The organism is Aquirufa sp. ROCK-SH2 (assembly GCF_054558315.1).
The window spans coordinates 807,399-865,069 of the sequence record NZ_JBPXKB010000001.1; the positions used below are offsets into that span (position 1 = coordinate 807,399).

48 protein-coding genes and 1 tRNA gene (2 of these 49 cut by a window edge) are annotated in these 57,671 nt (G+C 35.2%); 22 read left to right on the forward strand and 27 right to left on the reverse strand.

Features of this window, described 5'->3' with window-relative positions; all coding sequences use genetic code 11:
* A protein-coding gene (locus V7S79_RS03510; protein ID WP_459489169.1) for an OsmC family protein crosses the window boundary here: on the forward strand, nt 1-198 show its end. Its footprint begins 240 nt before the window's first position; only the last 198 of its 438 coding nucleotides appear in the window; its start codon lies beyond the left edge, outside the window; its stop codon occupies nt 196-198.
* Nucleotides 199-200: 2 nt separating this feature from the next.
* Nucleotides 201-995, forward strand: coding sequence for a thymidylate synthase (locus V7S79_RS03515; RefSeq protein WP_459489170.1), 795 nt, complete (start codon nt 201-203; stop codon nt 993-995).
* Nucleotides 996-1,332: 337 nt separating this feature from the next.
* On the opposite strand, the gene V7S79_RS03520 is transcribed toward V7S79_RS03515, so the two are convergent.
* The 8 genes from V7S79_RS03520 to V7S79_RS03555 form a co-directional block, all read right to left on the reverse strand.
* On the reverse strand, nt 1,333-2,298 hold the full coding sequence (locus tag V7S79_RS03520; protein ID WP_459489268.1) for an AAA family ATPase: 966 nt from the start codon (nt 2,296-2,298) through the stop codon (nt 1,333-1,335).
* A complete protein-coding gene (locus V7S79_RS03525) occupies nt 2,295-3,656 on the reverse strand; it encodes a peptidylprolyl isomerase (RefSeq protein ID WP_459489171.1) in 1,362 nt (453 codons plus the stop codon). Before V7S79_RS03525 ends, V7S79_RS03520 begins: the two co-directional genes overlap by 4 nt.
* An 8-nt stretch (nt 3,657-3,664) precedes the next feature.
* Nucleotides 3,665-5,926 (reverse strand): peptidylprolyl isomerase, encoded by a 2,262-nt coding sequence (locus V7S79_RS03530; protein ID WP_459489172.1) that lies wholly within the window; start codon nt 5,924-5,926, stop codon nt 3,665-3,667.
* Nucleotides 5,927-6,010: 84 nt separating this feature from the next.
* Nucleotides 6,011-6,730: a hypothetical protein gene (locus V7S79_RS03535; RefSeq protein ID WP_459489173.1), complete on the reverse strand. Its 720-nt coding sequence runs from the start codon at nt 6,728-6,730 to the stop codon at nt 6,011-6,013.
* Complete coding sequence (locus V7S79_RS03540) at nt 6,727-7,779, reverse strand: agmatine deiminase family protein (protein WP_459489174.1); 1,053 nt, start codon at nt 7,777-7,779, stop codon at nt 6,727-6,729. The genes V7S79_RS03535 and V7S79_RS03540 overlap by 4 nt, the downstream gene beginning before the upstream one ends.
* Nucleotides 7,776-8,549, reverse strand: coding sequence for a type III pantothenate kinase (locus V7S79_RS03545; protein ID WP_459489175.1), 774 nt, complete (start codon nt 8,547-8,549; stop codon nt 7,776-7,778). The genes V7S79_RS03540 and V7S79_RS03545 overlap by 4 nt, the downstream gene beginning before the upstream one ends.
* Nucleotides 8,550-8,558: 9 nt before the next feature.
* Nucleotides 8,559-10,493: an NAD(+) synthase gene (nadE, locus tag V7S79_RS03550; RefSeq protein WP_459489176.1), complete on the reverse strand. Its 1,935-nt coding sequence runs from the start codon at nt 10,491-10,493 to the stop codon at nt 8,559-8,561.
* Nucleotides 10,494-10,495: 2 nt separating this feature from the next.
* The gene (locus V7S79_RS03555; protein ID WP_459489177.1) at nt 10,496-10,798 is read right to left on the reverse strand and encodes a hypothetical protein; all 303 of its coding nucleotides are present in this window, start codon (nt 10,796-10,798) and stop codon (nt 10,496-10,498) included.
* Between the two features lie 161 nt (nt 10,799-10,959).
* Between V7S79_RS03555 and V7S79_RS03560 the strand changes: the two genes are divergently transcribed.
* Nucleotides 10,960-11,544, forward strand: a complete 585-nt coding sequence (locus V7S79_RS03560) for a 7-carboxy-7-deazaguanine synthase QueE (protein WP_459489269.1) — start codon at nt 10,960-10,962, stop codon at nt 11,542-11,544.
* A gap of 1 nt (nt 11,545) precedes the next feature.
* Complete coding sequence (locus tag V7S79_RS03565; protein ID WP_459489178.1) at nt 11,546-12,757, forward strand: OmpA family protein; 1,212 nt, start codon at nt 11,546-11,548, stop codon at nt 12,755-12,757.
* A 352-nt stretch (nt 12,758-13,109) separates the two neighbouring features.
* On the opposite strand, the gene V7S79_RS03570 is transcribed toward V7S79_RS03565, so the two are convergent.
* Together V7S79_RS03570 and V7S79_RS03575 are read right to left on the reverse strand one after the other, a co-directional pair.
* On the reverse strand, nt 13,110-13,547 hold the full coding sequence (locus tag V7S79_RS03570; protein ID WP_459489179.1) for a septal ring lytic transglycosylase RlpA family protein: 438 nt from the start codon (nt 13,545-13,547) through the stop codon (nt 13,110-13,112).
* A 95-nt stretch (nt 13,548-13,642) separates the two neighbouring features.
* Entirely contained in the window at nt 13,643-14,914 is a 1,272-nt protein-coding gene (locus V7S79_RS03575) for a citrate synthase (RefSeq protein ID WP_459489180.1), read from the reverse strand.
* A gap of 184 nt (nt 14,915-15,098) precedes the next feature.
* Between V7S79_RS03575 and pepT the strand changes: the two genes are divergently transcribed.
* Complete coding sequence (gene pepT / locus V7S79_RS03580; protein WP_459489181.1) at nt 15,099-16,355, forward strand: peptidase T; 1,257 nt, start codon at nt 15,099-15,101, stop codon at nt 16,353-16,355.
* A 68-nt stretch (nt 16,356-16,423) separates the two neighbouring features.
* On the opposite strand, the gene guaA is transcribed toward pepT, so the two are convergent.
* Together guaA and V7S79_RS03590 are read right to left on the reverse strand one after the other, a co-directional pair.
* Nucleotides 16,424-17,947: a glutamine-hydrolyzing GMP synthase gene (guaA, locus tag V7S79_RS03585; RefSeq protein ID WP_459489182.1), complete on the reverse strand. Its 1,524-nt coding sequence runs from the start codon at nt 17,945-17,947 to the stop codon at nt 16,424-16,426.
* Nucleotides 17,948-18,013: 66 nt separating this feature from the next.
* Nucleotides 18,014-19,189: an exo-beta-N-acetylmuramidase NamZ family protein gene (locus V7S79_RS03590; protein WP_459489183.1), complete on the reverse strand. Its 1,176-nt coding sequence runs from the start codon at nt 19,187-19,189 to the stop codon at nt 18,014-18,016.
* Between the two features lie 76 nt (nt 19,190-19,265).
* Between V7S79_RS03590 and V7S79_RS03595 the strand changes: the two genes are divergently transcribed.
* Together V7S79_RS03595 and V7S79_RS03600 are read left to right on the forward strand one after the other, a co-directional pair.
* Entirely contained in the window at nt 19,266-20,474 is a 1,209-nt protein-coding gene (locus V7S79_RS03595) for an ABC transporter permease (protein ID WP_459489184.1), read from the forward strand.
* Nucleotides 20,474-22,333: a M61 family metallopeptidase gene (locus V7S79_RS03600; protein ID WP_459489185.1), complete on the forward strand. Its 1,860-nt coding sequence runs from the start codon at nt 20,474-20,476 to the stop codon at nt 22,331-22,333. Before V7S79_RS03595 ends, V7S79_RS03600 begins: the two co-directional genes overlap by 1 nt.
* On the opposite strand, the gene V7S79_RS03605 is transcribed toward V7S79_RS03600, so the two are convergent.
* Nucleotides 22,330-24,603 (reverse strand): NADP-dependent malic enzyme, encoded by a 2,274-nt coding sequence (locus V7S79_RS03605; protein ID WP_459489186.1) that lies wholly within the window; start codon nt 24,601-24,603, stop codon nt 22,330-22,332. The genes V7S79_RS03600 and V7S79_RS03605 overlap by 4 nt on opposite strands.
* A 25-nt stretch (nt 24,604-24,628) precedes the next feature.
* Nucleotides 24,629-25,885, reverse strand: a complete 1,257-nt coding sequence (locus V7S79_RS03610; protein WP_459489187.1) for a cation:dicarboxylate symporter family transporter — start codon at nt 25,883-25,885, stop codon at nt 24,629-24,631.
* A 131-nt stretch (nt 25,886-26,016) separates the two neighbouring features.
* Here V7S79_RS03610 and trxB point away from each other — a divergent pair, with 131 nt between their 5' ends.
* From trxB to bshB1, 3 genes are read left to right on the forward strand one after another with little or no spacing between them, the layout of a single operon-like run.
* Nucleotides 26,017-26,955 (forward strand): thioredoxin-disulfide reductase, encoded by a 939-nt coding sequence (gene trxB / locus V7S79_RS03615; protein ID WP_459489188.1) that lies wholly within the window; start codon nt 26,017-26,019, stop codon nt 26,953-26,955.
* 9 nt (nt 26,956-26,964) lie between these two features.
* Entirely contained in the window at nt 26,965-28,065 is a 1,101-nt protein-coding gene (locus V7S79_RS03620; RefSeq protein WP_459489189.1) for a peptidoglycan DD-metalloendopeptidase family protein, read from the forward strand.
* An 11-nt stretch (nt 28,066-28,076) separates the two neighbouring features.
* Nucleotides 28,077-28,790, forward strand: coding sequence for a bacillithiol biosynthesis deacetylase BshB1 (gene bshB1, locus V7S79_RS03625; protein ID WP_459489190.1), 714 nt, complete (start codon nt 28,077-28,079; stop codon nt 28,788-28,790).
* A 286-nt stretch (nt 28,791-29,076) separates the two neighbouring features.
* On the opposite strand, the gene pdxH is transcribed toward bshB1, so the two are convergent.
* A complete protein-coding gene (gene pdxH, locus V7S79_RS03630; RefSeq protein WP_459489191.1) occupies nt 29,077-29,709 on the reverse strand; it encodes a pyridoxamine 5'-phosphate oxidase in 633 nt (210 codons plus the stop codon).
* 65 nt (nt 29,710-29,774) lie between these two features.
* On the opposite strand from pdxH, the gene polA reads away from it, so the two are divergent.
* Together polA and V7S79_RS03640 are read left to right on the forward strand one after the other, a co-directional pair.
* Nucleotides 29,775-32,603, forward strand: a complete 2,829-nt coding sequence (polA, locus tag V7S79_RS03635; RefSeq protein WP_459489192.1) for a DNA polymerase I — start codon at nt 29,775-29,777, stop codon at nt 32,601-32,603.
* 11 nt (nt 32,604-32,614) lie between these two features.
* Nucleotides 32,615-33,610, forward strand: coding sequence for a glycosyltransferase (locus tag V7S79_RS03640; protein ID WP_459489193.1), 996 nt, complete (start codon nt 32,615-32,617; stop codon nt 33,608-33,610).
* 105 nt (nt 33,611-33,715) lie between these two features.
* Here the strand turns inward: V7S79_RS03640 and V7S79_RS03645 are convergent, their stop codons facing one another.
* Entirely contained in the window at nt 33,716-34,582 is an 867-nt protein-coding gene (locus V7S79_RS03645) for a carbon-nitrogen hydrolase (protein WP_459489194.1), read from the reverse strand.
* Nucleotides 34,579-35,544, reverse strand: coding sequence for a glycosyltransferase family 9 protein (locus tag V7S79_RS03650; RefSeq protein ID WP_459489195.1), 966 nt, complete (start codon nt 35,542-35,544; stop codon nt 34,579-34,581). Before V7S79_RS03650 ends, V7S79_RS03645 begins: the two co-directional genes overlap by 4 nt.
* A 95-nt stretch (nt 35,545-35,639) precedes the next feature.
* Between V7S79_RS03650 and V7S79_RS03655 the strand changes: the two genes are divergently transcribed.
* The 3 genes from V7S79_RS03655 (at nt 35,640) to V7S79_RS03665 (ending at nt 39,189) form a co-directional block, all read left to right on the forward strand.
* Nucleotides 35,640-37,118 carry a glycine--tRNA ligase gene (locus V7S79_RS03655; protein WP_459489196.1) on the forward strand — a complete coding sequence of 493 codons (1,479 nt, stop codon included), beginning with the start codon at nt 35,640-35,642 and terminating at the stop codon, nt 37,116-37,118.
* Between the two features lie 24 nt (nt 37,119-37,142).
* Nucleotides 37,143-39,044 (forward strand): DUF349 domain-containing protein, encoded by a 1,902-nt coding sequence (locus V7S79_RS03660; RefSeq protein ID WP_459489197.1) that lies wholly within the window; start codon nt 37,143-37,145, stop codon nt 39,042-39,044.
* Nucleotides 39,045-39,116: 72 nt separating this feature from the next.
* Nucleotides 39,117-39,189 (forward strand) — tRNA-Thr (locus tag V7S79_RS03665).
* A 180-nt stretch (nt 39,190-39,369) separates the two neighbouring features.
* Here the strand turns inward: V7S79_RS03665 and V7S79_RS03670 are convergent.
* From V7S79_RS03670 to V7S79_RS03680, 3 genes are all read right to left on the reverse strand, one after another.
* Nucleotides 39,370-39,870, reverse strand: a complete 501-nt coding sequence (locus tag V7S79_RS03670; RefSeq protein ID WP_459489198.1) for a nucleotidyl transferase AbiEii/AbiGii toxin family protein — start codon at nt 39,868-39,870, stop codon at nt 39,370-39,372.
* A 65-nt stretch (nt 39,871-39,935) separates the two neighbouring features.
* A complete protein-coding gene (locus V7S79_RS03675; protein WP_459489199.1) occupies nt 39,936-40,358 on the reverse strand; it encodes a nucleotidyl transferase AbiEii/AbiGii toxin family protein in 423 nt (140 codons plus the stop codon).
* On the reverse strand, nt 40,355-41,080 hold the full coding sequence (locus V7S79_RS03680; RefSeq protein WP_459489200.1) for a DUF6088 family protein: 726 nt from the start codon (nt 41,078-41,080) through the stop codon (nt 40,355-40,357). Before V7S79_RS03680 ends, V7S79_RS03675 begins: the two co-directional genes overlap by 4 nt.
* A gap of 148 nt (nt 41,081-41,228) precedes the next feature.
* Here V7S79_RS03680 and V7S79_RS03685 point away from each other — a divergent pair, with 148 nt between their 5' ends.
* The 3 genes from V7S79_RS03685 to V7S79_RS03695 all read left to right on the forward strand — a co-directional run bounded on the left by V7S79_RS03685 (nt 41,229) and on the right by V7S79_RS03695 (nt 44,090).
* Complete coding sequence (locus tag V7S79_RS03685) at nt 41,229-41,351, forward strand: hypothetical protein (protein WP_459489201.1); 123 nt, start codon at nt 41,229-41,231, stop codon at nt 41,349-41,351.
* A 222-nt stretch (nt 41,352-41,573) separates the two neighbouring features.
* The gene (locus tag V7S79_RS03690) at nt 41,574-41,912 is read left to right on the forward strand and encodes a nucleotide pyrophosphohydrolase (RefSeq protein ID WP_459489202.1); all 339 of its coding nucleotides are present in this window, start codon (nt 41,574-41,576) and stop codon (nt 41,910-41,912) included.
* A complete protein-coding gene (locus V7S79_RS03695; RefSeq protein WP_459489203.1) occupies nt 41,913-44,090 on the forward strand; it encodes a DNA/RNA helicase domain-containing protein in 2,178 nt (725 codons plus the stop codon). It begins immediately after the preceding gene.
* A gap of 496 nt (nt 44,091-44,586) precedes the next feature.
* Here V7S79_RS03695 and V7S79_RS03700 read toward each other — a convergent pair whose 3' ends face one another.
* Nucleotides 44,587-47,724 carry a TonB-dependent receptor gene (locus V7S79_RS03700; RefSeq protein WP_459489204.1) on the reverse strand — a complete coding sequence of 1,046 codons (3,138 nt, stop codon included), beginning with the start codon at nt 47,722-47,724 and terminating at the stop codon, nt 44,587-44,589.
* A 438-nt stretch (nt 47,725-48,162) separates the two neighbouring features.
* On the opposite strand from V7S79_RS03700, the gene V7S79_RS03705 reads away from it, so the two are divergent.
* Nucleotides 48,163-48,666 (forward strand): outer membrane protein, encoded by a 504-nt coding sequence (locus tag V7S79_RS03705; protein WP_459489205.1) that lies wholly within the window; start codon nt 48,163-48,165, stop codon nt 48,664-48,666.
* A gap of 3 nt (nt 48,667-48,669) precedes the next feature.
* Here V7S79_RS03705 and V7S79_RS03710 read toward each other — a convergent pair whose 3' ends face one another.
* Nucleotides 48,670-48,957 carry a hypothetical protein gene (locus V7S79_RS03710; RefSeq protein WP_459489206.1) on the reverse strand — a complete coding sequence of 96 codons (288 nt, stop codon included), beginning with the start codon at nt 48,955-48,957 and terminating at the stop codon, nt 48,670-48,672.
* A gap of 73 nt (nt 48,958-49,030) precedes the next feature.
* Between V7S79_RS03710 and V7S79_RS03715 the strand changes: the two genes are divergently transcribed.
* On the forward strand, nt 49,031-49,564 hold the full coding sequence (locus V7S79_RS03715; RefSeq protein ID WP_459489207.1) for a hypothetical protein: 534 nt from the start codon (nt 49,031-49,033) through the stop codon (nt 49,562-49,564).
* A gap of 6 nt (nt 49,565-49,570) precedes the next feature.
* Here the strand turns inward: V7S79_RS03715 and V7S79_RS03720 are convergent, their stop codons facing one another.
* Nucleotides 49,571-51,082 (reverse strand): ADP-ribosylglycohydrolase family protein, encoded by a 1,512-nt coding sequence (locus tag V7S79_RS03720; RefSeq protein ID WP_459489208.1) that lies wholly within the window; start codon nt 51,080-51,082, stop codon nt 49,571-49,573.
* A 107-nt stretch (nt 51,083-51,189) separates the two neighbouring features.
* Here V7S79_RS03720 and V7S79_RS03725 point away from each other — a divergent pair, with 107 nt between their 5' ends.
* On the forward strand, nt 51,190-52,434 hold the full coding sequence (locus tag V7S79_RS03725) for a M24 family metallopeptidase (protein ID WP_459489209.1): 1,245 nt from the start codon (nt 51,190-51,192) through the stop codon (nt 52,432-52,434).
* A gap of 83 nt (nt 52,435-52,517) precedes the next feature.
* On the opposite strand, the gene V7S79_RS03730 is transcribed toward V7S79_RS03725, so the two are convergent.
* Entirely contained in the window at nt 52,518-53,939 is a 1,422-nt protein-coding gene (locus V7S79_RS03730) for an ATP-binding cassette domain-containing protein (protein WP_459489210.1), read from the reverse strand.
* A 198-nt stretch (nt 53,940-54,137) separates the two neighbouring features.
* Between V7S79_RS03730 and V7S79_RS03735 the strand changes: the two genes are divergently transcribed.
* Nucleotides 54,138-55,160, forward strand: coding sequence for a sugar phosphate isomerase/epimerase family protein (locus V7S79_RS03735; protein WP_459489211.1), 1,023 nt, complete (start codon nt 54,138-54,140; stop codon nt 55,158-55,160).
* A 66-nt stretch (nt 55,161-55,226) separates the two neighbouring features.
* Here V7S79_RS03735 and V7S79_RS03740 read toward each other — a convergent pair whose 3' ends face one another.
* The 3 genes in view from V7S79_RS03740 to V7S79_RS03750 are tightly spaced (at most 21 nt apart) and all read right to left on the reverse strand, a layout consistent with a single transcriptional unit that may run on beyond the window.
* A complete protein-coding gene (locus V7S79_RS03740) occupies nt 55,227-56,057 on the reverse strand; it encodes an NAD(P)H-hydrate dehydratase (protein ID WP_459489212.1) in 831 nt (276 codons plus the stop codon).
* A 9-nt stretch (nt 56,058-56,066) separates the two neighbouring features.
* The gene (locus V7S79_RS03745; RefSeq protein ID WP_459489213.1) at nt 56,067-57,401 is read right to left on the reverse strand and encodes a D-arabinono-1,4-lactone oxidase; all 1,335 of its coding nucleotides are present in this window, start codon (nt 57,399-57,401) and stop codon (nt 56,067-56,069) included.
* Between the two features lie 21 nt (nt 57,402-57,422).
* Nucleotides 57,423-57,671 carry the final stretch of a glycoside hydrolase family 43 protein gene (locus tag V7S79_RS03750; protein ID WP_459489214.1) on the reverse strand. It continues 789 nt past the right edge of the window, so only the last 249 of its 1,038 coding nucleotides appear in the window; its start codon lies beyond the right edge, outside the window; it ends in the stop codon at nt 57,423-57,425.

Consider the following 57,671-nt stretch of genomic DNA (forward strand, 5'->3'; position numbering starts at 1 on the left):
AAAATTGAAGGAACAGAAAAAACACCATTTAGAACTATCAATATTCAATTCGAATTAAAAGGGGAAATTAGCGGACCTAAAGCTTTAAAAGCCATTGAATTATCCATGGATAAATACTGCTCTGCAACCGCCCAGTTAGAACCAAGTTCAATCATTACCCATAGCCTATTAATCAATGGCGAAAAAGTTGAAGCATAATTATGAAAGCATATTTAGATTTATTACAACATATTAAATCAGAAGGTACGTTTAAATCAGATCGTACAGGAACGGGAACTACAAGTGTTTTTGGCTATCAAATGCGCTTTAATTTAGAAGAAGGTTTCCCTTTGGTTACCACCAAAAAAACTCACTTGAAATCGATTATTTACGAACTACTTTGGTTTTTAAAAGGGGAAACAAATACAGCCTATTTAAAGGAGAACAATGTTAGCATTTGGGATGAGTGGGCTGATGAAAATGGAGATTTGGGACCTGTTTATGGTAAACAATGGAGATCTTGGGAAGGTCCAAATGGTCAAGTAATTGACCAAATAAAGGATATCATTCATACCTTAAAAACCAATCCAGATTCCAGAAGAATAATAGTTAGTGCTTGGAATGTAGCAGATTTACCCAAAATGGCATTAATGCCTTGTCATGCATTTTTTCAATTCTATGTAGCCAACGGAAAATTATCCTGTCAGCTATATCAAAGATCAGCCGATGTATTTTTAGGTGTTCCTTTTAATATTGCTAGCTATGCCCTATTAACGATGATGGTTGCACAAGTATGTGATTTAGGCTTAGGCGATTTTGTTTGGACAGGCGGAGATACGCATTTGTACTCAAATCACATGGAACAAGTTGAATTACAATTGAGCAGAGAACCTAAAAAATTGCCTACAATGAAATTAAATCCCAACATCAAAGACATCTTTGATTTCACTTTCGAGGATTTCACTTTGGAAGGATATGATCCATATCCGGGCATTAAAGCTCCAGTGGCGGTTTAAGAAAAGAGAAAAGAGAAGAGAGAAAAGAGAAAAAACGCGCTCGGCTGTGCCGAGTGTGTACTATGAATTGAACTTGTAGTTCAATAACTAATAAAAAAAGCGCTAAGTTGTGCCGATTATGAATTATGAATTGAACTTGTAGTTCAATAACTAATAAAAAAAGCGCTAAGTTGTGCCGATTATGAATTATGAATTGGACTTGTAGTTCAATAACAAATATAAAACGCGCTCGGCTGTGCCGAGTGTGTACTATGAATTGAACTTGTAGTTCAATAGCAAATTTAAAATGATAAGTGTGTAATTTCTCAATTCTACATTCTAAATTCTACATTTTACATTACTCAATTATTTCCTCCACCAAATCTGCAGCACCAAGTCCATTGGCTTCTGCTTTATAATTGGGAATTATTCGATGTTGTAAAACAGGAACTGCTACGGCTCTTAAATCCTCCAAATTCGGAGAAAAACGTCCACGAAGAATAGATCTACATTTGGCTGCTAAAATTAAATTTTGAGAAGCTCTTGGACCCGCTCCCCAAGATATGTATTGTTTGGCTGTATTAGATGCAAGTTTAGCATTCGGTCGAGTAGCTTGTACCCATTGTACTGCTTTTTCAATTAATTGATCCGTTACTGGAATTCTTTGCACCAAAGCTTGATAATCCAATAATTGATGAATTGACAAAACAGCTTCATTATTAAGTTCCACTTCTTGATTAGACATCCTTACGACCGCTAATTCTTCTTCATACGAAGGGTAATCCAATTTTAACATAAACAAAAACCGATCTAATTGCGCTTCAGGCAAGGGATAAGTTCCTTCTTGTTCAATGGGATTTTGCGTAGCTAAAACAAAAAACGGATTGGGTAATTCATGACTGATACCTGCAACAGAAACAGTATGCTCCTGCATGGCTTCTAACAATGCCGATTGAGTTTTGGGAGGTGTCCGATTAATTTCATCTGCCAAAATAATATTAGCAAAAACGGGTCCTTTATTGAAAATAAAATTACGCTGATTATCCAATAATTCAGAACCAATGATATCGGAAGGCATCAAATCCGGAGTGAATTGAATTCTCCGATAATCTAAATCAATTAATGAGGCCAAAGTTTGTACTAATCGAGTTTTAGCCAAACCAGGTACTCCAACTAATAAGCAATGACCTTTCGAAAACAAAGCGTTGATAAGAAGTTCAACAACATCATTCTGACCTACAATTCGCTTAGAAATTTGATTTTTAAGCAACTCATAGTCTTTGAATAAATTCTCTGCTAACTGAACATCACCCTGCATATTTATTCCGTTCTAGGCTCCCCGCTCAATATTTTACAATCTAAATATTCATCATCAACAAAAATAAAAACATCTTTTTTTGCTGTCACAAACCAATTGTCAATTACCTCATTTCTCTTACGACTCAATGCGATAGTAGCCAATTTTTGGTAGTCATCTTTCAAATTAGCAAAATGTGGTGGATGCTTTATTTTATAATATAAAATTCTCACAGCACTTCTTCCATCTTCTGTACGATAAGGAATCGGTTTTGATATAGTTCCTACTGTCATTGAATCCAAAGAAAAATACAAACCTGGTTCCATACTACTATCAAAAGGAATACGAGTAGAACGTGTGCTAGGATCTAAAATCATTCCACCGGCATCTTGAGTAGCCTTATCTTCCGAATGAATTGATGCTGCACGATCAAACTTCAATGAATCTCTTTGGATCAAAATGCGAATACTATCTAAAAACTTGGTAGGCTCCGACAAATCCAATTTTTGATAATCGGGTCTTAATAAAATATGACGTGCTCTGTATTCTTGTCCACGAGTATCTAACAATTGAATTAAGTGAAAACCAAACTCTGATTCCACCACGTCAGACATAGCATTGGGTTTTAATTTCAATGCCGCAGCTTCAAATGGTGCTACCATTTGACCACGCTTTGAAAAACCTAAATCCCCTCCTTTTTTACCACTTCCTAAATCCTCGGAATATAATTTAGCCAAATCCTCAAATGATTCACCTTTTTCGATTCTTCTCTTATAATCCAATAATTTATTAATTAATTCTTGCTTCTCATTAGCATTAGGCTTTGCTAAACGAACAATATGTCCTATCTCAACCTCAGAAGGTAAATAAGGTAATGAATCTTGTGGAATAGTATTAAAGAATGCAGCAACCTCTTTTGGAGTAATTTTCACATCCTCCGAGATTTTTTCTTGCATTTTTCTACCAGTCAATTGCTCTTTAAGTGAAAGACGTAAATCTTCTTTTAAATTAATAATTGACTTACCAAAGGCTTCTACAATGCTTTTAGAAGAACCATATTGTTGTTCCATTTGCTCCATTCTTGAATTCAATTCAGCTTCAACACGCTTATCCTCTACGATAACTGAATCTATTTCTGCTTTAGCCAACATCAATTTATTGATCACTAAACTTTCTAAAATTTGGCATCTTCCTGGAGTATTTGGCTGACCACTCGCCTGATATTGCTGATATTGTTGCTCTAATTCAGATTTTAAAACAAAATGATTATCGACTTTCGCTATAATCTTATCCAAAACAGTACCTTTTTTTTCTTCTTGGGAATAAGCTAAAGTACTCGCTAAGATCATTCCAAACACATAAATCCACTTGGTCAATTTCATCATATCAATTTCTATTGCATTAATTTTTGTAATTCTTCCTGTTGAATTATGACAGGATTCGTATTTTTTAAATTCTCCAACCATTCTTTTTCCAACTTAACTTGCAAGTTACGAATAATTGTGCTTCTTGACTCATCAAAACTCTTAATTCGTTCAGGTTCTGACTTAATAATTTCTACATAAACATTCCTTCCATTTTCTTCCAATGTTTTACGCGAAATTTGCCCACCCAAAGCATCAATATAGGTATTTTCACCCTTTAAAAAATATTTTTCTTGTGCCTCTAAACTATTCGGTTTTATTGAATTAAAACGTTTCACTACATCATCCATCGATTCAGAATAAAACTTAAAACTTACCCTCGCATTTTTGGATTTATCTGTTTTTGAAATTGGACTTAATTTACCTTCCTCCTTTTCTATGAACCTTGGAGATAATATGCCTTTTTTAGCAATTTCTTTAACAACTTTATCCATTCGATTCGTAACCAAGGAATCCGCTTCAGATGCATCAATATGTCCACTTACTTCCAATACATAATCTTTATTCTTCAACATCAATAACTGAAGTTCTGAAATCAATTTCGCAGCATTGTCAGATAATGTACTAGTCCCAAGTTTAAAATTAACATCAGGATAACGTTTATTCATTGGATATGGAGCCGATTTCAATAAATCCAATGCATCTGATAAAGTTTTAGGACTATCCGCATTGATGTATTTTGCGTACACACGATTTGGCAAAACAAATAAAGAAGCATTTTCTTTGTAATAATTTGCCTGCTTTAAAGAATCTAAAGAAGGCTCAAAAATCATATTTTCCGTGATTTTACTATATAAACTTCCTTCGAAAAACTCTTGCATTTGCTCCTTAAAGGCTGGATATTTTTTCTCTAGTTGTTGTTCCTCTAATTTCAAGGTATTTTGATCGATAAAATCATCCAACCATTCAGCTTCAGAAATAGTAGGTAAATAACCCAACTCTTTTAATTTTCTCTTTTGTTGTGAAACAATAAAACTGTAAAAATCTTGAATCGTGAAATTCTTATCTGAAATACTAAATAAATTAAATTTCAAAAATGGTTCATCTCCAACTCGATCGATATTGAAACGCTCAATCGCGATTTTTTTATTTTGTTCATCGATCAATAAATTATTTTCTTTTCTAACTCGCTTCATAAATGCTGTATGAATTAAATTAGAACGATCTGGGTCAGTCATAATTTTTTGACGAAGATATTCACTCATTTCATCATAGGTCAACAAAGGTTTTTTATCTAACAATTTGAAAATTTGCCAGCCTAAATTGGTTCTGATAGGTTTAGAAACATCACCTAAACGTTGTAATCCAAATAATTTATCTTGTAATTCTTCACTTAAATCTGAAGAATAATACCATCTTCTTAACTCACCCCCACGACCAATCGAATAAGGATCTTCTGAATAATTCTTACAAACCGTTTCAAAACTCTCTCCTGCCGTTAAATAAGCCTCAACTTGTTCAATTTTCTTTTTAGCATCCACTTGTAAATTGGTATTGGCATTTACCGCAACAGAAACTAAAATATGCGCCAAACGAATCTTTCCTTGATTAGGTCTTTGCTTCAATAACTTAATAATGTGATATCCCGTTTTCGTACGAATTGGCTTAGAATATTCGCCTAATCCCAAAGAATAAAAGGTATTTTCAAGTGCATATTGAGTTTGCAAGGAAGTTAAATATCCTAAATTTCCACCTTTTTGAGCACTTTGATCATCCTCAGAATATTTCAAAGCCATGGTAGAAAAATCCTCTCCTAATTTCAGCTTTTTATAAATATTCTCAATTTTTTGATAAGCAATTAATGTATCTCCTGGACTAGGATTGGAAGGTAATTTCACTAAAATATGAGCTACCTGTTTTTCATCTTTCAAACGAGAATAGGCCTCTTTGACTAATTCATCCACTTTTTCATTTTCAATTAAATAAGGACTTGCCAACTCTTTTCTAAAGCTTTGGTATTCCTCTTGAAAACCAGGAGATTCGGGAATTTTAGCCAACTCAGCAGCCAAAATTTTGTAGTGATAATCGATATAGTCTTTTAAAAACTTTTCTTTATTTTCAGCTCTTACACTATCACTTTCGATTAAACGACGATAATCACTTAAAAAACGTTCTGAACTAATTTTTTTTGGCCCAATTTGAATGGGTGAACTATTTTGAGCAAACAATGTTCTAATCGACAAAAAGAAGACGAATAGAAAAAATTTACTAAAATGACGCTTTAATAACATACTGTATGATTTAGGGCAATTAAAAACCTTTAAACGTTTTTAAGCCAACAAAATTACAAATTATCCTCGATAATTCGGATTAATTCAGTCATCCGAGGCTTTTATTTGATAAGTAAACTGATAATCGTAACTATTAATTCCATTCCTACCACCTTTCCAATTACCTCTTTTAAATCTCTCAACTTTGCCTTTTTGTATTTCCTCAAAAGGCCAAATGATTTCAGATACTCCTAAAAGATCATTTTGGTCAAATTTCGACAAAAACATCATTCCCAAACCACCAGCTCTCGTTCCCCATAGGAACCAACCCAACGGATTACTCAAGGAACTCCATTCTGCCAAAGCAATCGGAACTTGTAGAATTCCACCAAACATATTCACTTGATTCAAGGTCTTGGAAAGTTGATCATAATTATCAATCTCCCACAATGACAACTGAACACCTATTTTTTGCTTTCTATGAATTTTTAGGGAAGGCAATATCAAGGAATCCAATTGATTTTTTTGCCCTTGTTTGACGCTGCCAATTTTCTTGATTCCAACATAAGTTTGTACTACTTTGTCATTTTCAATCAATGAAATAGAATAATTAAGCAAGAGTTCATCTGAAAACGTAAAATTTTCTTGAATATCATTTGCCGTAATACTCCCCATTTTTAAACTTACAGATTTTATTTCTGGTTTGAGTTTAGGCTTTTGTTGAAGGGTATCTACTGACTTATTTTGAGCCATAGGAATGGCTTTTTTTTGGCAAGAACTAAACCAAATCACGCAAAAGAAAGTTAAAATCCAGTAATACCTCATATAGCTGATTTAGGCTCTTGCTGTGTTAAACAGTGGAAACTGCCTTGTCCCCAAATAATTTCTCTAGCAGATAAACCAATCACAGGACGGTCTTTAAACAAACTAGACAAGGTTTTTAAAGCAAATTCATCCTGTGGACAATCAAAAATGGGTACGATAACAGCTGCATTGCATATATAAAAATTCGCATAGGATCCTGGCGCTCTGAAATCATCAATAATCACAGGGTCAGGCATTGGAATTTCAATGATATTCAATGACTTTCCTGAAAGCAATTTCATTTCTTTCAATTCTTTCAAATTCTGAGCCAATACCTCGTGATTCGCATCTTCTACTTTTGGCTCAACCATCGTTATGACTGTATCTTCATTCACAAAACGAACTGTGTCATCGATATGTCCATCTGTATCATCCCCTACAATCCCATCAGAAACCCATAAAACTTGCTCTACACCATAATATTCGCACAAATAGGATTCTATTTGCTCTTGCGTTAAATGAGGATTTCGATTTTTATTCAATAAACATGATCTACTTGTTAAAACAGTTCCTGCCCCATTAAATTCAACCGAACCTCCTTCCATGATGATACCAGGACTAACAATTGGTAAATTTAATTGCTTTGAAATAGCTTTTGGCAAATCATTATCATCATTAAAAGGTGGATATTTCCCTCCCCATGCATTATAGCCCCAATCGAGCATCATTCGTTCTGCACTTCCTTTTTTTATCAAAAAAGCAGGACCATGATCTCTGCACCATGCGTCGTTTGTTGGATGTATATGAAAGTGAATTTTGTTAGAATCTATTCCATAAATAGGCAATTGACTTTCAATATATTGCTTTAAGGTATCACTATGTACATTTAAATTCACCATTTCGCCTTGTGATATAGCTTTTATCAAAGCAAAATATTCAGGATACATTTTATCCAATTTACCTTCTTGCCAAGAATGGTCATTGTGTGGGAATGTCAACCAAGTAGAAATATGTGGATGCCATTCTGCTGGGAAAAAAAAGTTATTTGCCTTAGGCGTTTTCACGTTCATGATAAATTCTTTTGCGAAATGATTCGCAAACCTTCTAGAGTGATTAATTTATTAACTTCATCAAAATAAGATTGCAAAGGAGTTAAAATAGAGGATAAACCTCCTGTTGCCAAAACTTTAATATGCCCCCCTTTTTCTTCCTTCACTCGATGAATCATTTCTTTTACCATACCAACGTAACCCCATAAAATACCTGCTTGAATAGCCGAAACGGTATCATATCCCAATGCCGACTCAGGAACTTCTAAAGGCACTTCAGGTAATTGGGCTGTTTGAGAAAACAAGGATTTTACAGCCGTTTTCAATCCAGGGGCGATCGAAACACCTTCCATGCGACCTTCCGAATTAACTAAAGTAAAAGTTAAGGCTGTACCAAAATCAACTACCAAGACTTCCGTTTTGTAATAATCAAAAGCATACACTGAATTAGCAACTAAATCTGAGCCTATTTCATCTGGACTAATTACTTGAATCGGAAATTCAGTAGAAGCATATAAATTGCTACATAACACCTGAGCCTGCACACTTAACCAAGATTCTAAACCTCTTTGTATTTGGGGCAAAATACTAGGAACAACACAAGAAATGGTTAATTTATCAGGCTTAATAGATCCAATTTGCTTTTCAATCCATTCTTGACGAATCCAATTCTCCATTCTCGAAGCCGTCCACGGCTGATGAGTGGGTGTACGAAGAATACTTTTCCAGCTTTCGTTTTCATAAAAACCGAAAACGATGTCAGTATTGCCTATATCTACAACTAATAACATTTTTCTTTTTTAAAATAAATCTTTTTCCAAGCCTCCAGATAAAATAGGGAAACGAAGCCACGATTTGGGATCCAAACTATAATCGTCTACGTGAAACCCCGGAGCATACCTTTCTCTTTTCCATTGATTTCTGGCCCATAATCTAAAATACCTTTGGCAAAACGCTAATAATTTTTCATCTGAAAACAAATGACCATATTCTAGCTTAATTTTTTGCAAACATTCCTTGGGTGATAATCTATCATAGAATGCCATGCGTTCTATGGAATTTAAAATCGGATATGGCATCAAATCCTCTTCATCAATTTGCTTGCTCGACAAGGGTCTTAATTCTGCACTGGGTTCTAATTGATTGACACTAGACAATCCCGTTACTCGTAAGCTTCCATTCAATCCTTTTTCTTCCAACCATTTCAACCAGATCCGGATAAAACTCTTATCGATTCCAGCTATTGGAGAAATTGAACCAGAAGTATCACCATCCATCGTGGCATATCCCACACTCGCCTCTGAACGATTAGATGTAGCCAAAAGCAAAGCATTTTTTATATTTGCCAACATCCAAATACTTGGGCTACGTACCCTAGCTTGAACATTTTGTAAAGCAATATCGTCTTTTTCCCAAGTCAAATCTCTCTGTATCACTTTTTCTATGATATGCTGATAACCTTCGACCAACGTGTCAATTTCTATTTCAAAATGATCTGAATGGATAAAATTGGCTAAATTAAATGCTGATTCTCGCGTATCTGAAGAGGAATTTTGGGTACCTTGATACATCGTAGTAATTAACCGATGTGTCAAATCTTCAATACTTTCTATTTGCTTCATCCAAGGAATAAAAGATAGCCTTTCTTTCATCTGATCTAATCCCAGCTCTTGAAATGCCATTTGAATACTCAAATAACATAAACTTGCAATCGCTGAGGAATCGGCACCGCCAGATAAGGATATCACCCAACCATTGGAATAGGACTTTCGCATATAATCCCAAAGACCTAAAGCAACAGACCTTGCAAACTCTTCCTCTTTCTTACTATCACCTTTTTCCCAATTTTCAATGAAATGATTTGAAGAAACAAATGTCGATGGATTATTGATTGAAAAAGTACCTATATTAATGATATCATCACCATCATGCTCTACTTTTTTCAAATCCATTTCAGCAAAAATCAATTGTGAATCACGATAAGAAAATCGTTTAGATTCAGCCAATATGCCATTTTCATTGGCTATATAGGCATCGCCATCGAAAATAATTCGGCCCGATTCATTACCTAATAAATTAGCAAAAAGATAAGCCCCTTGAATAATAGAAGCACCTTCCAACACTAATTTCTTACGAATCTCTGATTTACCAAATGAAAAATGGGAAGCAGTAGGATTACATATCAATGACACTCCACGTTTTGCCAAACTATAAGCAGGACGTTGCGCGCCTTCCCAAGCATCTTGACAAATTTCAATCCCAAGGCAATAATTTCCTAGTTGAATTCGATAATCCCCAAATGGAATATTTTGATCATTTATCGTAAATGTACTTAATTTTTGATTAGGCCATGGGGTAAACCAGCGAGCCTCATAATGTACACCATCATTGGCTAAATGTTGTTTGGGAATAAGTGCCTGTATTTTTTGTTGATACAGACAAGCTGCCACATTATACAATTTACCCTCCCATCGAATCGGTAAACCCAATATAACTAAGGTATTTTGAACCTTTTGTGCAATCAATGTTAAACTTTTCCAAGCTTGTTCAATGGTATATTGCGCTAAAAACTGATCCTCACAACCATATCCAGAAATGCATAATTCAGGTAAACATAAAATATTGATTTGTTTACTTTGAGCCTCATCAATTAAATGAATGATTCGATCGCGATTTCCGTTCCAATCTAAGGGCGTTTGATTCAATACCCCAGCAGCAAGAAATAGTTTAGACATAATTATTTTCGCGGTTTATTCGAATTTCTACTTGGTATGATTTTTTTGTACCAAGCTTTTTTAGTTTCCACTTGATTTGGACCTGCACCTGCATAATTGGATGTCCTTACATGTTTATACCTTGGCGTATACATCCAAGAAAATGCTTGCCTTGGTCGATAATATCGATCACCATGTCGGTGCTCAACTTGCACCCTACATGTTACTTTCGGGCAACGTGCAGACCAGCATGCATTTAATAATAAGAGAGATAAAATTCCCCAACTACTCAAAACAAGAAATCTAATAATGATTTTTTTTGTCATGATTTTGTAAAGACAGGATGGTTCATTGATATAAGAACGCTATCCTATTAGTATAATTACATTTCAAAGCTTAATTTTACAAGCAAATAAAGCTAAACATGCAATCAGACTTCAAAGATATAAAAAGCGATTTAAAAAGAAATGATTTTGAGTACCCCGTGATGGAATCTTTTTATACCATTCAAGGGGAAGGTAAATTTCAAGGTCATGCTGCTTATTTTATCCGTTTAGGTGGATGTGAAGTGGGTTGTCATTGGTGTGATGTAAAGGAATCTTGGCCAATAAATGCCCATCCGAAGAAATCAGTACAAAATTTAGTAAACGAAGCCTTAGAATTTCCTGGAAGAATCGTAGTTATTACTGGTGGGGAACCTTTGATGCATGATTTAACGCATTTAACGATGGCATTCAAAGAAGCTGGATTTCGAACACATATAGAAACCTCAGGAGTTTGTGAAAATGTAACTGGAATTTGGGATTGGGTATGTTTTTCTCCCAAAAAATTCAAAGAAGCTAACCCTGAAATATTTTCAAAAGTCAATGAATTAAAAGTAGTCATTTATCATACCTCTGATATCGAATGGGCAACGACTTTTGTCGATAAATTACCTGAAGATGCTTTGCTTTTATTGCAACCAGAATGGTCAAGACAATTGGAAAATAATCCATTGATTGTAGAATTTGTAAAATCAAACCCGACCTGGAATATTTCCGTACAAACGCATAAATTCCTTCAAATTCCTTGATATGTTAGGTATCTGCTTAGTTTCATTGCTATCTATCTTTCAAAATTCGGATAGTACTTTTTTGATTAAGCGACAAGCAATAGATTCTATCAATCTATTTCATTCACAATATTTCCCTCATTATTCAACAACTACTAAAAGTCTTTTTTTCACCGCCAGAAAGAATAAAAACCAAGACGAAAATTTATATTATTCTTCATTTGAAAACCAAGCATTTTCAAAACCTGCTCCGCTAAGTATCTTAAATGAAGAAAATAATGAAGGGACTGCCTGCTTATCCGATGATGGCAAAACATTGATTTTTACAGGATGCGATTATCCAAATTCCTATGGAGGTTGCGACTTATTTGAAAGCAAATGGATCAATGAAAATTGGTCAAAGCCGAAAAATTTAGGGTTTTTTATCAATTCACACGACTGGGAGGGGCAACCAAATTTATCGAAGGATGGTCAACAATTATATTTTTCATCAGAAAGACCAGGTGGCAAAGGAAAGCGAGATTTATGGTTATCGACAAAAAACAAACAAGGCATTTGGCAAGCACCCGTGAATCTAGGCGACAACATAAATACCAAATTTGATGAACAAGGTCCTTATTTTATTGACGATAGAAACATTTTAATTTACTCCAGTGATCAAATGGGCGGAAAAGGCGGCCTCGATTTTTATCAAAGTTTAAAGATTCAAAACAATTTCCAAAAAGGCCAAAATATATTACAAATTAATACTCCAAATGATGAGGCAGGATTTTCAGTTGGAGAATCTCAAAATGAATTTTTGATAAGTAGTACTAATGAAGGAGAAGATTTGATCTACTCCATCATTATTCCTGAAGAAATTTGGCTTAAAAATAGTATTAACAAAAAGAAGCCTAAGACCTCTCAATCATTTGAAACGATTAAATTTGATGATGTTCAATTTGCCAATAATCAATGGGAACTTCCAAAAGAAATCCCAAAAAGTTTAATTGAATTGACTGATTTTTTGATTGAAAATCCCACACAATCCATTAAAATAAATGGTCATACAGATGAAAATGGCAATGAGGATTTGAATCAAATTTTATCTGAAAAACGGGCACTATCTGTTAAACTCTATCTAATCCAACAAGGAATCCCTAGTAATAGAATTCAATTCCAAGGCTTCGGTCAATCACAATCTAAATCGAAAGAAAAAGCAAAAAATCGGAGAATCGAGATTGAAATGAGGTAAGAGGTAATAGGTAAAAGGTAAAAGGTAAAAGGTAAAAGGTAATAGGTAATAGGTAATAGGTAATAATGCGAATTAAGAGTCAAAATATCTGATTTTCATTTCTCTTTTACGCTTTTGGCTTAGGTGCTTCGACAAGTTCAGCAACCGTGCTCAGCCAACGCTATTTCTTCTTTTTTCAAAATAAGAAATACCATGCAAAAAGAATTAGCCAGAAAATTATATTGTTGGTAAGAAAAAAGATAATCAAATTTGATTTAGCCTCAATTTCTGAAAAGGATACGGAATTTTAGTTTTTGACCCTTAATTCGCAATAATAGGTAAGTTTTCTCTTTTACCTTTTACCTATTACCTATTACCTCTTACCTCTCTTTTCTTTCTTTTTCAAAACAGCCAACAAAGAATCTGTCAATTCCTTTTGCTCTAAGAGACGGACTTTAACGGCAGCAATGCCAACTCCGATGATGCCTAATTCTTTAGCAGCGACATAGGAAACATCTATCAAACGAGTTTTTTTGTGAGGTCCTCGATCATTAACGCGAACAAATGTTTTCTTTTGGGTTCTTAGAGAAGTAACTTCCAACCAAGAATTAAAAGGATAAGTTCGATGGGCACAAGTGTATTTGTAGGAATTAAATCTTTCACCGGATGTAGTTCTACGTCCACTTAGGCGTTTACTGTAAAAGGATGCTAAACCGGTAGAGTCTTCTTGAGCCAATAAGCTTATTCCAAGTAGCGAAAAGATCGAAATTAGAATAAACTTTATCAAATAGTGATGTGTTTTTTGCAACATAAGTGCTACAAAATTAGACTTATATCTGCTATAAAACAAAAAAGGCTTCTCTATCGAGAAGCCTTTTAAGCTTAAAATATGTTAAAACAGGGGTGTTATCTATTAGAAATTTCAACAAAATTTCTTGAAGTAGCACCTGTATAAATTTGTCTAGGACGACCAATTGGCTCTTTATTGGCTCTCATTTCTTTCCACTGTGCAATCCAACCAGGTAAACGACCAATCGCAAACATAACAGTAAACATATTGGTTGGAATACCTAAAGCACGATAGATAATACCAGAATAAAAGTCAACATTTGGGTATAATTTACGAGCTACAAAGTACTCATCATTCAATGCTGCTTCTTCTAATTTTTGAGCGATAGATAAAACTGGATCGTTAACGCCCAAAGCTTTCAAAACATCATCAGCTGCTTTTTTAATGATTTTCGCACGAGGGTCAAAGTTTTTGTACACACGATGACCAAATCCCATCAAACGGAAACCCGAATTTTTATCCTTAGCCATTGCAATGTACTTATCTGTATCTCCTCCATCTGCTTTGATAGCTTCCAACATTTCTATTACTTCTTGGTTAGCACCGCCATGCAATGGACCCCATAAAGCGTTGATTCCTGCAGAAATAGATGCATACAAATTAGCATGAGAAGAACCCACTAAACGAACAGTTGATGTTGAACAGTTTTGTTCGTGATCTGCATGAAGAATCAATAATTTATTCAAAGCTTTTGCTACAACTGCATCCACTTCATAACTAGCTCCTGCTTTCGCAAACATTAATTTCAAAAATCCTGAAACATAGTCTAAGCTAACATCTGGTTGCACGACTTCTTCTCCAATTGATTTTTTATATGACCAAGTAGACATAATTGGCAACTGAGCCAATAATCTAAAAATGCTCTTTTCGTCATCTCCAGGAGCATCTGTTGAATTAAAAGCAGACATTGCACCCACAGCAGCAGAAATGACACACATTGGATGTGCATCTACTGGAAATCCATTGGTGATTGAATGAATGCCTGAATTAAGCACAGCCTCCGCTGAAATAGCAGCTGAAAATTCATCTAATTGAACTTGAGTAGGTAGTTCACCATAAATCAACAAATAAGCAACTTCAATAAAAGTGGCTTTATCAGCTAATTCTTCAATACTGTAACCTCTATAACGAAGAATCCCTTCCTCACCATCCAAATAGGTTATGGCACTTTTTGTTGCTCCTGTATTTTTAAATCCCGGATCGTAGGTAACAAAACCTGACAAATCACGTAATTTGGCAATATCAATAGCCTTTTCATTTTCAGTTCCTACCAAAGTAGGCAGTTCAAAGGATTTCCCTTCAAGGTTGATAACAGCAGTTTGAGACATATTCAATTAAGCTTTATACTTGATCTAATTTTTCCAAAGTCCAAAACAGTATAGCACATTTTAGAAATTGAAACCATAAATATAACACGGAATTTTGAAAGGTTGCTTACCTTTACAAATACAAAAAAAATAAATTTATTTATCACAATTTTTTCTTAATATATTTCAAAAAAAACGAGGATTTATGAGCGATTTATCTCAAATAATTAAAAATTACTCTTTCACATCTTTGGAACGCTTTCTTAGATATGTGCAAATCGATACTCAATCAGATCCCTATTCTACCTCCTTCCCTTCTACTGAAAAACAAAAAAATCTATCAATTGTTTTAGTAGATGAATTAAAAAATATGGGAGTGGAAAATGCTCATACAGATGAATACGGATATGTATATGCTTTTCTTCCATCCAATACATCCGAAGAAAAACCGACTTTGTGTTTTTTAGCTCATATTGATACCTCACCAGATTGTTCAGGAACCCATGTTAAACCGATTGTACATACCAATTATCAAGGACAAGATCTTGTACTTCCAGATGATACGAGCCAGATTATTCGAGCAAAAGAACATCCTGATTTGTTGGAACAAATTGGCAATGATATTGTCACAGCCAGCGGTACAACCCTTTTAGGCGCAGACAACAAGGCTGGAGTGGCTGAAATCATGGATGCAGTCCATTTTTGGCAAAGTAATCCAGAAGTAAAACATGGTCCTATTTCAATTGTATTTACCCCAGATGAAGAAGTAGGAAGAGGAACGGAACAAATTGATTTAAAGAAAATCAATGCCAAATACGGCTATACTTTAGATGGTGAAAAACGAGGCCATTTAGAAAATGAAACTTTTTCTGCTGACGGATTCACGCTTATCATCAAAGGAGTTTCTCAACATCCAGGATTTGCCAAATGTAGAATGGAAAGCGCCTTAAAAATCGCTTCTGAAATTGTCACTGCACTTCCCAATTCTACTTTGAGTCCAGAAACAACTGAAAACAAAGAAGGATTTATTCATCCAGTAGGCATCAACGGAAGCGTTGAAGAAGCTCGAATCGATTTTATTTTACGTGATTTTGATACCAAAAAACTGGAATTATATGGACAATTTATTATTTCTTTAGCTAAAGAAATCTTAAAAAATTATCCCAATTCGTCTTTTGAATACGAGCAAAAAGAACAATACAGAAACATGAATGAAATACTGGTGAATCATCCAGAATGTTTGGAATTTGCATTAAATGCCATGAAACGTGCAGGATTAGAGCCAAGCCTAACCTCTATCCGAGGTGGAACAGACGGTTCACGTTTAACATTTATGGGATTACCCTGCCCTAACATCTTCGCAGGAGAACATGCATTTCACAGCAAACACGAATGGGTTTCCGTTCAAGATATGCAAAAAGCGACTGAAACTGTGATTTATTTGGCGGAGGAAGCGAGATGAATTATGAGTTATGAATTATGAATTATGGGTAAAATATAACTCATAATTCATAATTCATAATTTAAAAACTATTCCCACTCAATCGTAGCAGGCGGCTTAGAAGAAATATCATAAACCACGCGGTTCACGCCTTTGACTTTGTTAATGATCTCATTGGATATTTTACCCAAAAATTCATAAGGTAAATGGCACCAATCAGCTGTCATTCCATCTAAGCTAGTTACAGCACGTAAGGCCACAACTTGCTCATAAGTTCTTTCGTCGCCCATCACTCCTACCGAATGAATTGGTAACAAAATAGCACCTGCTTGCCAAACCTGATTGTACAAACCTTCCGATTTTAAACCATTGATAAAAATGGCATCGACTTTTTGTAGAATATCAACTTTCTCTGGCGTAATATCACCTAAAATACGAATGGCTAATCCTGGTCCAGGAAAAGGATGACGACCTAAAATTTCTTGAGGTATTCCTAATGTTTTACCAACCAAACGCACCTCATCTTTAAACAAGGTATTTAATGGCTCCACTACCTTCAATTTCATAAAATCAGGTAAACCGCCAACATTATGATGTGATTTGATGGTTGCAGATGGTCCTTTTACGGAAACAGATTCAATGACATCCGGATAAATGGTTCCTTGACCTAACCAAGCAACGCCTTCAATCAAATGAGATTCGTGATCGAACACATCGATAAATGTTTTACCAATCGCTTTTCTCTTTTGCTCAGGATCACTTAAACCTGCTAAAGCACCATAAAAACGGTCTTTGGAATTAACACCTTTTACATTCAAACCTAATGACTTGTAGGATTCTAATACCTCTTCAAATTCATTTTTACGTAAAAGTCCGTTATCAACAAATATGCAATATAAATTTTTACCAATAGCATGATGTAACAAGACAGCTGCAACCGAGCTATCTACTCCACCAGATAATCCTAAAACAACTTTATCATTACCCAACTTCTCTTTTAGTTGCGCAACGGTCGATTCAACAAATGAATCGGATGTCCAAGTTTGAGCACAAGCACAAACATTTACGACAAAATTCCCAAGAATCACTCCTCCTTCTGTACTATGCGTTACTTCTGGGTGGAATTGAATACCATAAATAGATTTAGTTTTGTGCGAAAATGCTGCCACTTTCACCGACTCCGTAGAACCGATTACTTCATATTCAGAAGGAAGTTCAATGATAGTATCACCGTGCGACATCCATACTTGGCTGTTCGCGGATACGCCTTTCCATAAAACATGTTCTTTTGCACTCGTCAAATGTGCACGACCGTATTCTCTATGCTTTGAAGCTTGAACACTGCCTCCACCTATGTGTGCCAGCAATTGAGCTCCATAACAAATCCCTAGTATAGGTCTATCGCCTAAAACGGATAAGTCGATACGAGGAGAATCTTCTTCTCGTACTGAACAAGGACTACCTGAAAGAATAATTCCTTTAACAGAATCATCTAAGGCAGGAATATTATTATAGGGGTGAATTTCACAATATACTTTGAGTTCACGTACTCTACGAGCGATCAATTGTGTAACCTGAGAACCAAAGTCAAGAATTATAATTTTTTCCGTCATTACCTAGAATTGCTTGAAAATAAACAGCAAAGGTCGGAATTTTTTCTAAATAATTTTAATAATTTTTCATTTAGGATAAATAATATACTTTTTTCTCATTTTTTTATATTCATTCAAAGCCTCTTTCCATGAGGATCTAATTTCCTCTTCTGTTTTTCCAGCAATCATTTGCAAACGCAACTGATCTGTTCCTGCTAACTTATCAAAAAAAGCGGGGCTTGTAAAAAACGATTCCTTCTTCCCTGTTTGCTCAAAAAAGTAAAACAAATATTTCAAATTCAATCCCATGTTTTTTGTTTCAATTTTACTTAAATCAAAACCATAACAAACTTGATTTTTCAAAGGTGGATCCATGGCCCCCGGTTTGGGTACTGGAGTAAATTGATAATCACCCAATCCTGGAACATTGGTACCTACGACTTGAAATTGCAAATCTGTTCCCCTACCCACACTGACATTGGTTCCTTCAAATAAACACAAAGATGGATACAAAGCGATGGCTTGGTCATTGGGCAAATTAGGAGAAGGGGCTATTGAAATATGTACAGGATCAGAATGTCGATAATTCTTAACTGGTATCACTGTCAAATCACAGTGAATTCCATTGTTCAACCATTTCTCACCATTAAACATTTGTGCTAATTCACCTATGGTACAACCATGTAACAATGGAATAGGATTTATACCTACAAAAGACAAAAATTTACGATCCAGCACTGGACCATCTATGAACTTACCATTGGGATTCCCTCGGTCCAAAATCAATAAAGGAACATTGTTCTCTGCACAGGCCTCCATGACATATTGCAAAGTAGAAATGTAGGTGTAAAATCTTGTTCCCACATCTTGTATGTCAAAAACAACCAAATTAATCCCTTCTAAATCTTCCTTCGTGGGCTTTTTATGTTTTCCATATAATGAAATTATGGGTAATCCTGTTTTTTGATCTACTTCGTTATTGATGTGCGAACCGGCATCTGCACTTCCTCTAAAACCGTGCTCAGGTGCAAAGTACTTTTTCACTTTCACTCCCCTACTTAAAAGTGTATCTGCCAAATGGGTTGAATTCACCATCGAAGTATGATTAACCACTAAAGCAACGTTTTTACCTAACAATTGTCCTAAATAAGCGTTTAATTGGTAAGCACCGGGTTGCGGCTCTTTGCCTTTTGTTGCATAGACATTCGTGGTCAATATGAAAATACAGAACAATAAAAAGCTATTTTTGCAGAATAATTTCATAATTATTTTATTTGCGGAAATTTTAAACTCCCAAATATCGAATAATTTATCAATAAATTTAACGAATATTTAAAGAATGAATTTCCCTCTTTTTGTCGCACGACGGATTCGAAATACGCAGGATACCTCTTTTTCAAAGACGGTCACTTACGTCGGTATTGGTACGGTAGCAATCGGAGCGGCGATAATTTTAATTTCCTTTTCCATTCTTTTTGGTTTCAAAGAATCCATCATTGAAAAATTAATCAACTTTTCAGGTGATATACGCATCAGTAAAATTAGCGCCAATCATTCCCTTTCTGAAAGTCCAATGACGCGAAATATCGCTTGGGAGAATTCCATTCGAAAAAATCCTGCCGTGAACCATCTCCAAGCCCATGTACAAAAACCGGGTATTTTAGTGGGGGAAGTTGGATTAAGCGGTGTGGTGATCAAAGGTATTGGAAAAGATGTGCCTACTCTGCAATTAGAAAAAAATCTGGTTTCAGGTAGCCCCAAATTAAATGGCTCTCAAACCATCATCATTAGCAAAGCACTTTCCAAACAATTAAAAGCGAAGGTAAACGACAAATTGATTGTCTATTTTTTAAGTAATCCAGAAAGACCACGTAAAGTAAAAATAACAGGTATTTATGAAACAGGTCTTGAGGAATTAGACAAAATGTATGTCTTAGCTGATATTAATTGGGTTCAAAAGATGAATGGTTGGACAAGTGATTCTCTAGGTACGTATGAAGTGTTTTATCAACCGAATGTAGATTTTAATTTGGCCACTGAAAAAATTGAAAAACAACTTCCTTTGGAATGGAAATTAGACACAGTCTATGAAATCTACCCAGCCATGTTTGATTGGATGATGATGCTAGATAGAAATATTGTCATTTTTATCAGTTTATTATTAATCGTTGCTGGATTTAATTTAATTGCCACTTTGTGGGTTCTAATATTGGAAAGAATTCCAATGATTGGTTTACTTAAAGCTCTGGGATGCAATCATTCTCAAATACAACGCATTTTTTGGTGGAATGGATTCTTTATTTTATTGAGAGGACTCGCTTTAGCTAATGTCATTGCACTTACCTTTTGTTACCTACAAGACCAATACAAAATAATCCCATTAGATCCAGAAAGCTATTACATGACCTCTGTTCCCATCTATTGGTCATTAGACACTTGGATTTATGTCAATCTCGCAACTTGTTTATTGGTAGGACTTATTATTACTCTTCCTACTTTATTTATCAAAAAAATCAATCCTCAAGAAGCCCTATCGTACAAGAACTGATGTATAAATTTCTCTCCTTCCTTCTTATTTTTGTTTCATTCAACCTTTGGTCTCAAAATGAAATCCAATATTCGGTGGATTTAACAAATGTCAAAAATGACCAATTGAAAATCGATGTAAACGTGCCTCAATGGAATCGAAATACGATTACATATTACTTACCTAAAATTGTACCTGGGACTTATGCCAATTACGATTATGGTCGATATATAAGTGATTTCAAGGCATTTGACAAAAATGGAAAAGAATTGAGTGTCAAAAAAGTTGGACCAAATGGTTATTTGATCAAAGCAGCGAAAACTCTTAATCGAATAAGTTATTGGGTAGATGACACTTGGGATAGTCCGGAAATTGAAGGTGAATATATTTTTGAACCTGCAGGAAGTTCATTTAGTAAAAATCAATTGTTTGCATTGAACACCCATTGCCTTTTTGGCTATTTTGAAGGATTTGAAAAAACTAAATTGAAATTAGAAATTCAAAAACCAAAAGGATTTTATGGAGCCACTTCCTTGAAAAATACGGCGAATAACAAAAATCAAAAAGATATATTCCAAATTGATTCCTACCAAGAATTGGTAGATTCTCCTTTGATGTACTCAGAGCCAGATACAGTACGATTTACCATTGCCAATGCGGAAATTTTAATTTCTGTATTTACACCTAACAAAGTGTTGAATGCCTCTCAGGTTGCTCAAAAAATCAAACCACTCTTAGAACTACAAAAAAATTACATGGGTGGAAGCCTGCCTGTTGACAAATATGCCTATTTAATTATTTTGTCTGATCATTTAAAAAACGGAAGTTATGGTGCTTTAGAACATGCTCAATCTTCTTTTTACTATTTACCAGAAGGCAATATTCAAACTTTGGGCCAAACCATTGCGGATGTAAGTGCGCATGAATTTTTCCATGTTTTGACTCCTTTGAATATCCATTCGGAGGAAATTGGAAATTTCAATTTTCAAGAACCTAAAATGTCACAACATTTATGGCTCTACGAAGGATTAACAGAATATGCGGCACATCATGCCCAATTAAAAGCCGATCAAGAGATTAACCGATTCATGAGAAATCTGAAAGAGAAATGGGAAACCATGAATGTGCAATTTGACAATTCCATTCCTTTTACGACCATGAGTAAAAACGTATTGGACAAGTATAAGTCTGAATATAGCAATGTATACCAAAAAGGTGCTATTTTGGGCTTTGGACTAGATTTATCATTGCGAAAATGGTCAAATGGAAAATATGGCACACAAGATCTCTTAAAAGACCTTTCCGCTAAATATGGAAAAAACCAATCTTTTAAAGACGATCACCTGTTTCCAGATTTGGTCAAAATTAGTCGACAAGATAAAATCAAAGAGTTTATTGATGCTTATATCAAAGGTAATGAAACGATACCCTTGAATGAGTGGCTAAACTGGATTGGATTTGAACTAAAAACGAGAGAAATAAAAAATACCAAACGCTCTCTTGGATTCGATTTTCAAGGATTAAGTGTCAACTCTTCTACACATCGGCTTGTTATTAACTCAGCGGCCAGTATAGATGAATTTGGACAATCGATGGGATTAATGTCAAAAGATGAATTAATCTCAATCAATTCTATGCCATTGGATATGGAGAATTTCTCTAATAGTATTGGTGGATTTATGAGCACGGTGCAAGTAGGTCAAATCATTGAACTACAAATAGCCCGCCCAAACAAAGAAAAGGGCTTTGATACCTTTACGCTCAAAGCCCCTTTTAGATTGATTGAAGACAATCAATTTAATCTCATTCAAGAAATGAAACATCCCAATCAAGAGCAAATGGCATTGCGTAAAGCTTGGATGTCTGATTCAAAGAATTAAACCGACTGAGCCTCTACGACTGCAATGGCAACCATATTCACAATTTCGCGAACGCTAGCTCCTAGTTGAAGAACATGGACCGGCTTTTTGAGTCCCAATAAAATAGGCCCAACATATTCTATTTCAGCTGCTTCTTTCAGTAAATTATATGCAATATTAGCTGCAGAAAGATTAGGGAATATCAATGTATTGGCTGTGTCATTACCCAATTTAGCGAAGGGATAATTTTGCTGACGCAATTCTTTATCAAAGGCCAAATGCGCTTGCATCTCTCCTTCTATGATCCATTCAGGATGTTTTTCTTGCAAAAGCTGAGTAGCTTCTCTCATTTTCAAGGCATCTTCACCATCTGCAGAACCAAAGTTGGAATAACTTAGCAATGCAATCCGTGGGGTGATGTTAAAACGCTCCACAGCTTCAGCAGTCAACTGAGTTATTTCTACAATATCATTGACATTGGGTTGAAAATTAATGGTCGTGTCAGAAAAGAATAATGGACCTTTTTTACTTAAAAGTAAATACATACCAGCCACTTTATTGACCCCTTTTTTCTTTCCAATGATCTGCAAGGCAGGTCGAATGGCTTCTGGGTAATTTTTTGTTAAACCTGAAATAACACCATCAGCTCTTCCCGTCTCAAGTAACATAGCAGCAAAATAATTACTTTTTCTAACTTGTTTATCTGCTTCCCAGCGCGTGTAGCCTCTTCTCTTTCTTTTTTCGTAAAACAAATCCGCAAAATCTTTTAACAAAGGTTTAAATTCATCTGTCTTGATATCAATGATTTCAGTGCCTGACAAATCTATGTGATGTTCTGAACTAATGGATTCAATAACCGCTTTATTTCCCAATAAAATGGGTTTTGCAATTCCTTCATCCAAAACTTCACGTACCGCTTTTAATACTTTTAGGTTTTCAGCATCGGCAAAAACAATTCTCTTGGGATTCGATTTGGCACGTTTCAGAATAAACTTCATCACCTGATTATCTAAACCGAGACGTTTGGTCAATTGATTTTCGTATTCATCCCAATTTAGAATGGGTTTCGTAGCCACGCCAGACTCCATGGCTGCTTTGGCTACTGCCATCGAAATGGAGGTAATTAAACGAGGATCTACGGGTTTTGGAATTATGTATTCTGGACCAAAACTCATACTTTTTTCATTGTAGGCTAAATTGACAATATCTGGCACTGGTTTTTTAGCCAAACATGCCAACGCCTTTGCGGCAGCCAACTTCATTTCATCGTTAATTGCAGATGCTCTAACGTCTAAGGCACCTCTAAAAATAAAAGGAAAACCCAAGACATTGTTGACTTGATTCGGATAATCTGATCGACCGGTAGCCATGATTAAATCGTCTCTAACCGATTTAGCATCTTCATAACCAATTTCAGGAGTAGGATTGGCCATGGCAAAAACGATGGGATTAGCAGCCATAGAAGCCACCATTTCCTTTTTTAAAATATTTCCCACTGATAAACCTAAAAACACATCTGCCCCGACCATCGCCTCTGCCAAAGTAGGTTCTTTCTCTATTTCACAAGCCAAAGGTTTTAAATAAGGATTTAGATCTGTTCTAGATTTAGAAACTAATCCATCTTTATCAAAAATGTAGAAATTTTCAATCTGCGCACCTAATTTCAAGTACAATTTGATACAAGAAATCGCAGCGGCTCCAGCTCCTGAAACCACAAATTTGGCCTTTTTGATATCTTTATTAACTAATTCCAAAGCATTGATTAAAGCTGCAGAAGATATAATGGCTGTTCCATGCTGATCATCGTGCATGATGGGAATAGACAAACGTTCTTTCAGCTTTTCTTCGATTTCAAAACATTCTGGCGATTTAATATCTTCCAAATTAATTCCACCAAAAGTTGGCTCTAATCGAACCACGGTTTCTACAAATTCATCTGGATTTGTACAAGCCAATTCTAAATCGAAAACATCGATATCTGCAAATATTTTAAACAAAACCCCTTTTCCCTCCATCACTGGCTTGCTAGCCTCAGGTCCAATATTTCCTAAGCCCAAAACAGCCGTTCCATTGGAAATCACTCCAACTAAATTCCCTTTAGCTGTATAATCATATACTTTTTCTACTGAATCGGCAATTTCCAAACAGGGTTCTGCTACTCCTGGAGAATAAGCTAAAGATAAATCACGCTGAGTAGCGGTTGATTTGGTGGGTTTAACTTCTATTTTGCCTGGTTTACCCGCTGAGTGGTATTCCAAAGCGTCTTGTTTTAAGATAGGCGAAATTGACATATATATAATTTATTGATGAAATTCTTTATTCAATGAGAGAAGTAAACTCCCCTTCGTGTTTGGCAATCCAAACAGTTGCAACTCCATTACCGATAAAGTTTGTAATGGCACGCGCTTCCGACATAAACCTGTCAACACCCAAAAGTAAGGCTAATCCCTCCATAGGAATTACTTGTAAAGCGGTTAAAGTAGATGCTAAAACTACAAATCCACTTCCTGTTACTCCAGCAGCACCTTTGGAAGTTATCATTAATACCCCTATAATGGTTAATAATTGTTCCCAACTTAATTGAATCCCATACACTTGGGCCAAAAATAAAGTGGCCATCGATAAGTAAATACTTGTTCCATCTAAATTAAATGAATAACCAGCAGGAACCACTAGTCCCACGACCGATTTAGAGCAACCCATTTTTTCCAATTTGTGCATCAAAGAGGGCAATGCGGCTTCTGAGGAAGAAGTACCTAATACGATTAATAATTCAGCTTTGATATAACCTAAAAAATTCCAAATTTTCTCGCCACAACTTCTCATCACGAAACCTAATACAACAAAAATGAAAATCGCCATGGTTAAGTAGACGGAAGTCATTAGTTTCGCCAATGGCAACAAAGAATGAATACCGAATTTACCAATGGTATAAGCCATCCCTCCCAATGCACCCAAAGGAGCTAAAATCATAATAGCATGTAAGCCTTTAAAAACCCAATAGGATGCTTGTTGCATACCAGCAATCATTCTAGCTTTTCCTCGTACTTGGTTCAAAAAGATGCCAAAAAATATAGAAAAGAATAAAACCTGAATCGTGAAATTTTCTTTCAAAAAGGACACCCAAGAAAATGAAGCCGCTTTTTGAGTGTATTTACTAATATCACCATTGGAAATTCCCTCCGTAATCACACCTTCACCAGGCATTAATAGATGAGAAACCCCTAAACCAATGATTAATGCCAAAGTAGTTATCACCTCAAAATACAACAATGCTTTTCCACCTACACGACCCACTTTTTTAAGATTGCCCATATTAACGATCCCTAAACTAATGGTTAAAAAGATGATGGGATGAATAAATAATTTAACAAGACTGATGAAAAAACCACTGAAAACTTCACTTAAACTTGGCCCTATACTAATATCTGCTCCTAAAAAAGAATAAGTAATTTTCTTTTCGACTACTTGATACAAAGCTACATCTGGATGAAAATGTCCAATAATGATACCCGAGAAAATAGACAAAAGAACCCAAAATGTTAAGTTGTGTGTAATATTCTTTTTTTTCATTCGTTCTGTTCAGAGTTATAGAACAAATGTAATAATTAAGACTCAAAAATCATTGTTTGGGATTGTAAGCATATTTCCCGAATTTTGCAGGCTAGTGAACTTTTTAAAGAGACTTATTTGTTACCAAAATTATGGCAGAAAAAATTAAATGTTTGATTATAGGCTCAGGTCCTGCGGGATATACAGCAGCAATTTATGCTTCAAGAGCAGGTTTACAACCCATTATGTACCAAGGTGGACAACCGGGAGGACAATTAACTACGACTACAGAAGTTGATAATTTCCCAGGATATCCGCATGGAGTAGATGGTCCAGCTATGATGCAAGATTTAGAAAATCAAGCTAAAAGATTTGGTACAGATGTTCGTTATGGATTAGCTACGAAAGTGGATTTTAGCCAAAGCCCAAAGAAAGTGTGGATTGATGATACTACAGAACTTGAGGCAGATGCAGTGATCATTGCCACAGGTGCTTCTGCAAAATGGTTAGGATTAGAAGGTGAAACAACATTTAATGGATTAGGCGTATCAGCTTGTGCCGTGTGTGACGGATTCTTTTACAGAAATCAAACCGTAGCCGTTGTAGGTGCTGGAGATACCGCTGCTGAAGAAGCTAGTTACTTAGCCAATTTGTGTGAAAAAGTTCACATGATTGTTCGTAGAGATGAAATGAGGGCTTCTTTAATCATGCAAGAAAGAGTAAAGAAAAACCCGAAAATTGAAATTCATTGGAATTCCGAAACAGAAGAAATTTTGGGCGATGCAAATGGTGTAACAGGAATTCGATTGAAAAATAATCAAACTGGTAATACGCAGGAAATTGCATTGACTGGATTTTTTGTAGCCATTGGACATCAACCAAACACAAGCATCTTTAAAGGTCAATTAGACATGGATGCGCAAGAGTACTTGATCACAGAAAAAGGAAGTTCTAGAACCAATATCGAAGGAGTTTTTGCTTGTGGAGATGTTCAAGACTCCATTTATCGTCAAGCCGTTACTGCTGCAGGCAGTGGTTGCATGGCGGCCTTAGATGCCGAAAGATGGTTGGCAGCAAAAGGTTTACATTAATTTTTATTTATGAAATTATCAATCATTCTATTTTCAATTTTTATGATGATGGCGACCTTTTTAGTAAAAGGGCAAGAAAAATCATTGTTTAAAAAGAATACCAAAATTGAAACAAAACCCAACTCATCCAATAAAACAAACAACAAAGATGATTTGGACGAATTGCCACCCTTGCAGTTCAGAAATGATACTGAAACAAGTGGAAAATTAGCTGGATCAGAAATGCAGGAACGTAAATACGAGCCAATTAAATTTCAAAATCCTAGCATAAGTAATTTTGACACGACATCTGTAGATGAAGGTGAATCCTTTGTGGTGGAAATTGAAGAAGAAAATGCTCCTGAGGGTAGTGAAGATTTTGTAACCGTTGCCTCCTATTATTCCATTTGGGATACCAAAAACATTGACCCTTATGACATTGATGCCAAAGATTTAGACGAGCCAGTCGATATTGAATTATACAATATTCCAGCAGGTCGAAATTGGTCTAATCCATTGTCAAACATCAAACAAACCAGTCCCTTTGGACCGAGATGGGGAAGATTACATGCTGGAGTAGATTTGGATTTAGAAACAGGTTATCCCGTTTTGGCGGCGTTTGATGGAATAGTGAGAATTTCAGGATTCAACTATGGGGGTTATGGTAATTATGTGGTTGTCAGACATTACAATGGCCTAGAGACGCTTTACGGTCACTTATCTAAAAGAAATTTTGAGCCTGGGCAATTTGTCAAAGCGGGTGATGAAATAGGTTTAGGCGGAAATACAGGAAGAAGTACAGGTTCTCATCTCCATTTTGAAACGAGATATGAAGGTAATCCTTTCAATCCCGTGCATGTATATGATTTCGGAAAAGCTGAACCCGTTTCAGACCATATTTTAATTTCTGCGAGAACCTTTGATCGCCGATTACTTTCACTTCGAAATGAATATGGAAGTGCTGGAGAAAAAATTAGATCTAGAAGAAAAGCATGGACAAAAGTTCGATCAGGAGATACGTTAAGCTCGATTGCTCAAAGAGCAGGAATGTCGACCAGTAAATTAGCTAGATTAAACGGATTAAGATTAACGTCTACCATTAGAGCAGGAAGAAGATTAAGAATCCATTAAACATTCTGAATATGAAACTTGATATTTTAGTTATGGCTGCTCACCCAGATGATGCGGAATTAGCATGTTCAGGGACCATTGCAGAATATATTCAAAGAGGGAAGAAAGTCGGAATCGTGGATTTCACCCAGGGTGAGTTAGGCACACGTGGTACAGCTGCCATTCGATTGGCTGAATCAGCGGATGCTACTCAAATCATGGGAATTCATGCTCGAGAAAATTTAGGCATTAGGGATGGATTTTTTCAAAATGATGAAGCATCTCAACTAAAATTAATTCAAGTAATTAGAAGATATCAGCCAGAAATTGTTTTAGCGAATGCTTTAGAAGACCGTCATCCAGACCATGGTAAAGGTGCCCAATTGGCCATTGATGCTTGTTTTTTATCTGGATTAAGGCAAATCAAAACAGTCGATGAGCTAACTGGAACTGAACAAACTGCTTGGAGACCCAACAACCTTTTCCATTACATTCAAGATAGATATTTAGAACCCCATTTTGTCGTAGATATATCAGCACATTGGGCCAGCAAAGAAAAAGCCATTAGAGCATTTAAAAGTCAATTTTTTGATCCTAATTCAACAGAGCCCAACTCATATATTTCCTCTCCTGATTTCTTGAAATTCATTGAAGCAAGAGCCATGGAAATGGGCCATAAAATTGGCACTAAATATGGAGAAGGCTTTCAAACACAAAAGACATTGGAGGTGAAAAACCTTTTTTAGAGGTAAAAGGTAATAGGTAAAAGGTTTTTCTCTCTATTCTTTTCTTTCAAACTTTGCGAACTTGGTGTTTAAAACTTGATGTTAACACAAAGGCAAGTTGTTTTTTAAAACATTAAGCCATTAAAAATCATTAAGATTTTTCTATTGCCTAAAATTATTCATCCTGTAGAAACGATAATTATTATAGCCATGGATTTTAATCCGTGAAAAATAGAATGCAGAATTAAGATAGATAAGAGGTAAGAGAAAGATAATTTGTACCTATTACCTATTACCTATTACCTCATCAAGGGGCCAACCTACCTATTTCCCATTTACCATCTACTAATTCATAATACACTCGATCATGTAGACGGGAAGTGCGACCTTGCCAAAATTCGATGTAGTCAGGAATTAATTCATATCCTCCCCAATGTTCAGGCTTGGGAATCACTTTGCCTTCATATTGCAAAGTAAGTTCTGCAAAACGTTTCTCTAAAATTTCCCTGGACTCAATTTTACTACTTTGTTCAGATACCCAAGCACCTATTTGAGAGGCGCGCGGTCTTTGTTGAAAATATTCTTCCGACAAAGCAGCATCTAATTTTTGAACGTGTCCTTCTATTCTAATTTGTCGCTCTAATTCTCCCCAAAAAAAGGTCAAGGATGCTTGAGGATGATGGTTTAAATCGCCTCCTTTTTTGGAAAAATAATTGGTAAAAAAAGTAAAACTATTTGTAGCGTTTTTCAAAAGGACGATCCTTCCGGAAATTCGATTATTTTGTCCCAAAGTACTTAAAAACATGGCATTGGGCTCTGGAATCTTTACCTCTACAGCTTCTTTGAACCAAATTCTAAATTGTTCCATTGGATCTGGATTCACTTGCGACTCCAATAATTCACCTTTTTGATAATTCTCACGAAGGGCGGCTAAATTCATATTTAAATTATTTATTCATTATCTTTGAGATTGGGTCTAATCCCATTCAAAATAAGTTTAAATATATGAAAAAATTATTCCTTTTTGATGCGATGGCATTGATTTATCGCGCACATTTTGCTTTTGCCAAAACTCCCCGTATCTCATCAAAAGGAATTAATACCAGTGCTGTTTTTGGTTTTGCCAATACCATTTTGGAAGTCATTCAAAAAGAAAAACCAGATTACCTAGGTGTTGCATTTGATACACAAGCTCCTACCTTCCGACACATTGAATATACTCCATACAAAGCTCAGCGACAAGAACAACCGGAGGACATTTCAATAGCCATTCCTTATGTAAAACGTTTGGTGGAGGCAATGGATATTCCATTGCTCATTTTAGATGGATATGAAGCGGACGATATCATTGGAACCATTGCCAAAAAAGCCGTGAGAGCCAATCCAGAAATTGAAGTGTATATGATGACTCCTGACAAGGATTATGGTCAATTGGTGGAAGAGCGAATTAAAATGTACAAACCTGCCTTTATGGGAAAAGGAGTTGAAATTCTTGGACCCAAAGAAGTTTGTCAGCGTTGGAACATTGAGCATGTCGATCAAGTAATTGATATGTTGGGTTTAATGGGTGATGCAGTGGATAATATCCCTGGAATCCCCGGTGTAGGCGAAAAAACGGCACAAAAGTTGATTGAACAATTTGGCAGTCTAGAAAACTTGCTTGACAATACCGATCAATTGAAAGGAAAACTTCAAGAGAATTTAATCAATTTCAGAGAACAAGGAATTCTTTCTAAGCATTTGGCAAGAATTATGATTGAAGTTCCCATCGATTACGAAGAAGAAAAATTGATTGCGACTCAACCCAATAAAGCTTTGTTGGAACCTTTGTTAGAAGAATTAGAATTTAGAACCTTACGCAAAAGGATACTTGGAGAAACTAGTACTCCAGAGCCGCCAAAGCCAAAAGCAAGCCCGAAAAAAGATATCAATCAAATGGATATGTTTGCCAGTTCTAGTTCTGGTGAAAACGAAAATACGGATGAAGAAACGGATGAAGAAGCATTCAAAAGCAATGTAAAAACCCTTCAAAATACGGCACACCAATACCATTTAATCCAAGGTGAAAATGCGATTAAATCGTTGATTGGATTTTTAGCTCGACAAAGCAGCTTTTGTTTTGATACTGAAACAACTAGCTTGCAAGCAGTTGAAGCTGAATTAGTTGGAATGTCCTTTTCTTACCGAAATGGGGAAGCATTCTATGTTCCTTTTCCGGAAGATCAAAATGAAACTCAAAAACAAATTGATTTATTCAAGGAATTGTTCGAGAATGAAACGATTCAAAAAGTAGCTCAAAATATCAAATACGATATGAGTGTCTTAGCGAATTATGGCATCGAGATCAAAGGTGAAATCTATGATACGATGTTAGCGCATTATTTGATTGAACCAGAAAAAAGACACAACATGGACGCTATGAGTTTAGCTTATTTAAGCTATGAACCCATGTCCATTGAAAACCTAATTGGTAAAAAAGGCGCCAAACAAGGCAATATGCGTGAAGTTGACTTGCAGCTGATCAAAGAATATGCTGCAGAAGATGCTGATATCACCTTACAAATTAAACCACATTTGGATCGTCAACTAGCTCAAAATCCGAAAACAATTCATTTACTAAAAGAGGTAGAAATGCCACTTTCGCGAGTTTTGTCGAGTATTGAAAGAGAAGGCGTCAATTTAGATATTCCATTTTTGAAAGATCTTTCTCAAAATTTGGAGAAGGATGCCCAAATAGTCCAAAAAAATATTTTTGAGTTGGCAGGTCAAGAATTCAACATTGCTTCTCCGAAACAATTAGGAGAAATCTTATTTGAAAAATTAAAATTAGATCCGAAAGCCAAAAAGACTAAAACGGGTCAGTACATGACGGGAGAAGAAGTTTTGTCCAAATTAGAAGGAGAACATAAAATTGCCTCCATGATTCTTGATTTCCGTGAATTACAGAAATTGAAATCGACTTATGTGGATGCATTACCTCAATTGATTTGCCCTAAAACAGGCCGAATTCATACCTCATTTATGCAGGCTGTAACCGCCACAGGTCGTTTATCTTCCAAAGATCCTAATTTACAAAACATCCCGATTAGAACGGAAAGAGGCAGAGAAATCAGAAAAGCTTTTATCCCAAGAAATGAGGAATTTCAAATTCTTTCGGCCGATTATTCGCAAATTGAATTAAGAATCATGGCTGCATTTTCCAAGGATGAATCGATGTGTGAAGCATTTAATTTGGGCTTGGATGTTCATAAAGCTACTGCTGCAAAAGTATTCAAAGTACCTTTGGAGGAAGTCAGTTCAGAAATGCGAAGAAAAGCAAAAACCGTCAATTTTGGTATTATATATGGCGTTTCGGCCTTTGGTTTAGCGGGACAAATTGGGATTTCAAGAACAGAAGCAAAAGAAATCATTGATCAATATTTCATAGAATTCCCAAAAGTAAAATCTTACATGGATGATAGCATTGGAAAGGCAAGAGAAGATGGATATGTAGAAACTATTTTGGGAAGAAGGAGATATTTGAAAGATATCTTATCAAGCAACATGAATGAACGTGGTTTTGCGGAAAGAAACGCGATTAATGCCCCTATTCAAGGTTCTGCCGCCGATATGATCAAGCTTGCCATGATTCATGTGCAAGATTTTTTGGTAAAAGAAAAATTGAAATCAAAAATGATTTTAACGGTTCATGACGAATTAGTGTTCGATGCACATATTGACGAAATTAGCTACCTTCGTGAAAAAATTGATCACATTATGTGCCATGCTTTAGATTTAGGGGTAAAAATAGAGACTGGAATTGGAGTAGGATCAAATTGGTTAGAAGCACATTAATACCTTAATAAGTGAAAATATCAATTGCTCTATGTACCCGAAATGGGGATAAATTTCTGAGAACACAATTAGCAAGTTTGATGGATCAAACCTTGACTGCTGATGAAATCATCGTTTGTGACGAAGGTTCTACGGATGAAACTTTATCGATTTTAGAGCAATTCAAAAATAAATTACCCTTACAAATTCATGTTAATCCTGAGCGATTAGGCACTTTTCGAAATTTCGAGAAGGCTTTTTCATTGTGCACGGGTGATATCATTTTTCCTGCCGATCAAGACGATTATTGGGAACCACAAAAATTGGAGCGAATCGCAAGTTATTTCAACAATAACAAAAAAACCAATGTCGTTTTTTCTGATGCCGTTTTAGTGGACGAATTTGGCAGAAAATCGGATACCCGTTTGTGGCAGACTTTTCGTTTTCGGGAAGAGCAACAAAAACAATGGAAAGAAGGTAAAGCCTTAGAAATTCTTTTAGACGGAAATCGTGTGACAGGATGTACGATGGGAATTCGCAAGTCATTTTTAGATAAGATTCTACCCTTTCCTCAAAATATCCCAAAAATGGTATTGCATGATGCCTACATCGCATTTTTGGCATCTTTAGATAATAGTATTGATTTTTTACCTGCTGCTTATATTCATTATCGATTACATTCTGAACAACAAGTTGGAATCAAAGGTAATTTAGGTAAAGCACCCAGTCTATTTGATCGAATCAAAAGACCACATATTGAAAAAACAAAACCCTATTTGGAGAAATTACTCATATTAGAGGAATTGAGAACTTGCGCTCAACTTTTAAAACCCAATGAGAAATTTGAACCTTTGGATACCAAAATTCAATATTATGCTCGCAGAGCACTTTTACCGGAAGCTCGTTGGAAAAGACTTAAAAAAACACTAGAAAACCTCCTTTCTGGCAACTACCACCGTTTTCAGGACATCGATTCCAAAACAAAACTTCAGCCTTATTTGATGTTTTTGGGGGATTTAATTGAATAAAGGAAGAGAGAAGATAGAAAAGAGAAAAGTGAAAAGAACCTCTTACCTCTTACCTCTTACCTCTTACCTCTTTTCCTCTCTTCTCTTTTCTATCTTCTCTCTTCATTAATCAATAAACCTCTTCGTAATATCCCCATAAGAGTCAATTCTTCGGTCTCTGAAGAAAGGCCAAGTGCGGCGATAGTATTCCGCAGAATCTACATTGACATCGATGACCGCAATTTCTTCCTTGTGATGAGGGGCTTGATAAATCACTCGACCAAAGGCATTACTCACAAAACTTCCACCCCAAAACTGCTGTCCATTCTCCACTCCCACTCGGTTGACGGAAACGACTGGCACTCCATTGGCTACCGAATGGCTTCGTTGTATGGTTTGCCATGCCTGGTATTGTTCGCGATTAATTTCTCCATCTTTTTCTTCCAAATCCCAACCAATGGCCGTTGGATAAACCAATACTTCTGCACCTTGTAAAGCCGTTAATCGAGCAGCTTCTGGATACCATTGATCCCAACAGATCAGTACTCCAATTTTGGCGAATTGGGTTTCAAAAACTTGATAACCTAAATCGCCTGGAGTGAAATAATATTTTTCATAATAACCTGGATCGTCTGGAATATGCATTTTGCGATATTTCCCCAAATAAGTTCCATCGGCATCAATCACAGCTGTTGTATTGTGGTATAGACCGGCGGCTCTTTTTTCGAACAAAGATGCAATGATCACCACTCCCAATTCCTTGGCTAAATCACCCAAAACGTCGGTAGATTTCCCTGGAATTTCCTCTGCCAATTGAAAAAAATCTTGCTTTTCTTCAAAACAAAAATATACCGATTTAAACAGTTCTTGCAAACAAATGACCTGAGCACCTTTTTGAGCTGCTTCTCGAATGGCTTGAAGCGTTTTCGTCCAGTTTTCTTCCACATTTTCTGAACAAGATAGTTGCACTAAAGCAAAGGAAACATTTTTCATAAGGCTTTGGAAGCGTTGATGATGGGTTCTAATGATAATTGATTCATGCAATTGAAATGATCTAAAGGACAAAAATTGGTCCCTTGTGTGGTGCATGGCCGACAAGGTAAGTCTGTATTTTCAATAGAAGTAAATTCCGCTTGATAGGGATAAAATCCAAAACCAGGGTGCGTACTTCCCCAAATGACAAACATTTTCTTTTGTAAAGCCGCAGCAATGTGCATCATAGACGAGTCGTGAACAATGGCAAATTGGGATTGCTGAATAATTGAAGCGGATTGTCCGATTGTTGTCTTATCGCATAAATTAAGCACTTTTTCAGGAAACAAAGTGGATAAACGATAGCCAAAATTCTCATCCCAACGATCTCCAATCAGTACAATCGTACCTTCTAATTTATCGCAAAGCTCAATCATTTTGGGATAAGAAAGCACTTTGGTAATATGTTGTGCACCGATGGCAAAAACCATGTATTTTTCAGGAATTCCCCATGTTTTCAAATCAACTTGCTGACTTTCAGGAATAAAAAAATCCAAGCCTTTGCCATCAGGGTGAATGTCTAATTTAGATAAAGCATCAAAATTTCTATCCACTAGATGTTTTGGGGGTAATGAATTCACTTTGGTTTTGACAAAAGCTTTTCGCTCTTTGGTGAATTTGTTGATTTGAAATGGAATTTTACCCAATAACAAACACAACAAAATGGAACGAATATTTTTATGTAAATCAACGACAATATCAAATTTTTCTTTGCGAAGCTCTTTCGCCAAATTCCAAATACTTCCTTCAAATGAATGAATTTGATCTACATAAGGATTATTTTCCCAGACGGCACTAAAATTCTTTTTGGTGGCTACATGTATTTCTGATGCAGGATAACGAGTTTTCAAAGCCCTAACAATGGGTGTGGTGAGAATAATATCTCCCAAAGATGAAAACCGAATGCACAGAATTTTAGTCATTTTTTAAAAATAGCTCACAAAATTAAGAAAATTAACATGTTTAGCCTCAATCTTTCATACTTTTCGGTAAATTGCGCTCTAATTTTGAATAATTAATGGAAAATAAAAAGCAAGACACTGCTTCCGCGCTTAAGGACATAATATCTCATGCCAAAGAATACGGTTTCGTATTCCCCTCATCTGAAATTTACGATGGTTTACAAGCTGTTTATGATTACGGTCAAAATGGTGTTGAACTAAAAAATAACTTAAAAACAGTTTGGTACAAAGCCATGACCATGCTGAATGATAATGTAGTTGGTATTGACGCATCTATCTTTATGCATCCTTTGACTTGGAAAGCATCTGGACACGTTGATTCTTTCAATGATCCAATGATTGATAACAAGGATTCCAAAAAACGTTATCGTGCAGATACTTTATTGGAAGAACGTGCTGCTCAATACGAAGCAGATTGCAAAGAAGAAGTGGGCAAAGCATTGTTGCAAAAAATGGCCAAATGTTTAGATGCTGGCGATTTAGAAGGAGTTCGTCAAATTATTATTGATGAAAATATTACTTGTCCAGTTTCAAATACAGCGAATTGGACGGAGGTTCGTCAGTTTAATTTAATGTTTTCGACACAAGTAGGTGCAGTATCTGAAGATGCTAGTTTAATTTATTTGCGCCCAGAAACTGCTCAAGGTATTTTTGTTAATTTCTTAAATGTTCAAAAAACAGGAAGAATGAAAGTTCCTTTTGGCATTGCCCAAATAGGAAAAGCCTTCAGAAATGAAATTGTAGCAAGAAATTTCATCTTTAGAATGAGGGAATTCGAACAAATGGAAATGCAATTCTTTGTTCGCCCAGGTACTGAAATGGAATGGTATGCCAATTGGAAAGAAACTCGAATGAAGTTTCACCAAGCCATTGGATTGCCAGCAGCCAAATTAAAATTCCATGATCACGAGAAATTAGCGCATTATGCTAATGCAGCGGTAGATATTGAATATGAATTCCCATTTGGTTTCAAAGAAATGGAAGGTATTCATAGTAGAACCGATTTTGATTTAAAAGCGCATCAAGATCTTTCAAAAAAGAAACAACAGTATTTTGATCCTGAGATCAATGAAAGTTATATTCCTTATGTAGTGGAAACTTCCGTAGGTGCAGATCGTTTGTTTTTAGCGATTCTTTGCAATGCCTATACAGAAGAAACGGTTGGTGAAGGAGATCAAGAAAAGCAAAGAACTTATTTGAATTTCCATCCAGCCATCGCTCCTATCAAAGTGGCGGTATTGCCATTGGTAAAAAAAGATGGATTAGCGGAAAAAGCTCAAGAATTAACCAATAAATTAAAATTTGCCTTTAATACCACGTATGACGAGAGTGGTGCTATTGGAAAACGATACACTCGTCATGATTTAATAGGAACTCCATTTTGTGTTGTCGTTGATTATCAAACGATGGAAGACGATACGGTAACCGTTCGTTACCGCAATACTATGGAACAAGAGCGCATTTCTATAGCAGACCTAAAAGAAAAAATCGGGTATGCTGTATCGATGGAGCGTATTTTTGAAAAACTAATTTAATTAAAAACGCAAACAACGACGAGTATGATGACCGAAGAAACTAGCCCAGCGATTGAAAACACTCAGGAAAATCCAGTGGAAAAGGCAGTAGCAACATCCACAGAGAGTCCTGTAGCTGAACAATTAGCCGCAGTTGCAGAAACCATTTTTCCAATGGAGGAAAAACAAGTTGAATTACCCACATTGGACTTTGCTTCAGCAAGCAAAGAGGCTCTGTTAGGTTTTTTCGAAAAAATTAAAAGTTTATCGGAGGAAAATCAGCAAGCTGGATTTTTCAAAAAGGTAGATGAGATTATCAAAGAAGGAAAAGCGGCTTATGATTCAATCAAGAATGAGGAGCGTTCTACGGCATTAGCCGCATTTAAAGCAGCTAATGAAGATTCAGAAGAAGGTTTCAACTTCAAAGCAGATGAAATAGGTCAAAAAATTGAGTCGCTTGTTACCCATCTGCGTCAAACAAAACAAACTTTTTTCCAAACCTTAGAAAAACAAAAGGAAAAAGCATTAGAAGGTAAAAATAGATTAATCATAGAATTAAGAAAATTGGTGGATTCTGACGAAAATTCAGATCCTGCCCATGTAAATGCGAGTTTCAAGGCATTTAAAAAGATTCAAGAAGAGTGGAAAAGTTTAGGAAATGCAGCGGGTCCGCAAAATCAAACCTTGTGGCAAAGCTATCATGCCTTGGTAGATCGCTTTTATAGCAATAGAAGTATCTTTTTTGAATTATTGGAATTAGATCGCAAGAAGAATTTACAAGCTAAGGAGGCAATTGCTAAGAAATTAGAAGCTTTAGCCGCAGAATTAAGTAAAGGAGGCGTTTTACAAAAATTATTGAAAGAGGCGGAGGAATTATTTGAGGAATACAAACACATCGGGCCAGCGCATAGAGATGAGAATGAAGCATTATGGCAACGAGTTAAAAAGTCGCTAGATGTGTTATTTGAACAAAAAAGACAAATCAACGAAGCACAAAAAGCGGTATTTGAAGAAAACTTAAAGATCAAAAAAGAGTTAGCTGATTTGATGAAGCACCATGCACAATTTGCTTCAACGAGTATTTCTGAGTGGAATCAAGCTTCTAAGGCAGTTTTAGCCTTGCAAGAGCAGTGGGGTAAATTAAAAGGTGGATTACCGAGAGAAGGTGGCAAAGAGGTGAGTAATTCATTTTGGTCAGATTTAAAATTATTTTTCAAGCATAAAAGTGAGTTTTTCACAAAAATTGATGCGGAACGCAAAGCAAATTTAGCAGCGAAGCAACAATTGGTAGATCAGGTGAACGGCATTGTGGAGACGGGCACAGATACACCAGAGATTACTCAGATGGTGATTGATTTACAGAAAAAGTGGAAAGACATCGGTCATGTTCCTGAGAAGCAAAAGGATCAGATTTATGCCAAGTTCAAGGCAGCCTGCGACGCTTATTTCAACATGAAACGCGAGAAAGGCAAAGGATCTAAGGATGCAGAGTTTGAGGCAAATTTAGCAGCGAAACAAGCCTTGTTAGTGGAATTGGAAGCTATGTTAAAGGATCCTAGCCTATTGGCAAGTTTAGGCGAGAAGAAAGCTGCTTGGGATGCAGTTGGATTTGTTCCAAGAAAAGATGTGAAAACGATTCAGGAAAAATTCCGAAATACATGGAATGCTTTGATTGATTTAGCGAGAACACAGCCAAAAGAACAATTGGCAGCATGGGGCTTTGAGTTAAAATCGATGTCGAATGAAGAAAAAAATCATTCCGACGAGCGGAAAGCACCAAGTGGTGATACGCGTAAAAAGATTCAAGCCTTAGAAAACGATATTGCGGTGTTAACCAATAACTTAGAGTTTTTTGCTAAGTCGAAGAACTCGGAAAAACTGCGTTCAGAGGTAGAAAAAAAGATTGCAAAAGCACAATCAGATTTAGATAAATTAAAAAAAGAGTAAAAAAAACCGATTTTTTTTGATGCAACATTTGGCATTTAAAGCGATTTAGCTTACTTTTGCATCATCAAATCAGCCTCCTTAGCTCAGCTGGTAGAGCAACTGACTTGTAATCAGTAGGTCATTGGTTCGATCCCGATAGGAGGCTCTTGTAAATGCTTGATAATCAATAGATTGTCAAGCATTTTTTGCTTACTCCCAACCTACTCCAAATTATTTGCAAACAATTTGCAAACATTTTTTTTCACACCTTTAGTATCGATGTAAAAAACTATTATAATTGTTTGTAAATAGTTATTAATTTAATATCCTTTAATGGATAGTTTAATTAAACCAAGTCGCTCGCCTGAATCGTCCAAGATATTGAATTTAATCTTTCTTGAATCATTTTTAATGTTTGTAATACCAATGCTTCATTTGGAAATGCTCCATAGACTAATTTCCCAAACTCATTTATATAAACATCCTTCAACTCATTCCAGATATTTTCAAGATCTTTAAAGATTAATGCTTCATTTGGATGATGAATTAACCATTGGTTATTGTTTTTAAAACTAGCTACATCATCCTTTGCGACTTTATTCAACATTTCATCAAAATCTACTGAATGAAAAAATGTCATAAATTCATCTTGTTGAAGCAATTGATGTAAATCATAGGTATGTCTGATCTTTTGTTTTAAATCAGCGAGTGGATTTACACCATAAGAAAAACGAACTAAACTCATTATTTTTTCGCACAGAGTTCTGGTTGGTTCCAATACCTGTAAGTCAAATGGCAACAAACCATATTCTTTCGCTATCTCCGACTGTTTATTATTGAGCATCATCTGACCCACAAATGAAACAATACTTTTCGTCGTATATGGCTCAAAATAACCCAACCAAGTGGATTCTAAAATAATTCATCTCTAACTTGCCCATAGTCCTCTTTAAATTCCTTATTGTAGGTATGTGCTGTTTTTCGGTTCATTCCCTTTTTACGAGTAACACTTTCAATGGGTATTTCGGGTAAAACGGTTTCTACTAAACTACTTATAGCCTTTAATTTAGATTTCAATTTATTGTCAGTATCTCCCACACGCCTTAATACCACCAGGTCTATATCTTCAGAAAAACGCTCAATACCGCTGTAACACTTAGCAAGCGCTGTTCCTCCTTTAAACACTGTATCTTTACCTACCTCATTTTTGAAAATCAAATTCAAAGCATAAGTCACCCAATAGTCTTTTTCAACATATATGGGCATTATTTGTAATTCATCCGAAGTTACTCGAATGGCCTGCTTGAATAGTTGAGGGTTTTCATGAAGTTTCATACGATATTCCATTTTTCGGTTGCATTAAGTATCTTATTGGCACCCGATAATTTATATTTAGTGATTGAATTTAATGTTTTAAAAAGATTCTGTAATGGTTCATTTTGTCCTATTTGTTCTAAAATTGCTCCTAATAAAGCTCTCGTAGCAGGAGGATATTTATATGACAAACGCACAATTGTATTGATATCTTTTTCAGTCAATGTTTTAAAGATAGCTATTAAACGCCTACACGCAAACTCAATACTTGCATCAGGTATTTTTTTAATATAGCGTATAGCATCTAATAGCTGCAATAATGGAACATTCTCTTTTGTGATGATATTTTTTTGCTTAACAAATGCAATTGAATAGCGCTCTCTTTTAAAAGATGGCCGTATTTGATTTTTAGCAATTTGGATCGTATTACTCACTTGGGTAGTCAAGCCAAGCAAGTTATAAATACTGAATCCCGTTAAATAACCCGTTATTTTCCCATTATCTTTCAACAAATCCTTTACCACCTGATCCTGGCTTGGTTGCAAGTTGCCAAATGGTGTATTTTCAGGCTTATAATATTTCCCTTTTGATAGTTTAGCTAGTTTACCCGAAGCTACCATACGGTTCAGTGCTTTTATTGTCGCTTCTTTTTGGTTAACCTCTACATTAAAATCATTATAGGTGAATACATAACCTTTTGGTAATCTATCTATTGTAAATGATATGTATTCAGTTATTTTCATGCAATTATTGTTTTCGCAAATATACTAATATTGTCCATTTTATTAATAAAAAAACTGGACATTTAAAAAAACCGATAAATATGGTAATCAAATTCGAATTCCGAAAATTTATTGTTAATTTAGATATTCCATTCTCTAAACGAGCCACATGACCTTAGAACAATACCTAAACAACATCAATCAAAGCTATAAACTCGGAAATGCAACCGAGCATAGCTTTAGAGGTGATTTACAACAACTTTTGGAAAGTATCGTTCCAGTGATTAAATAAGCCATTATTACAAAAGACAAAACTAAAACCTCAATTTAGTAACTCATTTTAATTCAAGAAACGGTTCTGGCCCCCATTTTTTCCTACGTGGATTTAAAATTTTGACATTTCTAAATTACTAAAAAATTAAAGTTAATAATATCGCAGGATATAGCTTTTCGTTCAAACAAATTGAAATAGAATTGTTAATTTTTTTGTTATTTTTAGGCAAATATTTTAATAATGGAAAAATATAAAAGTGTTATTGATGAACTAACAAAATTTAGAGATGATAGGGATTGGGAACAATTTCATGACTCAAAAAATTTAGCAATTGCAATTTCTATAGAAGCCGCGGAACTAAACGAATTGTTTTTGTGGAAATCAATAGAAGAAACAAACAATGTTAAAATTGATCGTATAAAAGAAGAATTAGCTGATATATTATCTTTTTCATTTTTATTAGCTGAAAAATATGGATTAAATCCGTTTGATATAGTATCTGAAAAAATAAAGCTAAATGCAAAAAAATACCCTATTGACAAAGCAAAAGGCAAATCAGATAAATATGATCTGTTATAAATGAAAGATAAATTCACTATTTCACGTTACAATTTTGATTCTAATATTGAAATTAATATTGTAGAAAATCACAGAGAATATATATCTTGGCCGCTGGTGTATTTATTAAATGACCAACAGAGTAAATACGCTTATGTAGGTGAAACAACTGATGTTATAAAGCGATTGAAAGCTCATTCTAAGACAGAAAATAAAAAAAAATTGACCTCTGTCAATCTAATAACGAGTAATTTATTCAATAAATCTGCGACTCTTGATATAGAAGCAAATCTAATTCGATACATAAACGCAGATGGACAATTCAATTTAAATAATGCAAATCTTGGAATTGCTAATCATCGTTTTTATCAGCAAAAAGAAGTATACTGGGAGTTATTTAGGGACATATGGAATGAATTAAGAAACATGGGAATTGTTCGACATTCAATGGAACACATCGACAATTCAGACTTATTTAAATACTCTCCATATAAATCACTTTCAACAGAACAGGTATCAAGTTTGAAATTAATATTGGAATGCTTATTAGATGACAAAAATAATGTTAGCCTAATCCAAGGAGGCGCAGGAACAGGTAAATCAATTTTAGCAATATTTCTTTTCAAATTGCTTAAAACCAATCTTGAAGATTTCAACTTTTCAGAATTTGATGAAAAAGATTTAGAATTATTTAATCTTTTAAAATCAGTTCGAGAAAAATATGGTGACTTAGATATGGCATTAGTTATTCCCATGGCGTCATTTAGGAAAACAATTTCAAAGGTCTTTAAAAATATTCATGGGTTATCACCGAAAATGGTTGTTGGTCCATCTGATTTATCAAAAAATAAATATGATTTAGTAATTGTTGATGAAGGACATCGTTTGAGAAGGCGTGTTAATCTTGGCCCTTATTTTAAACCATTTGATGATACATGTGAGTCCTTAGAATTAGATAAATCAACGGCAAGTGAATTAGATTGGATTTTAATTCAATCTAAAAATTCTCTTATTTTTTATGATCAATTTCAATCCATTAAACCATCCGATGTTCAACGTTCACGCTTTATTGAACTTGAAAAAGCACCTTCGACTAGAATTGAAACACTCAAAACGCAATTTAGATGTCGCGGAGGGAATGAATATGTTAAGCTGATTAATAACTTGTTGGATAATAAAATTAATATTCCAAATAAATTTCAATCATTAGAGTATGAATGTTATTTGTTCGATGATATTCAACTAATGGTAAATGAAATTAAAAAACGTGAAAAATCAGATGGATTATCTCGCTTGATTGCAGGTTATGCTTGGGAATGGATTTCGAATAAAGACAAATCTGCCTACGATATCATAATTCAAGAAACTAAATTAAGGTGGAATAGTGTTGCTATTGATTGGGTAAATTCACCAAACTCAATAGATGAAGTTGGTTGTATACATACTACTCAGGGTTATGATTTAAATTACACAGGAGTAATAATAGGTCCAGAACTTGATTATGATTTTGAAAAAAAACAGCTTATAATTGATAAAAGTAAATACAAGGACAAAGCTGGCAAAAATACGATTAACGATAATGATATTTTAAAAGAATACATTTTAAACATTTACAAAACAATACTTTTGCGTGGAGTAAAAGGAACATTCATATATGCTTGTAATAGTAATCTAAGATCATACTTGAGTCAGTATCTGACTTTAAAAATGAAAGATATAGTGAAGCCCAATTTAACCATTTTGGATAAACCAAATAATAAAACGATTCCTTTCTATGATTTAAAAATTGCAGCTGGCTCTTTTTCTGCTCTTCAAATAGTACAAAATATCCAATATATTGAATTAGAAGAAAATATTCCAAATCAAGAACGTTTTTTTGCTTGCAAAGTGATAGGTGAATCAATGAATAAAATTATTGAAAATGGGTCAATTTGTCTTTTCGAAAAATATACAAACGGCTCTAGAAATGGTTTAATAACATTGGTAGAAATGAATGATTTTATAGACGTAGATTTTGGCTCCAATTATACGATTAAAGAATACAGTAGCAAAAAAATTATCACTGATGAAAACTGGAGACACGAAGAAATTACCCTTTTGCCGAAATCAACATTAAATTATGATTCTATAATTCTTAGAGATGAGGAAACAAGTGCACTTAGAGTAATTGGAATCTTTGTAAAAGTATTGGGGATCTAAAATTGTTAGTTTAGAATGATACATATTTAATTCTGTCGAATTAATTACATTAAAAATAAATCCTATAAATTCAATTTAACCAACATCTTTTGTTTTGGAATGAAAGAACTTATTCATCTCTTAATAATGCTTAAGATTTACACCTTTTTGACCTTAACCTCTAAAACCATGTTCGAACTAAATAGAACTTTAATAAGCATTACTTCATCTTAGGATTACACATCATATCCCATTCTAGTTTGCAAATTCAATAATATTTAGACTTATTATGAAAAAGAAAACCTCCTAAGTGTGCTTCATTGAGAGGCATAGGAGGTGTATTATCTTATTTAATTTCTATTCTGTAAATGTTTTACAAAAGTAAAAGAAATTTATCTTTTTTAAAATCAACAAACAGTAAAAAATTAAATAATCACATTATTGATATTTTTCTCCAAAACAAAACAGGTGATGCATTTCTGCACCACCTGTTTGATATATTTAAATAAATCAAAAATTAGAATGAATACCTAACTCCCAACTGAATTCTCCACGGAGTACCTCCTGCTGAATTTAATTTTCTACCTGCACCAGTTTCTACGGTATACGTATAATTTTGCGTTGCTTGGTCAAATCCGGTCATCGATACTAAATTGATATTTCCTTGGTTGTAACTTACGCCTTGTGTTTTGTCCAACAAATTCATAAAATTGAAGAAGTCTGCTGAGAAAGCTAAATTACGTGTTTTGAACAAACGAATATCTTTCGTTAATCGTAAATCAACTGTGTAATAGAATGGATTTACTCCCCCATTTCTAGCTGCTACTTTTCCGATATTTTCTCTGATATATGTTTTTACACTTTCCACTACATCTGGATTATCCAATAATCCTTGAATACCTGTTCTGATAGCCGCTGGAACTTTGGGATCGTTTGGATCAAATACATAAGCCAAATCATTCGTTAAATTAAAGTCTCCATTGATACTCTTGTTTCCACCTACCATGAATGAATAACGTGTTCCTCCTACTCCATTCAATACTGCTCCAACTTGAAAGCCTTTCCATGAAGGCGATGCTCCTGAAATCACTAATTTATCAGAAAAATGATCATCTGAATAAGCAATCGTTTGATCACGTGGATCATCTACAATCGGACGAAATGTTGAAGTATTCGCTACGCAACAGTTAAATGAACTGTTATCTTTTGTATCATTCTTTGTGTAACTAACTGTAAAATAACCATCGTTACCAATTTTCATGCTTGCATCTAAAACAACTGCAACTTGATTCAAAATACCTGTCGATTGTAATTCCAATACACGTCCTAATTCTGTCGATTTACGTCCTTTTGTCCAGTCGGTTGCACCATTCGCTGGGATACTTGCTGCTGGCACATAAACTCCTCTGTTTGCCTCATTACTTAAAGTAAAATAAGGTACATCAACGATATTTCTGTCGTAATATGCATAGTTATTAACTGTCTTAGAAGCTAACAAGTTGATTCCCGCACGGAATCTGCTATTGAAGAATCTATTATAAGAAAAATTGATTTTATAGATAGATGGTACTTGAAAATCCTTATTTACCGCATTAATTGTTGAGATATAAGAACTTCCTTGTGGAATACCTGGCGTAGTTGATGGATCATTCCGATATGATTCAAAATTAGGCGTTGGTACATTAGCACCAGAAACGTCAATCGAACCTACCATCGTACCACTGTTCTGAATATTATTCAACTGTAGATACGAAACGGGTTGTGCAGAAAAGATACCTCCACCCAATTTAATGATATCACGCTGACGTCCTTCGTAATCCCAAGTGATCTGAAAACGTGGCTGAATGTTATTGTAATCAGCCATTGAATTATTGGTCTTAATGCCCAATTTACTTTCAGATACTGGATTAGCATCACCTTGCTTGAAAAATACGGTAGCATCATAACGCAAACCAACCATTGCCGAAACGTTTTTGAATGGCTCAAAATCAACTTGTGCAAATGCGGATAAATCTAACAAAGATTGTTGAACAGCTGGATTTGTCAATGGCACTTCTCTTGCATATCTACTTGGCTTTAATGCCGCAAAATCAGCTAAACTATTGAAAAAGAAACGTCCATTCATCTCATTGACGATTTTTGAATCTAAAAATGTCATCATATTATCTGTTCCAAATTTAAAATTCAAGTTTCCTTTACGTAAATACGACGTATTGGCTAAATGTAAGGTCACATCGTTCGCATATTCTGTACCATAACGTTGTCCACCAAACTGAACCGTTTTCGTTTGCGTTGCCGCTGGATTCGTTGAAGTTGGAATCGTTGATTTTACGGTGATAATTGCACGAGGGATATTCGCAGCAGGTAAATCTGAACTAACAATATAATCACGATTCACTGTTTGAAATTGAAATTTCAATTCATTGGTCAAATTAGGAGCCAATTCCGAACGCAATGATAATAAAGCACTGTTTTCCTTGGTTTTGTATCCGATATAGCTTTCTAATAAATTGATATTTGAATTATCATTTTGCGAATTTGGAGCAAACCATGTCGTTAAATTATTTCTGAAAGTCAATTTATGTTTCGCGTTAATCTGCCAATCGATACGAGCAAACAAGGCATTTGCTTCAGTTTCACGAGAAAAATTACCGTATTGAGGCGTATTTTTCAAACCATATTTGGCACGAGCAATCGAAATCAATTCATCTAAATTAGCTTTTGTGATACCAAATCTAGCTTCTTCTGTTGCATCAAAAACGGGAGCAATTTGAAAAGGAATCGTTTCTGTTTGACGATCATAAGCCACAAAATAATGCAATTTGTCCTTCACAATGGCTCCACCTAATGAAAAACCATATTGTTTCTGATCAATGTTGGTAGTACGAGCAGTTCCGTTAGGATTGAACTCACTGTTCATTGGAAACAACTTATTTCCCATCAAATAGGCATTACTTGCACGTTGAAAAAAGAAAGCAGATCCTTCCATGGTGTTGGTACCATTTTTTGTAACTGCATTAAGAGATCCACCTCCCTGACGTCCTTGCGTAACATCATAATTGTTGGTAGAAACCTGGTATTCACGAATTGCTTCTTGAGAAATCGTGTATGGTCCATTACCCACCGCACCGTTGGTGTACATATTTCTTGCGTTTACACCATCCATAGTAACGTTGGTAGAAGAAGAACGTTGACCACTAAAACTACCATTTTTACCTTGCAAAGGAGAAAGAGCTGTTAAAGCGGTGAAATTTCTACCTTCCATGGGCAACTGCTTCATTTGTAGAGATGTTACCGCAATTGCAGCACCTGCACGAGCAGTCTCTTTATTAACGAATGAATTGCCATTCACCACTACTTCTTTCAGCTGTGTATCGCTAGGAATTAATTTACCATCAATTCTGATTTTATCACCTTGATTCACCGCATAATCTGTGAATTTCATCGTCTGATACCCAACGAATGAAAACATCACTGTATACGGTTTTCCCAAAGGCAATTGTTGCATTTGATACTCGCCTTTTGCATTAGAAACAGTTCCCGACTGAAAACCGGTCGATTCGTTTTTTAAACGCACTGTAACACCAGGAATGACCTCCCCTTTCTCATCAACCACTTTTCCGAAAATGGTTGCATCCGTTCCTTGTCCATACATAATGGAACTAAAGAGTATTAAAGAAAATAAGTAAAGAAGACTTTTCTTTGGAAGTCTTAGAAACCGTGTAAATGTAAACTTAGGCATGTTATTTTTGTTTAATTTCGACAAAAATACCTTTTGCAAAAGTTGTTGCGTTTACCAGTAGATTATCAAATAATCAAAAAAAACAAACTAAAACACAGATATAGAAAGGATAGATTAATCAAATATGAGCCAATTGTTACGAACTGAACCAAACGTGGAAAAATCTATTTTTTTTCATAAATTAAAGCCAAATGTTACTATTTACCTTGGAATTATGATATTCTATTCATCCAAGTTTTGGAAGTTCATAAAATAAAAAGAAAATAATCCCGTTTGAACTAGATACAACGAGCAATTGATATTTAATTTATAAATTTAGATTCATTTTTCCCATCACTAAATTTCAATCACATGAAAAAAATCCTTTCTACCATCACAATCATTTTTTGCTTGATCTCAAGCTTTTCAACTTTCGCTCAAAATGAAAAACTGTCTGTGGGAGTTCAATATCAAGCTTTTTCCATGGGCTTGAGTTTAAAGTACAACTTAGATAGCAAATCGAGCATTCAAGGAATCATTAACCCTATCTCTGTAGGCGATTTAAGTATCAACTATTTTGGCGGACGATACAATTATTATTTCGAAACCGATGAATTCGGAAAATTGAAGCCTTATGTTTTTGGTGGATTAGGCATCGTAACTTACAATTACAAATTAGCAGGATTATCTAATAATTTTCTGAATGATTACAGTGGCAATTTTGTAGGTTATTCAGCAGGCGCGGGCCTTCAAGGTAGATTAACAGAGAATCTTGAATTGTCAGGAGATCTAGGTTTCGGACGCTTGAACGTTTCTTCCGGATTAGGAGTTTCTGGATTAACCTTAGGCTTTGGATTGCATTATTATTTAAAATAGTTTTTAGTTATTAACCGGCTCCTGAATATTTACCAACACCTCCATTTTTTCCCCATTGGGTAATTGAACAATGCCATGTCCGTCGTCGTCCAACTCATCCGATTTGACAGAAATAAGCGTTTTATTTGGATATTGAATGCGTAAAATCAGACATCCTTCAATATCAACGACGATCGGTTGAGATTTACTTTTATTGGTTGTTAACACTTTGGCACGATAAAGTCCATCTTCAAAAATGCATCCTCCGATTGGAAACAAAAAAACGTAAAAAGAAAAAATCAAGTGTAACATCCTGAAAACGACTGAAATTTCGTAAAGATATCTTATTTTTAGAATTGCTTCATCATTATTTCATCATTTCAGTATGTTAAAACGGTTTCTCTTTTTTGCATTTGTTTTTTTTAGTCTCCACAATGCCACTTTTGCCCAAGAAACCCTAACATTAAAATTAGTCAAAGACGAGTTTTGTCAATACGTTGATTTAAACACAGAAAATATCATTCAGCTTCTATCCACAAACAACAATGATTTCATTCAATTTATGGAGAAAAATCAATTTAGAAAATCTGAATTAGGCAAGAAAAATGAATACATCGCTAACAGTACAAAATTAAACCACGCCCGACTTCTAAGTAAAGATGGGCAATCAATCCATTTTACTTTCTCTCCTATTCAGGCAGACCAAATCGCTCATTTCATCTCCGACCTACACCAACACACGAAAATCCTAAAAACAATTCAAAAGGCTAATAAAAAGACTTTTATCGTACAATTTCTTCATTTATCCCAAAATAAAAACTACCAAATTGAATTAAAAGAAAAAATCGAAACAGAAGAGTATGTTGGTAGAACAATAGCGGTTAAAACGCTTGAAGTGAATGTAGAATGTCGAATTTAAAAGACTTCATTTCCCTGAATACACCAACAAATCATACACTTTGCACTCATAGATAGAACTTGGATTTTTCAATTTTACCTTCACTTGATGCTTTGCTTGGGGAATCAAATATTTCCAAGTTAATTCATACCTGCGAGTAGTGAATGAAACGGGTAATTTGGCCACTTCCATCAATTTTCCATCTAAAAACACTTCCATGTCAAATGTATAAGGATCTAAGGAGCCCCATTTGGATGCCTCGCCTGTCAATACAAATCCATTTCCTTCAAACTCAAATTCCATCTCATCTTTCAAGGTTTTACCGATTCCTCTACGCTCAATAGGTCTCATTCCTGGAAAACTTTCTTCCATTTTGACAGATTTGGGTGACTCAAAAGGAATTTCAATGAGACTATTTTTTATTTTTCCTCCATGATTTTCGATATTTTGAAGCGCATGTCGATAGCCCATTTCATATACCTTACTCAATGAAGTACTTGTATATTTAAAATCAATATCTTCAGCCTCTTTTAAGCCTAATTTCCAATAAGCTGGTATTTTTTTATAGCCCAACATTGTTCCTAAGATCCCTCCTGCAGAAGATGGATTACAGTCGGCATCCTGTCCACAGCGAGTCGTTATATCTAAGGTTTTTGAATAGTCCCCATTTCCATATAGCAAACCCAATACGACATAGGCAGAATTAATGGTTGCATCTATATTATATGGCCTAAAAACACCATCTGGACAAGAAATATCTTGTGCCCATTTTTTCTGAATCTCAAACCATGTGGCTTTCCATTCATTAGGAAATTTTTTATGCCAAGAAATGACATCAGCAATGCATTGGTAATATTTACTTTGTTTAGGAATGGTTTTCAATGCTTCCTGAATAATTGTTGGAACATCATTCGATACAAATGCCATCGAATAACATGCCCCAATAAAAACTCCTCCATAATAACCATCACCATAATTCATGATATGTCCTATTTTATCCGATATTTCGGAAGCGACATTAGGCATACCTGGAGACATTAAGCCAGCAAAATCACTCTCGATTTGATAATCAATACAATCTGCATGCGGATTATTCATCCAATGGCCAGATTCAGGCGATGTCATTCCATTCAAAATATTGTATCTCCCCGCTTGATTGGCATGCCACAAGGCATAACCTGCATGGGCGTATGCATTCGCATGAGCAGAAATTGGTGCTTGTAAACCATTTTTTTCAAAAACCTCTACAAAAGTTAGATCCATGTACAAATCATCATACAATCCTGGATTTTCAAGCATCGTTTTTTTCAAATAACCATCATACCAAACAATGGGCTGGTAGGCATCTATAATTGTTCCATTATACCGAAATTCCATCGGTCCACCATAAGTAACACCAATGGTTTGACCGGCCCAACCACCTTTGATCTTATCTAATAAAACATCTTTCGAGATCTTTTTAATGCTTTTTTGTGCTGTAAGCACTTGACTGATAAGGAGAAAGAGGAAAATAAAAACTTGTCTAATGGCTACTTTCATGTCAAATAAATATTACAATAAGGCTAGCAATTTGAGAAAATCCACTTTAAAAACATAATTTTAAGAAATAATTGAATATTTCATCGATCAATTGAATCTAAACTAACATGGAAAGAAGGGATTTTATTAAAAAATCAAGCTTATCACTCATTGGATTACCACTGTTAAACACCTATTTTAACAATTCAAATAAAATTATTGAAGAATTTCAACTCGTAAAATTTAATCCAATCACTAAAGAAGAGCGATTGATTCGAATTGCCAAAGCTCAAAGATTATTGATTGAAAACAACATTCAAGCACTGATATTAGATGCAGGAACCAGTTTAGATTACTTCACTGGCTTAAAATGGTATCCAAGCGAACGAAGTATGTTGTGTATTATCCCTCAAAATGGCCACATACAATATATTTGCCCCGCCTTTGAAGAAGATCGATTTCAGGAATTAGACAAAATTGGGGATCAAGTTTCTACTTGGGAAGAACATGAAAACCCTTTTTCATTGTGCTTCCAAATTCTTAAAAAATTGGGTATCACCAAAGGGCAATTAGCCGTTGAGGAGCAAACTCGTTTTTTTATAGCAGATGGACTCAAAAAAGCTGGAAAAAATTTCCAAATTATCAGCGGAGACCCTATAACGGTCCCTTGCCGATTGATCAAATCACCACACGAAATTGAATTGATGCAATTGGCCAACAATGCTACCTTAAAAGCCATTGAATATGCGTATACTTTTCTAAATGAAGGAGTAAGCACCAAATTCATTGCCGATAAAATAGCTTATGCACATACCCAAATGGGTACTGTACACGATTTCGCCGCAGTTACTTTTGGACTGGCTACTTCATTTCCACACGGTAGTAATAAAAAAACACCCTTGAAAAAAGGAGATGTAGTGATGATGGATGTGGGCTGCCGAGTAGGTGGATACAGCTCAGATATTACCCGCACAATTGTCTTTGGAAAAGCCACAGACAAACAAAAATTCATTTGGGAGTTGGAACAAAAAGCTCAATTGGCTGGATTTAAAGCTGCTCAATTAGGAGTTGCCTGTGAGGAAGTGGATTTTGCAGCTAGAAAAGTTATTATTGATGCTGGATTTGGCCCTAATTATCAATTACCAGGATTACCACATCGCACAGGACATGGAATTGGCATGAATGGACATGAATGGGGGAATATGGTCAAAGGCAATAAATTACCCTTACAAGTAGGAATGTGTTTTAGCATCGAACCGACCATCGCCATTCCAGGTGAATTTGGTGTTCGTCATGAAGATTGTGTGTATATGACCGAAAATGGCCCAAATTGGTTTACGGAACCAAGCAATGTGATGAATTATGAATTATGAATTATGAGTTATGAGTTATGAGTCGTTAATTAATTCATACATCATAATTCATACATCATAATTCATACATCATAATTCATACATCATAATTCATACCTCATTTTCACACAACTCGGAATATCTGATTCATAATGTGACACATAAATCAATGTCATATCTGAATTTTCAGCCAAAAAATCAATGATATTTTTGATGTGCTCAATTTGAAATTGATCCAAACCTTGACAAGGTTCATCTAAAATTAATAAGGGGGGATTTTTCACAAAAGCCCTTGCTAAAAGTACTAATCGTTGTTCTCCGGTAGAAATACGCTGAAAATATTGGTTTTGCAAATGACTAATTCCAAGAATTTCCATCCAATCCAAGACCCGTTTTTCCTGCAAATCGCTCAATTTTTTGAATAAACCAATCGTATCAAATAATCCTGATCCAATCACCGACAAACAAGTTGCGGCCGTTTTAAAATACAAGTGCAGCTCAGGACTAACAAATCCTATGCGTTTTTTAATGTCCCAAATACTTTCTCCACTTCCCCTTCTGCGATCAAATAACCACAATTTTTGAGAATAACTTTGAGGATTATCTGCCGTTATCATGCTTATCAATGTGGATTTACCCGCTCCATTGGGTCCTTTTATGGCCCATTTATCGCCTTTATTGATTAACCAATTCACTTGGTTTAAAATCACTTTATCTTGATATTGAATCCTTGCCTCCTCCATTTTCACAGCAACCTCAAAATCTGAAAATTGATTTCGATCTTGAATTAAACCTTCCAATTTCATTTGCCAATTTTCGGAAATCTTCAAAGATGAATCTTGAGAAGAATAATGCTCTCTAGAGCCTTTCCACATTACTTTGCCATGCTCAAGAAATAGTACTTTATCCACTAAATCAGGTAAATCTATTGGACTATTGATTAAAATAAAAGGGACTCCTTGACATTTTAATTGTTTCAATGATTGAGTCAATAAACTCCTTCCAGCCACATCTAAACCTAAATAAGGATTGTCAAAAATTAAATAATCTGGATCCTTTAATAAGGCTTTTATAATTTGTAGACGCTTATTTTCGCCATTCGACAATTGCAATAAAGGTTTATTCCAATGTTCTTTTAAATGAAACAATTCCAGCAATTCTTGCACTTTTGTGGCATCTTCTTCCTCTAATTCCTCCTTGATGGTGTAAGAATCCTGTGAATCAGCTGAATTAAATCGCTGTTGAAGATAAAACTCATTGACATTACTTCGATTTTTAAATTGATGTTGTTGATCCACCAATAAAACAAATGGATTTTTTCTATCTCCCAAAGCTTTAAATTCCACTTCACCTGTTCTAAACAATCGACCTGTTAATGCCTTAGCTAAACTCGTCTTACCTGCCCCTACTCCACCCACAATAGCCCACACTTCATTTTGGTACATCTCAAAATTTACATCTTTCAAAATGACCTGGTTTCCATAAGCAATTCCCAAATCTTTTACTTTCAACAATAAGTCATTCATGCTGTAAATCTAGAGAAAAAATGCACTTTACATCCTGATAAAGGTCAAGCCTTTTAAATAAAAATAAATAGTTTTTAACACTTAAAGTAAATTTAATGCCTTTTTTCAGGTATTTGGTCGCAAAATATTCATTTTGATACGATAATTTCAAAAATATTTACAACATTGCTTCTTCATTTTATTAAACCTATTACAATCATGTTAAACGAAGAACAATCAATCAATAGTCAATCTAGACGTAACTTTTTATTAAAAGGCTCATTAGCATCTTTAGGAATTTTCATGGCAAGTAAATCTGCTTTCGCTCAAGGAAGTTTATTCGCTGGCCCTAATTCTAAATTCGCTGGAGTTCAAATTGGAACAATTACCTATTCATTCCGTTCTTTACCAGGAAGTATTCAAGAAACCTTACAATATTGTGTTGATTCAGGTGTAAGTGCAATTGAATTAATGGGTGAAGCTGTAGAAGATTACATCGGTAAGCCTAAAAATCCAGTGGCTATGCCAAGATGGCAACCTGGTCAACCAAGACCAACTTTGACTGACGAGCAAAAAGCAGCCATGGCGCAATACAACAAAGATGTAGCTACATGGCGTGAAACTGTGAGTATGGATAAGGTAAAAGAAGTGAAAAGTATGTTTGATAAAGCAGGTGTTAGTATTTATGCTTTCAAGCCCAATGCTTTAAATCCCAACAATACTGATGGAGAAATTGAATATGCACTAAAAGCTGCGAAAGCTTTGGGAGCGAATTCTGTTACGATCGAATTACCAACTAACCCTGATCATTCAAAAAGATTAGGCGATTTAGCAAGCAAGCACAAAGTATATATTGGATATCATGCCCACCTTCAAGCAACTGATACCGCTTGGGATGTTGCATTGGCACAATCACCATATAATTCCATGAATTTAGACTGCGGCCACTACATCGCAGCAGGTGGACCTAATACCACAGAATCTTTGTTGAAATTGATCGAAAATAAGCATGATAGAATTACATCCATGCACATCAAAGATCGTAAAAACAAAGAAGGTGGTGGACAAAATATGCCATGGGGACAAGGAAATACGCCTTTGAAAGAAATCTTAACTCTTTTAAAGAATAAAAAATATACATTCCCCGCAACCATCGAATTGGAATATGACGTACCAGCAGATTCTAACCCAGTAGCTGAAGTGAAAAAATGTGTTGAATACGCGAAGGCGATACTTTCTTAATTATGAATTATGAATTATGAGTTATGAGTTTGGGGAATATTTTTTCCACATTTCATAACTCATAATTCATAATTCATAATTCATAATTAATTTCAACGCCTCCACTAAATCACTCGCAATCAAACTAGCTTCATTTTGAGATTCTATGGCTTTGTCGCCAGCCAAACCATGCAGGTAAACTCCCATACATGCAGCAATACTAGGTGAATATCCTTGAGCACACAAAGAGGCAATTATTCCTGTTAATACATCTCCACTTCCTGCGGTGGCCATACCTGCATTTCCGCTTGTATTTTCATATACTAGGCCATCGTTAACAAATATTTTAGAATTTTTACCTTTTAAAACCAAATTAACCTTCCTTTTTTCCACAAACTCAAAAGCTTTTTGAAGACTATTTTCAATATCTAATTTTTCACCCATCAATCTTGAAAACTCGCCCAAATGAGGAGTTAAAATATGCTGAGGGCTTAATAAACGTTGAAGTTCAGGGTTTGCTGACAAAATATTTATCGCATCGGCATCAATGACGATAGGCCCTTTGAAATGAGTTAAAAAATAAGTCAAAATGGAAGTAGCCTGAATACCTAAACCAGGTCCAATGGCAATTGCATCAACTGATTCCAAAGATATTTCAGATAAAAACCCCTCCTTTTCTGAAGAAATCGACATGATTTCTGGACAATAAGTCAATAAAGCTTGAAGCGATTTTTCTGGCACACAGGCAGTTACTAATCCACAACCTGCACGTAAGGCCGCTTTAGCAGTCAACATGGGAGCTCCGTATTTCCCTTCGCTCCCACCAACTACAAGGACGTGTCCAAAGGTCTTTTTATGTCCGTCGGAAGGACGAACCAAAAGATGCTTTTGAAACCAATCAGCCGTTATAAACTCCATTTGCTCGATTTATGAATAAATATTACGCTTCAAAAAGTCATTTTTCCACTTTCCTGTCGGATCTAATCTCTTAGCCAAGGCTAAAAAATCTTTGTATTTAGGATATCTACTATGTAAAACATCAGCAGGCATCGTGAATATTTTTCCCCAATGTGGTTTTCCTCCAAATGGTTTCAATTTTGCTTCTATTTTAGGCAATAATTTCAATACCTCTTCCGTATTCGGTTTCCAAGTAAAGTGAATGGCTACAACATCTTGTTTGTAGGCTGGACTCATCCAAAAATTATCTGCAGCAATACTTCGCAATTCTGTTACATATAAAACGGGATAAATTTCTTTGTGCATTGACTCAATAGCCATGATTGCTTGATAGGCCAACTTTCTAGGCACAAAAAATTCAGATTGTAATTCAGCCCCGTTACTTGGAATAAAATCCATTTTAAAGTGAGGTAAACGCTCATACCAAGGACCAGGAACCCCCATTTGATCCGTACAATTGATTGGAGAATTCACCTTAATGGGATGTAAATTTCGAGTCGCTGCTTTTGCGCCAAAAAGCTCATTTTCTAAGCTTTCGTACGTTTTATCGGTTCTTCTTTTAACCCAAACTTGATTAATATTCTTATCTAACCAATGTGTAAATAAACTGACAGAATATCCTGAACCAAAGATTTGATCAAAATGATCTTTCAATTGCGACATGGGCAAATTTTCAAAGACGTGTTGCGTCACATCAAATTTAGGTTGGATTTTCAATGCCACCTTGTAAACGATTCCCAAAGCTCCCAATCCAACTACAGCACCATAAAAATCAGGATCTTTTTCTGTTAACAACAAAGTGGAACCATCCGCCTTTATGATTTCAATCGCAGCGACAGCGGTAGATAAATTTCCATTCTTATCTCCTGAACCATGCGTGCCAGTGCTTGCCGCACCCATCACGGATATGTGTGGCAATGAAGCTAAATTATGCACCGCGTAGCCTCTAGCATCCAACCACTTTCCTAAGGTTCCATATCGAATACTCGATTCCACCCAAACCAATTGATTTTTTTCGTCTAATTCTAAAACCTTGTTTAAATAAACCAAAGTCACATGCGACTCATTCGTATCTGCAATCGTATTAAAAGAATGTTTAGACCCTAATACTTTTCCATTTTTCAACTTTTTGACCACCTCAATTAACTCCTCCTTTGTTTTAGGAGCCAATAATTCTTTTCGATGATAAGTTAAATTTCCAGCCCAATTGGATTCCAATTCTGCTTGAGAAGCACTAGGCCATTTGAATAAACTCAGAGAAAATATTCCCAAGCTTGATTTTTTTAAAAATTCAATTCGTTTCATTGTTAAATCTTTAGAGTTTTATTATTCAGAATAAGCTGAAATCGTTTGAATTTGACCATTTGCCAAATGTTTTAATTCCGCTACTTTAATATTTCTTAAATGTGTTTTACCAGACATTTGAACATCATGGTAATACAAATACCATCTACCTTGAAATTCAACGATAGAGTGATGATTCGTCCAACCTTGTACAGGATTTAATACTTCTCCTTGATAAACAAAAGGTCCATAAGGAGAATTTGAAATAGCATAAGCAATGTGATGTGTGTC

Coding starts and splice junctions, on each gene's coding strand:
- V7S79_RS03720 (WP_459489208.1), bottom strand. CDS start 51,082: ATGAAAGTAGCCATTAGACAAGTTTTTATTTTCCTCTTTCTCCTTATC.
- pepT (WP_459489181.1), top strand. CDS start 15,099: ATGAGCGATTTATCTCAAATAATTAAAAATTACTCTTTCACATCTTTG.
- V7S79_RS03610 (WP_459489187.1), bottom strand. CDS start 25,885: ATGAAAAAAAAGAATATTACACACAACTTAACATTTTGGGTTCTTTTG.
- V7S79_RS03515 (WP_459489170.1), top strand. CDS start 201: ATGAAAGCATATTTAGATTTATTACAACATATTAAATCAGAAGGTACG.
- V7S79_RS03735 (WP_459489211.1), top strand. CDS start 54,138: ATGTTAAACGAAGAACAATCAATCAATAGTCAATCTAGACGTAACTTT.
- V7S79_RS03565 (WP_459489178.1), top strand. CDS start 11,546: ATGTTAGGTATCTGCTTAGTTTCATTGCTATCTATCTTTCAAAATTCG.
- V7S79_RS03655 (WP_459489196.1), top strand. CDS start 35,640: ATGGAAAATAAAAAGCAAGACACTGCTTCCGCGCTTAAGGACATAATA.
- V7S79_RS03595 (WP_459489184.1), top strand. CDS start 19,266: ATGAATTTCCCTCTTTTTGTCGCACGACGGATTCGAAATACGCAGGAT.
- V7S79_RS03700 (WP_459489204.1), bottom strand. CDS start 47,724: ATGTATGGACAAGGAACGGATGCAACCATTTTCGGAAAAGTGGTTGAT.
- V7S79_RS03605 (WP_459489186.1), bottom strand. CDS start 24,603: ATGTCAATTTCGCCTATCTTAAAACAAGACGCTTTGGAATACCACTCA.
- V7S79_RS03575 (WP_459489180.1), bottom strand. CDS start 14,914: ATGTCTCAAACTGCTGTTATCAACCTTGAAGGGAAATCCTTTGAACTG.
- V7S79_RS03560 (WP_459489269.1), top strand. CDS start 10,960: ATGGAATCTTTTTATACCATTCAAGGGGAAGGTAAATTTCAAGGTCAT.
- V7S79_RS03525 (WP_459489171.1), bottom strand. CDS start 3,656: ATGATGAAATTGACCAAGTGGATTTATGTGTTTGGAATGATCTTAGCG.
- V7S79_RS03685 (WP_459489201.1), top strand. CDS start 41,229: ATGACCTTAGAACAATACCTAAACAACATCAATCAAAGCTATAAACTC.
- V7S79_RS03590 (WP_459489183.1), bottom strand. CDS start 19,189: ATGAAATTATTCTGCAAAAATAGCTTTTTATTGTTCTGTATTTTCATA.
- V7S79_RS03705 (WP_459489205.1), top strand. CDS start 48,163: ATGAAAAAAATCCTTTCTACCATCACAATCATTTTTTGCTTGATCTCA.
- V7S79_RS03740 (WP_459489212.1), bottom strand. CDS start 56,057: ATGGAGTTTATAACGGCTGATTGGTTTCAAAAGCATCTTTTGGTTCGT.
- V7S79_RS03540 (WP_459489174.1), bottom strand. CDS start 7,779: ATGAACGTGAAAACGCCTAAGGCAAATAACTTTTTTTTCCCAGCAGAA.
- V7S79_RS03725 (WP_459489209.1), top strand. CDS start 51,190: ATGGAAAGAAGGGATTTTATTAAAAAATCAAGCTTATCACTCATTGGA.
- pdxH (WP_459489191.1), bottom strand. CDS start 29,709: ATGAATTTAGCCGCCCTTCGTGAGAATTATCAAAAAGGTGAATTATTG.
- V7S79_RS03600 (WP_459489185.1), top strand. CDS start 20,474: ATGTATAAATTTCTCTCCTTCCTTCTTATTTTTGTTTCATTCAACCTT.
- V7S79_RS03710 (WP_459489206.1), bottom strand. CDS start 48,957: ATGTTACACTTGATTTTTTCTTTTTACGTTTTTTTGTTTCCAATCGGA.
- V7S79_RS03570 (WP_459489179.1), bottom strand. CDS start 13,547: ATGTTGCAAAAAACACATCACTATTTGATAAAGTTTATTCTAATTTCG.
- V7S79_RS03660 (WP_459489197.1), top strand. CDS start 37,143: ATGATGACCGAAGAAACTAGCCCAGCGATTGAAAACACTCAGGAAAAT.
- V7S79_RS03715 (WP_459489207.1), top strand. CDS start 49,031: ATGTTAAAACGGTTTCTCTTTTTTGCATTTGTTTTTTTTAGTCTCCAC.
- bshB1 (WP_459489190.1), top strand. CDS start 28,077: ATGAAACTTGATATTTTAGTTATGGCTGCTCACCCAGATGATGCGGAA.
- guaA (WP_459489182.1), bottom strand. CDS start 17,947: ATGACGGAAAAAATTATAATTCTTGACTTTGGTTCTCAGGTTACACAA.
- V7S79_RS03695 (WP_459489203.1), top strand. CDS start 41,913: ATGAAAGATAAATTCACTATTTCACGTTACAATTTTGATTCTAATATT.
- V7S79_RS03675 (WP_459489199.1), bottom strand. CDS start 40,358: ATGAAACTTCATGAAAACCCTCAACTATTCAAGCAGGCCATTCGAGTA.
- nadE (WP_459489176.1), bottom strand. CDS start 10,493: ATGTCTAAACTATTTCTTGCTGCTGGGGTATTGAATCAAACGCCCTTA.
- V7S79_RS03530 (WP_459489172.1), bottom strand. CDS start 5,926: ATGTTATTAAAGCGTCATTTTAGTAAATTTTTTCTATTCGTCTTCTTT.
- V7S79_RS03535 (WP_459489173.1), bottom strand. CDS start 6,730: ATGAGGTATTACTGGATTTTAACTTTCTTTTGCGTGATTTGGTTTAGT.
- polA (WP_459489192.1), top strand. CDS start 29,775: ATGAAAAAATTATTCCTTTTTGATGCGATGGCATTGATTTATCGCGCA.
- V7S79_RS03670 (WP_459489198.1), bottom strand. CDS start 39,870: ATGATGCTCAATAATAAACAGTCGGAGATAGCGAAAGAATATGGTTTG.
- V7S79_RS03680 (WP_459489200.1), bottom strand. CDS start 41,080: ATGAAAATAACTGAATACATATCATTTACAATAGATAGATTACCAAAA.
- V7S79_RS03555 (WP_459489177.1), bottom strand. CDS start 10,798: ATGACAAAAAAAATCATTATTAGATTTCTTGTTTTGAGTAGTTGGGGA.
- V7S79_RS03650 (WP_459489195.1), bottom strand. CDS start 35,544: ATGACTAAAATTCTGTGCATTCGGTTTTCATCTTTGGGAGATATTATT.
- V7S79_RS03545 (WP_459489175.1), bottom strand. CDS start 8,549: ATGTTATTAGTTGTAGATATAGGCAATACTGACATCGTTTTCGGTTTT.
- V7S79_RS03620 (WP_459489189.1), top strand. CDS start 26,965: ATGAAATTATCAATCATTCTATTTTCAATTTTTATGATGATGGCGACC.
- V7S79_RS03730 (WP_459489210.1), bottom strand. CDS start 53,939: ATGAATGACTTATTGTTGAAAGTAAAAGATTTGGGAATTGCTTATGGA.
- V7S79_RS03645 (WP_459489194.1), bottom strand. CDS start 34,582: ATGAAAAATGTTTCCTTTGCTTTAGTGCAACTATCTTGTTCAGAAAAT.
- V7S79_RS03745 (WP_459489213.1), bottom strand. CDS start 57,401: ATGAAACGAATTGAATTTTTAAAAAAATCAAGCTTGGGAATATTTTCT.
- V7S79_RS03690 (WP_459489202.1), top strand. CDS start 41,574: ATGGAAAAATATAAAAGTGTTATTGATGAACTAACAAAATTTAGAGAT.
- trxB (WP_459489188.1), top strand. CDS start 26,017: ATGGCAGAAAAAATTAAATGTTTGATTATAGGCTCAGGTCCTGCGGGA.